The sequence below is a fragment of the Dongia sp. P2_B8 genome, from assembly GCF_056404715.1.
In genome coordinates this window covers 513,349-569,144 of sequence record NZ_JBFUDM010000003.1, presented here as the reverse complement: position 1 = coordinate 569,144, position 55,796 = coordinate 513,349, and the positions used below count along the sequence as shown (strand labels likewise).

Annotated in this window: 54 protein-coding genes (1 of these 54 running past the window's edge); 28 read left to right on the top strand and 26 right to left on the bottom strand. The window is 61.8% G+C overall.

Features of this window, described 5'->3' with window-relative positions; translation table 11 throughout:
• Nucleotides 1-140: 140 nt before the first annotated feature.
• Genes zwf through AC1DWZ_RS10230 form a run of 5 tightly spaced genes read left to right on the top strand, consistent with a single transcriptional unit; the run spans nucleotide 141 to nucleotide 5,788 of the window.
• Nucleotides 141-1,631 carry a glucose-6-phosphate dehydrogenase gene (gene zwf, locus AC1DWZ_RS10250; RefSeq protein WP_477168787.1) on the top strand — a complete coding sequence of 497 codons (1,491 nt, stop codon included), beginning with the start codon at nucleotides 141-143 and terminating at the stop codon, nucleotides 1,629-1,631.
• Nucleotides 1,631-2,329: a 6-phosphogluconolactonase gene (pgl, locus tag AC1DWZ_RS10245; protein ID WP_477168786.1), complete on the top strand. Its 699-nt coding sequence runs from the start codon at nucleotides 1,631-1,633 to the stop codon at nucleotides 2,327-2,329. The genes zwf and pgl overlap by 1 nt, the downstream gene beginning before the upstream one ends.
• An 11-nt stretch (nucleotides 2,330-2,340) precedes the next feature.
• Complete coding sequence (gene edd, locus AC1DWZ_RS10240; RefSeq protein WP_477168785.1) at nucleotides 2,341-4,164, top strand: phosphogluconate dehydratase; 1,824 nt, start codon at nucleotides 2,341-2,343, stop codon at nucleotides 4,162-4,164.
• Complete coding sequence (glk, locus tag AC1DWZ_RS10235; protein WP_477168784.1) at nucleotides 4,161-5,165, top strand: glucokinase; 1,005 nt, start codon at nucleotides 4,161-4,163, stop codon at nucleotides 5,163-5,165. Before edd ends, glk begins: the two co-directional genes overlap by 4 nt.
• Nucleotides 5,162-5,788 (top strand): bifunctional 4-hydroxy-2-oxoglutarate aldolase/2-dehydro-3-deoxy-phosphogluconate aldolase, encoded by a 627-nt coding sequence (locus tag AC1DWZ_RS10230; RefSeq protein WP_477168783.1) that lies wholly within the window; start codon nucleotides 5,162-5,164, stop codon nucleotides 5,786-5,788. Before glk ends, AC1DWZ_RS10230 begins: the two co-directional genes overlap by 4 nt.
• A gap of 114 nt (nucleotides 5,789-5,902) precedes the next feature.
• On the opposite strand, the gene AC1DWZ_RS10225 is transcribed toward AC1DWZ_RS10230, so the two are convergent.
• Genes AC1DWZ_RS10225 through AC1DWZ_RS10215 form a run of 3 tightly spaced genes read right to left on the bottom strand, consistent with a single transcriptional unit; the run spans nucleotide 5,903 to nucleotide 10,346 of the window.
• A complete protein-coding gene (locus tag AC1DWZ_RS10225) occupies nucleotides 5,903-6,553 on the bottom strand; it encodes a LolA family protein (RefSeq protein ID WP_477168782.1) in 651 nt (216 codons plus the stop codon).
• 47 nt (nucleotides 6,554-6,600) lie between these two features.
• Complete coding sequence (locus tag AC1DWZ_RS10220; RefSeq protein ID WP_477168781.1) at nucleotides 6,601-9,072, bottom strand: FtsK/SpoIIIE family DNA translocase; 2,472 nt, start codon at nucleotides 9,070-9,072, stop codon at nucleotides 6,601-6,603.
• A gap of 32 nt (nucleotides 9,073-9,104) precedes the next feature.
• The gene (locus tag AC1DWZ_RS10215; RefSeq protein ID WP_477168780.1) at nucleotides 9,105-10,346 is read right to left on the bottom strand and encodes an aminotransferase class I/II-fold pyridoxal phosphate-dependent enzyme; all 1,242 of its coding nucleotides are present in this window, start codon (nucleotides 10,344-10,346) and stop codon (nucleotides 9,105-9,107) included.
• A gap of 719 nt (nucleotides 10,347-11,065) precedes the next feature.
• On the opposite strand from AC1DWZ_RS10215, the gene AC1DWZ_RS10210 reads away from it, so the two are divergent.
• The 4 genes from AC1DWZ_RS10210 to AC1DWZ_RS10195 all read left to right on the top strand — a co-directional run bounded on the left by AC1DWZ_RS10210 (nucleotide 11,066) and on the right by AC1DWZ_RS10195 (nucleotide 15,850).
• Nucleotides 11,066-12,640, top strand: a complete 1,575-nt coding sequence (locus AC1DWZ_RS10210; RefSeq protein ID WP_477168779.1) for a sugar ABC transporter ATP-binding protein — start codon at nucleotides 11,066-11,068, stop codon at nucleotides 12,638-12,640.
• Nucleotides 12,637-13,641, top strand: coding sequence for an ABC transporter permease (locus AC1DWZ_RS10205; protein WP_477168778.1), 1,005 nt, complete (start codon nucleotides 12,637-12,639; stop codon nucleotides 13,639-13,641). Before AC1DWZ_RS10210 ends, AC1DWZ_RS10205 begins: the two co-directional genes overlap by 4 nt.
• A 79-nt stretch (nucleotides 13,642-13,720) precedes the next feature.
• Nucleotides 13,721-14,875: a substrate-binding domain-containing protein gene (locus tag AC1DWZ_RS10200; RefSeq protein ID WP_477168777.1), complete on the top strand. Its 1,155-nt coding sequence runs from the start codon at nucleotides 13,721-13,723 to the stop codon at nucleotides 14,873-14,875.
• Nucleotides 14,876-15,001: 126 nt separating this feature from the next.
• Entirely contained in the window at nucleotides 15,002-15,850 is an 849-nt protein-coding gene (locus AC1DWZ_RS10195; protein ID WP_477168776.1) for a lysophospholipid acyltransferase family protein, read from the top strand.
• Here AC1DWZ_RS10195 and AC1DWZ_RS10190 read toward each other — a convergent pair.
• From AC1DWZ_RS10190 to recA, 7 genes are all read right to left on the bottom strand, one after another.
• The gene (locus tag AC1DWZ_RS10190; protein WP_477169493.1) at nucleotides 15,847-17,121 is read right to left on the bottom strand and encodes an NAD(P)/FAD-dependent oxidoreductase; all 1,275 of its coding nucleotides are present in this window, start codon (nucleotides 17,119-17,121) and stop codon (nucleotides 15,847-15,849) included. The two genes, AC1DWZ_RS10195 and AC1DWZ_RS10190, sit on opposite strands and share 4 nt — an antisense overlap.
• Nucleotides 17,122-17,135: 14 nt before the next feature.
• Complete coding sequence (locus AC1DWZ_RS10185; RefSeq protein WP_477168775.1) at nucleotides 17,136-18,074, bottom strand: 3-hydroxyacyl-CoA dehydrogenase family protein; 939 nt, start codon at nucleotides 18,072-18,074, stop codon at nucleotides 17,136-17,138.
• Between the two features lie 68 nt (nucleotides 18,075-18,142).
• Entirely contained in the window at nucleotides 18,143-20,317 is a 2,175-nt protein-coding gene (locus AC1DWZ_RS10180; RefSeq protein ID WP_477168774.1) for a methyl-accepting chemotaxis protein, read from the bottom strand.
• A gap of 87 nt (nucleotides 20,318-20,404) precedes the next feature.
• Nucleotides 20,405-21,499 (bottom strand): PDC sensor domain-containing protein, encoded by a 1,095-nt coding sequence (locus tag AC1DWZ_RS10175; protein WP_477168773.1) that lies wholly within the window; start codon nucleotides 21,497-21,499, stop codon nucleotides 20,405-20,407.
• Between the two features lie 177 nt (nucleotides 21,500-21,676).
• Nucleotides 21,677-23,053: a hypothetical protein gene (locus tag AC1DWZ_RS10170; protein ID WP_477168772.1), complete on the bottom strand. Its 1,377-nt coding sequence runs from the start codon at nucleotides 23,051-23,053 to the stop codon at nucleotides 21,677-21,679.
• A gap of 34 nt (nucleotides 23,054-23,087) precedes the next feature.
• Nucleotides 23,088-23,756, bottom strand: a complete 669-nt coding sequence (gene mobA / locus AC1DWZ_RS10165) for a molybdenum cofactor guanylyltransferase MobA (RefSeq protein WP_477168771.1) — start codon at nucleotides 23,754-23,756, stop codon at nucleotides 23,088-23,090.
• 308 nt (nucleotides 23,757-24,064) lie between these two features.
• Nucleotides 24,065-25,153 (bottom strand): recombinase RecA, encoded by a 1,089-nt coding sequence (gene recA, locus AC1DWZ_RS10160; protein WP_477168770.1) that lies wholly within the window; start codon nucleotides 25,151-25,153, stop codon nucleotides 24,065-24,067.
• A gap of 384 nt (nucleotides 25,154-25,537) precedes the next feature.
• Between recA and efp the strand changes: the two genes are divergently transcribed.
• The 6 genes from efp (at nucleotide 25,538) to AC1DWZ_RS10130 (ending at nucleotide 31,603) form a co-directional block, all read left to right on the top strand.
• The gene (gene efp / locus AC1DWZ_RS10155; RefSeq protein ID WP_477168769.1) at nucleotides 25,538-26,104 is read left to right on the top strand and encodes an elongation factor P; all 567 of its coding nucleotides are present in this window, start codon (nucleotides 25,538-25,540) and stop codon (nucleotides 26,102-26,104) included.
• An 8-nt stretch (nucleotides 26,105-26,112) separates the two neighbouring features.
• Entirely contained in the window at nucleotides 26,113-26,901 is a 789-nt protein-coding gene (locus AC1DWZ_RS10150) for an inositol monophosphatase family protein (protein ID WP_477168768.1), read from the top strand.
• Nucleotides 26,902-27,044: 143 nt separating this feature from the next.
• Entirely contained in the window at nucleotides 27,045-28,355 is a 1,311-nt protein-coding gene (locus tag AC1DWZ_RS10145; RefSeq protein WP_477168767.1) for an OmpA family protein, read from the top strand.
• Nucleotides 28,356-28,406: 51 nt separating this feature from the next.
• Entirely contained in the window at nucleotides 28,407-29,513 is a 1,107-nt protein-coding gene (locus tag AC1DWZ_RS10140; RefSeq protein ID WP_477168766.1) for a flagellar motor protein MotA, read from the top strand.
• 3 nt (nucleotides 29,514-29,516) lie between these two features.
• On the top strand, nucleotides 29,517-30,659 hold the full coding sequence (locus AC1DWZ_RS10135) for a peptidoglycan -binding protein (RefSeq protein WP_477168765.1): 1,143 nt from the start codon (nucleotides 29,517-29,519) through the stop codon (nucleotides 30,657-30,659).
• A 95-nt stretch (nucleotides 30,660-30,754) separates the two neighbouring features.
• A complete protein-coding gene (locus AC1DWZ_RS10130; RefSeq protein ID WP_477168764.1) occupies nucleotides 30,755-31,603 on the top strand; it encodes a transporter substrate-binding domain-containing protein in 849 nt (282 codons plus the stop codon).
• A 51-nt stretch (nucleotides 31,604-31,654) separates the two neighbouring features.
• Here AC1DWZ_RS10130 and AC1DWZ_RS10125 read toward each other — a convergent pair whose 3' ends face one another.
• Nucleotides 31,655-32,665: a GNAT family N-acetyltransferase gene (locus AC1DWZ_RS10125; protein ID WP_477168763.1), complete on the bottom strand. Its 1,011-nt coding sequence runs from the start codon at nucleotides 32,663-32,665 to the stop codon at nucleotides 31,655-31,657.
• A 434-nt stretch (nucleotides 32,666-33,099) separates the two neighbouring features.
• On the opposite strand from AC1DWZ_RS10125, the gene AC1DWZ_RS10120 reads away from it, so the two are divergent.
• A complete protein-coding gene (locus AC1DWZ_RS10120; RefSeq protein WP_477168762.1) occupies nucleotides 33,100-34,146 on the top strand; it encodes a DMT family transporter in 1,047 nt (348 codons plus the stop codon).
• Nucleotides 34,147-34,180: 34 nt separating this feature from the next.
• On the opposite strand, the gene AC1DWZ_RS10115 is transcribed toward AC1DWZ_RS10120, so the two are convergent.
• Nucleotides 34,181-34,753, bottom strand: a complete 573-nt coding sequence (locus tag AC1DWZ_RS10115; RefSeq protein ID WP_477168761.1) for a hypothetical protein — start codon at nucleotides 34,751-34,753, stop codon at nucleotides 34,181-34,183.
• 540 nt (nucleotides 34,754-35,293) lie between these two features.
• On the opposite strand from AC1DWZ_RS10115, the gene AC1DWZ_RS10110 reads away from it, so the two are divergent.
• A complete protein-coding gene (locus AC1DWZ_RS10110) occupies nucleotides 35,294-36,025 on the top strand; it encodes a PAS domain-containing protein (RefSeq protein WP_477168760.1) in 732 nt (243 codons plus the stop codon).
• Nucleotides 36,026-36,063: 38 nt separating this feature from the next.
• On the opposite strand, the gene AC1DWZ_RS10105 is transcribed toward AC1DWZ_RS10110, so the two are convergent.
• From AC1DWZ_RS10105 to napE, 8 genes are all read right to left on the bottom strand, one after another.
• A complete protein-coding gene (locus AC1DWZ_RS10105; RefSeq protein ID WP_477168759.1) occupies nucleotides 36,064-36,603 on the bottom strand; it encodes an SRPBCC family protein in 540 nt (179 codons plus the stop codon).
• The gene (locus AC1DWZ_RS10100; protein WP_477168758.1) at nucleotides 36,600-36,947 is read right to left on the bottom strand and encodes an ArsR/SmtB family transcription factor; all 348 of its coding nucleotides are present in this window, start codon (nucleotides 36,945-36,947) and stop codon (nucleotides 36,600-36,602) included. The genes AC1DWZ_RS10105 and AC1DWZ_RS10100 overlap by 4 nt, the downstream gene beginning before the upstream one ends.
• A 129-nt stretch (nucleotides 36,948-37,076) precedes the next feature.
• The gene (locus AC1DWZ_RS10095) at nucleotides 37,077-37,796 is read right to left on the bottom strand and encodes a cytochrome c3 family protein (protein ID WP_477168757.1); all 720 of its coding nucleotides are present in this window, start codon (nucleotides 37,794-37,796) and stop codon (nucleotides 37,077-37,079) included.
• Nucleotides 37,793-38,302, bottom strand: a complete 510-nt coding sequence (locus AC1DWZ_RS10090) for a nitrate reductase cytochrome c-type subunit (protein WP_477168756.1) — start codon at nucleotides 38,300-38,302, stop codon at nucleotides 37,793-37,795. The genes AC1DWZ_RS10095 and AC1DWZ_RS10090 overlap by 4 nt, the downstream gene beginning before the upstream one ends.
• Nucleotides 38,299-40,803, bottom strand: a complete 2,505-nt coding sequence (gene napA / locus AC1DWZ_RS10085) for a nitrate reductase catalytic subunit NapA (protein WP_477169492.1) — start codon at nucleotides 40,801-40,803, stop codon at nucleotides 38,299-38,301. The genes AC1DWZ_RS10090 and napA overlap by 4 nt, the downstream gene beginning before the upstream one ends.
• 4 nt (nucleotides 40,804-40,807) lie before the next feature.
• Complete coding sequence (locus tag AC1DWZ_RS10080; RefSeq protein WP_477168755.1) at nucleotides 40,808-41,065, bottom strand: chaperone NapD; 258 nt, start codon at nucleotides 41,063-41,065, stop codon at nucleotides 40,808-40,810.
• On the bottom strand, nucleotides 41,055-41,600 hold the full coding sequence (gene napF, locus AC1DWZ_RS10075) for a ferredoxin-type protein NapF (protein WP_477168754.1): 546 nt from the start codon (nucleotides 41,598-41,600) through the stop codon (nucleotides 41,055-41,057). The genes AC1DWZ_RS10080 and napF overlap by 11 nt, the downstream gene beginning before the upstream one ends.
• A 20-nt stretch (nucleotides 41,601-41,620) precedes the next feature.
• Nucleotides 41,621-41,806 carry a periplasmic nitrate reductase, NapE protein gene (gene napE / locus AC1DWZ_RS10070; RefSeq protein WP_477168753.1) on the bottom strand — a complete coding sequence of 62 codons (186 nt, stop codon included), beginning with the start codon at nucleotides 41,804-41,806 and terminating at the stop codon, nucleotides 41,621-41,623.
• Nucleotides 41,807-42,124: 318 nt separating this feature from the next.
• On the opposite strand from napE, the gene AC1DWZ_RS10065 reads away from it, so the two are divergent.
• The 3 genes from AC1DWZ_RS10065 (at nucleotide 42,125) to AC1DWZ_RS10055 (ending at nucleotide 44,810) form a co-directional block, all read left to right on the top strand.
• Nucleotides 42,125-43,231, top strand: a complete 1,107-nt coding sequence (locus AC1DWZ_RS10065; protein WP_477168752.1) for a substrate-binding periplasmic protein — start codon at nucleotides 42,125-42,127, stop codon at nucleotides 43,229-43,231.
• Between the two features lie 276 nt (nucleotides 43,232-43,507).
• On the top strand, nucleotides 43,508-43,885 hold the full coding sequence (locus AC1DWZ_RS10060; protein ID WP_477168751.1) for a VOC family protein: 378 nt from the start codon (nucleotides 43,508-43,510) through the stop codon (nucleotides 43,883-43,885).
• A gap of 199 nt (nucleotides 43,886-44,084) precedes the next feature.
• Complete coding sequence (locus tag AC1DWZ_RS10055) at nucleotides 44,085-44,810, top strand: class I SAM-dependent methyltransferase (RefSeq protein WP_477168750.1); 726 nt, start codon at nucleotides 44,085-44,087, stop codon at nucleotides 44,808-44,810.
• 212 nt (nucleotides 44,811-45,022) lie between these two features.
• On the opposite strand, the gene AC1DWZ_RS10050 is transcribed toward AC1DWZ_RS10055, so the two are convergent.
• Both AC1DWZ_RS10050 and AC1DWZ_RS10045 read right to left on the bottom strand, forming a co-directional pair.
• Nucleotides 45,023-45,676 (bottom strand): DUF1013 domain-containing protein, encoded by a 654-nt coding sequence (locus AC1DWZ_RS10050; protein WP_477168749.1) that lies wholly within the window; start codon nucleotides 45,674-45,676, stop codon nucleotides 45,023-45,025.
• A gap of 204 nt (nucleotides 45,677-45,880) precedes the next feature.
• Entirely contained in the window at nucleotides 45,881-46,879 is a 999-nt protein-coding gene (locus tag AC1DWZ_RS10045; RefSeq protein WP_477168748.1) for an NAD(P)H-quinone oxidoreductase, read from the bottom strand.
• A gap of 103 nt (nucleotides 46,880-46,982) precedes the next feature.
• On the opposite strand from AC1DWZ_RS10045, the gene AC1DWZ_RS10040 reads away from it, so the two are divergent.
• Nucleotides 46,983-47,165, top strand: coding sequence for a DUF1192 domain-containing protein (locus AC1DWZ_RS10040; protein ID WP_477168747.1), 183 nt, complete (start codon nucleotides 46,983-46,985; stop codon nucleotides 47,163-47,165).
• A 429-nt stretch (nucleotides 47,166-47,594) separates the two neighbouring features.
• On the opposite strand, the gene AC1DWZ_RS10035 is transcribed toward AC1DWZ_RS10040, so the two are convergent.
• Nucleotides 47,595-48,053, bottom strand: a complete 459-nt coding sequence (locus AC1DWZ_RS10035) for an Hsp20 family protein (RefSeq protein ID WP_477168746.1) — start codon at nucleotides 48,051-48,053, stop codon at nucleotides 47,595-47,597.
• A 293-nt stretch (nucleotides 48,054-48,346) separates the two neighbouring features.
• Here AC1DWZ_RS10035 and AC1DWZ_RS10030 point away from each other — a divergent pair, with 293 nt between their 5' ends.
• Both AC1DWZ_RS10030 and AC1DWZ_RS10025 read left to right on the top strand, forming a co-directional pair.
• The gene (locus AC1DWZ_RS10030) at nucleotides 48,347-48,796 is read left to right on the top strand and encodes a DUF1465 family protein (protein WP_477168745.1); all 450 of its coding nucleotides are present in this window, start codon (nucleotides 48,347-48,349) and stop codon (nucleotides 48,794-48,796) included.
• An 89-nt stretch (nucleotides 48,797-48,885) separates the two neighbouring features.
• Nucleotides 48,886-50,199 carry a PQQ-dependent sugar dehydrogenase gene (locus AC1DWZ_RS10025; protein ID WP_477168744.1) on the top strand — a complete coding sequence of 438 codons (1,314 nt, stop codon included), beginning with the start codon at nucleotides 48,886-48,888 and terminating at the stop codon, nucleotides 50,197-50,199.
• Nucleotides 50,200-50,216: 17 nt separating this feature from the next.
• Here AC1DWZ_RS10025 and AC1DWZ_RS10020 read toward each other — a convergent pair whose 3' ends face one another.
• Nucleotides 50,217-51,131 carry a DMT family transporter gene (locus AC1DWZ_RS10020; RefSeq protein ID WP_477168743.1) on the bottom strand — a complete coding sequence of 305 codons (915 nt, stop codon included), beginning with the start codon at nucleotides 51,129-51,131 and terminating at the stop codon, nucleotides 50,217-50,219.
• Between the two features lie 139 nt (nucleotides 51,132-51,270).
• On the opposite strand from AC1DWZ_RS10020, the gene AC1DWZ_RS10015 reads away from it, so the two are divergent.
• From AC1DWZ_RS10015 to AC1DWZ_RS10005, 3 genes are read left to right on the top strand one after another with little or no spacing between them, the layout of a single operon-like run.
• Entirely contained in the window at nucleotides 51,271-52,128 is an 858-nt protein-coding gene (locus tag AC1DWZ_RS10015; protein ID WP_477168742.1) for a LysR substrate-binding domain-containing protein, read from the top strand.
• Nucleotides 52,129-52,174: 46 nt separating this feature from the next.
• A complete protein-coding gene (locus AC1DWZ_RS10010; protein ID WP_477168741.1) occupies nucleotides 52,175-52,480 on the top strand; it encodes an NIPSNAP family protein in 306 nt (101 codons plus the stop codon).
• A gap of 12 nt (nucleotides 52,481-52,492) precedes the next feature.
• Nucleotides 52,493-52,957 (top strand): N-acetyltransferase family protein, encoded by a 465-nt coding sequence (locus tag AC1DWZ_RS10005; protein ID WP_477168740.1) that lies wholly within the window; start codon nucleotides 52,493-52,495, stop codon nucleotides 52,955-52,957.
• On the opposite strand, the gene AC1DWZ_RS10000 is transcribed toward AC1DWZ_RS10005, so the two are convergent.
• Nucleotides 52,954-54,282 carry a sensor histidine kinase gene (locus tag AC1DWZ_RS10000; protein WP_477168739.1) on the bottom strand — a complete coding sequence of 443 codons (1,329 nt, stop codon included), beginning with the start codon at nucleotides 54,280-54,282 and terminating at the stop codon, nucleotides 52,954-52,956. The two genes, AC1DWZ_RS10005 and AC1DWZ_RS10000, sit on opposite strands and share 4 nt — an antisense overlap.
• Entirely contained in the window at nucleotides 54,279-54,938 is a 660-nt protein-coding gene (locus AC1DWZ_RS09995; RefSeq protein WP_477168738.1) for a response regulator, read from the bottom strand. Before AC1DWZ_RS09995 ends, AC1DWZ_RS10000 begins: the two co-directional genes overlap by 4 nt.
• A 171-nt stretch (nucleotides 54,939-55,109) precedes the next feature.
• On the opposite strand from AC1DWZ_RS09995, the gene AC1DWZ_RS09990 reads away from it, so the two are divergent.
• A complete protein-coding gene (locus AC1DWZ_RS09990) occupies nucleotides 55,110-55,370 on the top strand; it encodes a PepSY domain-containing protein (protein ID WP_477168737.1) in 261 nt (86 codons plus the stop codon).
• A 10-nt stretch (nucleotides 55,371-55,380) separates the two neighbouring features.
• On the top strand, nucleotides 55,381-55,796 hold the 5' portion of the coding sequence (locus AC1DWZ_RS09985; RefSeq protein WP_477168736.1) for a cytochrome b/b6 domain-containing protein. Its footprint extends 127 nt past the window's final position; the window shows 416 of its 543 coding nt (coding positions 1-416); it begins with the start codon at nucleotides 55,381-55,383; the stop codon falls past the right edge of the window.

The following is a 55,796-nucleotide window of genomic DNA, read 5'->3' as shown; positions in this document are numbered from 1 at the left end:
TTCTGCAGGAAATCGAACGAAATCAGGCCATTGCCGCGTATCAAGGCTGGCACAGGACAGCGCGACGGGGCAAACTAGGGCCGATTCTGACCATCCCCACCCGTGACCAGTCTCGCGGCCATTCCCCATAGGGACAAGATATGCAGCGTACTACCCTGATTTCGCATCCATTCGACATGATCGTTTTCGGCGGACGGGGCGATCTCGCCCGCCGCAAGCTCATTCCGGCGCTCTATCATCTCGACCGCGAGCGGCGCCTGCCGGACGATGGCCGCATCATCGCGGTCTCCCGCGGCGCTATGGCCAATGACGCGTTCGTCAAGATGATGCATGACGATTGCCTCACCTATTCGACCAACGGCAGCGATGTGCAGTTCGACGAGGAATCCTGGGGCCGGTTCGCCAGCCGCCTCACCTATCTCGGCCTCGATGCCACGGATGCCAAAAGCTACGACAGCCTCGCCCAGTTGCTCAAAGGCCGCGAGGAGGTCGTGCGCGCCTTCTATCTGGCGACCGCGCCTGATCTGTTCGGACCGATCGCCGCCAATCTGAAGGCACTCAATCTGGTGACGCAGCCCTCGCGCCTGGTGCTGGAAAAGCCGCTCGGCAAGGATCTCGCCTCAGCACATGAAATCAACTCTGCCGTCGCCAAGGCCTTCTCCGAACCGCAGACCTACCGAATCGATCATTATCTCGGCAAGGAGACGGTGCAGAATTTGATGGTACTGCGCTTCGCCAACGCGCTCTTTGAGCCGCTGTGGAACCGCACCCATATCGACCATGTGCAGATCTCGGTCGCTGAGACGGTCGGCGTCGGTGGCCGCTGGAAGTACTATAATGAGTCCGGCGCGCTCCGGGACATGATCCAGAACCATCTGCTGCAGCTCGTCTGTTTGACGGCGATGGAACCGCCCAGCACGCTCGATGCGGACATGATCCGCGACGAAAAGCTGAAGGTACTGCGCGCCCTGCAGCCGATCTATGCTGCCGATGTGGCGCAGGCGACAGTGCGCGGGCAATACCGGGCCGGCAGCATTGAGGGCAAGGCCGTGCCGGGTTATCTCGAAGAATCCGATGCCGACCCTGTCAGCAATACGGAAACCTTCGTCGCCATCAAGATAGGCATCGACAATTGGCGCTGGGCCGGCGTGCCGTTTTATGTGCGCACCGGCAAGCGCCTGCCGGCACGTTCCTCGGAGATCGTTGTCCAGTTCAAGACGCCGCCGCATTCGCCCTACCCCGCATCCGCCGGCACCATTCATCCCAACAAGCTGGTGATGCGCCTGCAGCCGGACGAAGGCATCCGCCTTGTCATGCTCAACAAGGGCCGGGGACCTGGCGAGTTGAAGCTGCACCAGACGGCACTCGATCTTTCCTTCGCCGAGACCTTCGGCGGCCGCTCGCCCGACGCCTATGAGCGCTTGCTGCTCGACGTCATCCGCGGCAGGCCAGCGCTCTTCATGCGCTTGGACGAGCTGGAAGCGGCCTGGCGCTGGACCGACGGCATCCTGCATGGCTGGGCCGATACCGCCTTGTCGGCAAAGCCTTACGCGGCCGGTTCCTGGGGCCCCACAGCGGCGATCTCGCTCATCGAACGCGACGGCCGCACCTGGCATGAGGACGATATTTAGTGTCGTTCCGGGAGACCCAATATGAGGACCGCGCGGCCTTGGCTGCTGCGGTGGCGGCGCGCATTGCCGACGATCTTCAGGACGCCATCGCCAAGACCGGTGCGGCCAGCCTGATCGTGCCCGGCGGCACGACACCTGTGGCAGTCTTTGGTGCATTGGCAATGACAGCGCTTCCCTGGGACAAGGTCACGGTCATTCCCTGTGATGAACGCTGGGTCGGGCCGGAACATGCGGACAGCAATGCAGGGCTGATCCAGCACCATCTGCTGCAGGGCCCAGCGAAGGCAGCCAAGCTGCTCAGCCTCTATCGTCCGGTGCCAACGCCCGCCGATGCGACGGCGGAGGTCTCCAACGCCCTCAAGGCAGTTCCCCGCCCCTTCTCCAGCGTCTTTCTCGGCATGGGGGAAGACGGGCATTTTGCCTCGCTCTTTCCGGGTCGTGCGGAAACGGCACCAGCGCTCAACATCAATACCAAGGAAGACGTCATGGTCTTGGCCGAGCCTGCCAAGGGCCATCCACGCATCGGCCTCACCTTGGCAGCACTGATTGACGCGCCGCATGTGCTGCTCGCGGTGACAGGTTCAGAAAAACGCGTTGTGCTCCACCGCGCAATCGCCAATATCACGGAAGATACCTTTCCGATTGCGGCCCTGCTGCGGCAGACCCGGACCCCAATCGACATCCTCCTGTGCGAATGAGGACAACAGCCATGCACGCCACCATCCAAGCCGTCACCGAGCGCATCCGCGCCCGCAGCCAGGATAGCCGGGCTCGCTATCTCGCCCGCATCGATGCCGCCAAGGGCAAAGGCGGCGCCATCCGCGGTCATCTTTCCTGCGGCAACCTCGCCCATGGCTTTGCCGCCTGCTCCGCCAACGAGAAGGCGGCGCTGTCCGGCACAGTGGTGCCCAATCTCGGCATCGTCTCGGCCTACAATGACATGCTCTCGGCGCACCAGCCGCTGAAGGATTATCCCGAACAAATCCGGGATGCTGTCACCGACATTGCGACCGCGCAGTTTGCCGGCGGCGTCCCCGCCATGTGCGATGGTGTGACGCAAGGCCAGACCGGCATGGAACTGTCGCTGTTCAGCCGTGACGTCATTGCCATGGCAACCGCCGTTTCCTTGTCGCACGACATGTTCGACGCCGCCTTGATGCTGGGCGTCTGTGACAAGATCGTGCCCGGTCTCCTCATCGGCGCCTTGAGCTTTGGCCATCTGCCGACCGTCTTTGTGCCAGCGGGGCCGATGCCCTCGGGCCTGCCCAATGCCGAGAAGTCGCGCATCCGCCAGCTTTATGCGGAAGGGAAAGTCGGCCGCAAAGAATTGCTGGAGGCCGAAGCCGCCTCCTACCACACCGCCGGCACCTGCACGTTCTACGGGACAGCCAACAGCAACCAGATGCTGATGGAAATGATGGGCCTGCACATGCCGGGCTCCGCTTTCGTCAACCCGGGGACACCGTTGCGTGCTGCCCTGACCGCCGCCGCCGCAAGGCGCGTTGCGGCGGCGACCGCGCTTGGCAACGACTACCGCCCGATCGGTGAGATCGTCGATGAAAAGGCGATGGTCAATGCCATCGTCGGCCTGGTGGCGACCGGCGGTTCCACCAACCACACCATCCATCTTATCGCCGTGGCGGCAGCTGCCGGCATCAAGATCAATTGGGCCGACTTTGCTGAGATCTCGCATGTGACGCCGTTGCTCTGCCGCATCTATCCCAACGGCCAGGCCGACGTGAATCATTTCCAGGCCGCCGGTGGTATCGGTTTCCTGGTCCGGGAACTGCTCGATGCCGGCCTCCTCCATCGCGACGTGAAGACCCTGGTCGGCGACGATCTTGGCTCCTATGCGCAGGAGCCCTATCTCGACGGCGATCAGCTGCGATGGCGCGATGCACCAGCGCAGTCACTTGACCGCGACGTGCTGCGTCCGGCCAGCGATCCGTTCGCGCCGGAAGGTGGCATTCATGTGCTGGGCGGCAATCTTGGGGAATCCGTCATCAAGGTGTCGGCTGTGAAGCCGGCACACCGGGTCATCGAAGCGCCCGCCATGGTGTTCACCAGCCAGCAGGATGTGCAGAAGGCTTTCAAGGAAGGCAAACTGCATCGCGATGTCGTTGTCGTCGTGAAAGGCCAGGGCCCCCGCGCCAACGGCATGCCGGAACTCCACCAGTTGACGCCGGCCTTGGGCGTGCTTCTCGATCTCGGCTACAAAGTGGCGCTGGTCACCGACGGCCGCATGTCGGGCGCCTCCGGCAAGGTGCCGGCTGCGATTCACTTGAGCCCCGAAGCGGTCGCCGACGGCCCGATCGCCCGCATCCAGGATGGCGATATCATCCGCCTCGACACCGAAACAGATCAGCTGGTCTTGAAGGTGGATGCGGCGGAACTTGCCGCCCGCGCCAGCCAACTACCGGACATCAGCGGCAATGCCAGCGGCTGCGGACGCGAATTATTCGCAGCCTTCCGCGCCCAGGCAGGCGGTGCGCATCTCGGTGCAGCGAGTTTCGGTTGGGAAGGCATCGTATGACCGCTGACAGCCCAGGCCCTGCCACTCTGGCTCTCGTCGCCGATATCGGCGGCACCAATGCGCGCTTTGCTCTGCGGCGGCGGGGGACGGACGGCCTTGAGAAGATGAAGACGCTGTCCGCGGCCGACTATCCCAATATCGGCAACGCGATCACCACCTATCTCGATTGGGCAGCCGCCAAGCCCACCGAGGCCTGCTTTGCGGTCGCCTGTCCGGCACGCGACGATCAGATCGAATTCACCAACTCCACCTGGCATTTCTCGCGGGTGGAAACGGCGCAGCATTTCGGCTGGTCGCGCTTTGAGACGGTGAATGATTTCGAGGCGCTGGCGTTGGGTGTTCCCCATGTCAAGCCCGAGGGCCTTCATGCTATCCGCCGTGGAACAATCGAGCCCAGGGGCGCCTGTGCGGTTCTTGGCCCCGGCACCGGCTTTGGTGTCTCCGGCCTCATCTGTGATCGCCACGGCGGCTGGGTGGCGCTTGCCGGCGAAGGTGGCCATGTCAACTTCGCCCCGCAGGACGATCTTGAGATCGAGTTGCTGCGTTATCTGCAGGCGCGCTTCGGCCGCGTCTCATGCGAGCGGCTGTTATCCGGTGAGGGCTTGGTCAACATCTATGAGTTCCTGAGCGTACAGGCTGGCAAACAAGCCGAACGGCCGAGCCCGGCGGAGATCACCGCGCGCGGCCTGGAACAGGGTGAGCGCATCGCTCGCGACGCGCTCCGCCGCTTCTGCGCCATCCTGGGGTCCGCTGCCGGTGATCTCGCCCTCATCCTCGGCTCCAGCGGTGGCGTCTATATCGGCGGCGGCATCGTGCCACGCCTGCTGCCTATTCTGCTCGACAGTCCGTTCGAAGAGCGCTTTGCCAACAAAGGCCGCCTGTCCTCGCTCCTTGCCGCGATGCCGATCTTCGTCATTCTCGACAATACTCTGGCGCTCCTCGGCGCAGCCGCCACGCTCAGTTCCAATTCCTCGCCCAATTCCTCGCAAGGTGATCAATGACTCCCATCGCGACGCTCATCCGCAAATCCCGCGCCATTCCCGTCATCGTCATCGATGCGCTGGAAGATGCCCTACCCCTCGCACAGGCGCTGCGTGCCGGCGGTCTCTGCAGCATGGAGATCACGCTCCGCACAACTGCCGGCCTCGAGGCCATCAAGCGCCTGAAGGGCGCCGTCGATGGCCTGTCAGTGGGCGTCGGCACCGTCCTCTCAGTGGATGATTTGAAGCGCGCCCACGCCGCCGGCGCCGACTTTGCGGTCAGCCCCGGTTTCTCCGAGGATCTGGTGAAACTGGCGCTCGATCTGGGCCTACCCTATCTGCCGGGTGCGGCGACACCGGGCGAGGTGATGCGCGGACGTGCCCTTGGCCTCGACGCCTTCAAATTCTTCCCGGCTTCGACCCTGGGTGGTCCGCCCACCTTGAAGGCGTGGGGCGATGTGTTCCCGGACAATCATTTCTGCCCCACGGGCGGCGTCTCGCCGGACAACGCCAAGGACTATCTGGTCCTTGCCCATGTCGCCGCCGTCGGCTCATCCATGCCGGCGCCGCGAAAACTGGTGCAGGAAAAGAAATGGGAAGAGATCAAGGCGCTGAGCCATCAATTCGTGACGGCGTGTGGATGAGAAGTTGCGACAGTGGATTGCCTGGTCAAGCCCAGCAATGACGATATGGGGTGCTGCCAAAAATAGCCGTCATGCCCGGGCTTGACCCGGGCATCCACAATTTGCCAATGAAGCTCAGTTCTTCTTCTTCGGGACCTTGAACAGGTCCTGGTCGATATCGACGCCGAACTGTGCGCCGAACAGGCCGACGCGGACTTCCTGGCTCTTCTGGTCGACGATGGTCCATTGCCGCAGTTCCATCGGCCTGTCGCCGAGTTCCAGGATCACCTTGCCTTCTTCGGCATCGTCCGTCTGGCGAATACTGATTTCGAAAGCAGCGGGCGACCGCTGGAAAGCCGTGACGGTCACGTCACCACCCAGTTCGATATCGTCCTTCAGCAGGAACCAGAGCGGCGAGGCCGACACCGGCACGCGGTTGATCTGGTCAAGCTCGGGATCGTAATAATGCAGCGACACGCTGTCGGACACGATCAGCATCGGTGACGGCGGTTCATATTCGATGCGGATGAAGCCTGGGCGCTTCAGATAGATGCTGCCGAAGGCGATGCCGCCCTTCTCGGAATATTGCTGGAACTTCGCCTGCATCGTCGTGATGCCGTTGAGGTAGTCCTGGATGCGCTTGAGGTCAGCTTCATCCTGCGGCGTGAGGTTCGCCGGCACAGCCTTGGCAAAGGCCGGCCGTGCCAAAGGGCCGATCGCCGCCAGCAAGGCAAGACTGCCGGCCATCCTCATGAGATGGCGGCGGGAAACAGTGAGATCATTCAAGATAGGAAACCTTTCGATTAATCATCCCGCCTCAATCATCCCCAGCCTTAATCATCTAGGCCGCGGGCGAGGACTTCGCGCTTGCCGACATGGTTGGCGGTGCTGACGACGCCTTCCTTTTCCATGCGCTCGATGATGCGCGCGGCCCGGTTATAGCCGATCTGGAGATGCCGCTGCACGAAACTGACCGAGGCCTTCTTCTCCCGCGTGATGATGGCCACCGCCTTGTCATAGAGTTCGTCGCCCGAGCCACCGCCCGGTTCACCGTCGAAACCTTCGATACCACCAGCCTCTTCATCGTCTTGCGTCACTTCCTCAACATAAGCAGGCTCGCCCTGTTCCTTGAGGAACCGCACGATCGATTCCACCTCCCGGTCCGAAACGAACGGGCCGTGAACGCGGGTGATGCGACCGCCATTGGCCATATAGAGCATGTCGCCCTGTCCCAACAGCTGCTCGGCCCCCATCTCACCAAGAATTGTTCGGCTGTCGATCTTGGTGGTGACGTGGAAACTGATGCGGGTCGGGAAGTTGGCCTTGATGGTGCCGGTAATGACGTCGACCGACGGCCGCTGCGTCGCCATGATGATATGGATGCCGGCGGCGCGCGCCATCTGCGCCAGGCGTTGGATCGCCGCCTCGATCTCCTTGCCGGCCACCAGCATGAGGTCGGCCATTTCGTCGACCACCACCACGATGAATGGCAAAGCGGTCAGGTCGAACGGTTCTTCCTCATAGATCGGCTGGCCGGTCTCGGGATCGAAACCAGTCTGCACCCGACGCAGCAGCGTCTCGCCGGCAAGGCGTGCCTGTTCGAGGCGCTGGTTGAAGCCGTCGATATTGCGCACACCGAGGCGCGACATGGCGCGGTAGCGATTCTCCATCTCGCGCACCACCCATTTCAAGGCAACAATCGCCTTTTTGGGTTCGGTGACGACGGGCGAGAGCAGATGCGGGATACCGTCATAGACGGAGAGTTCCAGCATCTTCGGATCGATCATGATGAATTTGCACTGTTCCGGCGTCATCCGGTAAAGGATCGACAGGATCATCGTGTTGATCGCAACCGACTTGCCCGACCCGGTTGTGCCGGCGATCAGCAGATGCGGCATGCGTGCTAAGTCAACGACGATCGGCGCACCGCCGATATCCTTGCCGAGCACGAGTGCCAAACGGCTCTGCGAATGCTGATAGCTCTCGTCTTCGATGAGTTCACGGAACGCCACCACTTCGCGCTCGCGGTTCGGCAATTCGATGCCGATGACGCTGCGTCCCGGGACGACGGCGATGCGGACCGAGACGGCGCTCATCGAGCGCGCCACATCGTCAGCCAGGCTCACGACACGGCTGGTCTTGGTGCCGGGTGCCGGTTCCAGTTCATAGAGAGTGACCACCGGCCCTGGGCGCACCTTGACGATCTCACCCTTCACGCCGAAATCGTCGAGCACGGTTTCCAGCAGGCGGGCATTCTTCTCCAGGCTTTCTTCATTGATGCGCTGGACGGCGAGATTGGCGGTTGGCCGCGCCAGGATATCGACCGGCGGCAGTTCGAATTCGCTTTCCTCCAGCACCAGCTTCGCTTGCCGAGAATCCTTGGCTTTGGCGGCCTTCGCCTTGTCTTTATTCTTGGGGACCGGCGTCACGACGAGGCGCTCCGCCTTCTCCCCGCGACCGCGTTCATAGACATCGCTCTCAGCAGCGCGGCTCGGCATTTCAATGGCAACCCGGCCACGTTCCGGCGCCTCGCCACCGAAGCGCGGTTCCCGCCGCGCATGGTCCCGCACATCCTCTTCGTCATCGCGGCGGCCGAGGCGCGGCAGGCGCAGCTTGAAGCCCCCCGTTCCCAAACCGCTGCGGCCGCGGTCGATCACTTCGCCCATATTGCGGCCCATGCGCGCCACACCACGGCCGAAGCGCACATAGCCACCGAGACCGATGCCGAGGCTGTGATAGAGCGCGGTGAGGCCAAGCCCCAGGATCACCATGGCGAGCAGCCGGCTGAGCAGCGCCACGTCAAACCCGCCGATCAACGGCGCCACCAGCCCGGTGATGCCGCCGGCGCCGTCCGATCCCACCAACATCATATGACCGGCAAGACCACCAAGGCCGGCGATCCAGGGCCATTCACCGGTCCCAGGCAGGGCTGCAAAGGCCGTGGCGATGAGCAGGCTGGTGACCGGCAGCAGGATAAGCTTCAACCACATGCGGTTGATGCCATGGTCGCGCAGCAACGCCACACCCCAAGCGAGCAAAGCCGCCGGCGGTATGAGGGCAGCGAGCCCCAGGCCCTGCAGCAGGAAGTCGGCGAAGATGGCACCTGGCGCGCCCATGACATTGGCAACCGATTGATCAGCAGCACGGTTGAAGCTGGGATCGGCGCCATTGGCGGTGAGGAGCGCCAGCAGATAGGCAAGGCCAGCCAGCACCAGCACGATGCCGAGACCCTCCAGCAGGCGCCGCTGCACGAAGGATGAGAAGCCGCCGGGGCCGCCAAAACCGAAACCGGATTGCAGTGCCATGCTGCTGCCTCGCGCCCCATTGCCCGCCATGCTTATCGACCCCTACTTGAAACTTTAGCGTTTTCGCCGGCACCCGCCAGAGATCCCAGCACAGACGCCATGCGCCCCAACGCGCCTTCGAGCTGTGCTGGCTCATACACCAATGCCACGCGGATGAAGGCAGCGCCCGGATTGTGCCCTTTGGCATCGACCCGCGCCATGTAACCGCCGGGCAGCACCTTGATTGCCGCCTGGCGCCATAATTCCACCGCCGCCTTCTCGCCGTCGCCGACATCGAGCCACAGGAAGAAGCCACCTTGCGGCTTCACGTTCCCGAAGATCGGCCCCAACGCCTGTTGTGCCAGATCGAAGCTCACCTGATAGCGCGCCCTGTTCTCTGCCACATGGGTTTCGTCCGACCACAGCAAGGTCGACGCAGCCAACACCGGCAGCGGGACCGCAACACCGCCGTAATTGATGAGTTGCGTTTGCCGCGAAATATATCGCGCATCGCCTGCGACAAAGCCCGAGCGCATGCCGGGCGCACTGGAGCGCTTGGAGAGCGAATGGAACACCAGGAGATTATCGCAGGATCCACTCAGCTGCGCCGCTTCGACGGCGCCTGGCGGCGGCGCATCGCTATAGATCTCGGCATAACATTCGTCGGCGGCAATGAGAAAATCATGTTTCCGCGCCAAGGCGAGCCAGCGGCGCCAGAAATCCGCATTTCCCACCGACCCCTGCGGATTGGCGGGTGAGCAGAGATAGACCATGGCAGCTTGATCGAGCAGATCCTTTGGCACCGCGTCGGGGTCCGGCAGGAACGCCGTCTCGGGTCCCGCCGGCAGGAAGGCCGGCTCGCCGCCCGCCACCACCGCCGCTCCGGCATAGGTGTGATAGAAGGGGTTGGCCATCAGGACCTTCCCTTTGCCCTTCGGCGCGCCCATGGCGACAGCGGAAAGCGCTATATGGAACAGCGCCTCGCGCGTCCCGGAAACGGGTGCCACCATCCGGTCAGCATCGATGAAACCGCTCTCAATCCCGTAGCGGCGCATCAGCCACGCTTTGGCCGCCGCACGGAATTCGGCGGTGCCGATGGTCGGCGGATATTTGCTCCAACTCTCTCTGGCAACGGCAATGGCATCGAGAGCGAAGGCAGGCGGCTGAAATTGCGGTTCGCCCAGGGATAACAGCAAAGGCGTATTGCCGCCCCCCGGCTGGACCCCTTCAAGCAGCTTGTTAAGCCGGGTGAAGGGGTGGAATTGAGCGAGCGACTCGACGCGATCCTGATTCATTCTCGGAACCCTGGCCCGAAAGGGMAAAAATGCAAGCTACATCAAAGCGCGACTCGGGCGCGACTCGGAACCGGTACAAACCAGCACAAGCCGGGAACGACACTAATCTCTCAACACTATACCATCAAGTGATTGTATTGACGCAGATTCCAATCCACAAGCCGGTTCCACCCCATCGGTCCCGATAGGTTCTGCCTGCGTTCGTGATACGCATATAACAAAAATAGTGCATAAACAGTTTTACGCTAAACGTTTAATCTATAATCGAGTCGCTACGACGTCCGACTTTTGACGCGGGATGCCCACTGCGATGCTTGTGCTGCCGCGGCGCCAGAAGCCGAACCTGTCAATTTGGCAGGCCTGTTAGTTTCATAACAAAGAACTTGCCGCACGATTGGCAGGCTCGAGCGCCCGTTCTTTGCGCCGATAATAGCATCCGACTCAATAGCTTCGAGGCTAGATCACCGGTCTGGATGCAGACTTTATTGAAAAACGTTAAAATCCTAGCGTCCAATCTAATCTCGTGTGATTGACTTCTCATTTTTATGATGGAATAGTCACAAAAAACGTCAAAGAACTCGCAAAAAGATTTGCCGCGACGCCCAGCTTCGGCGTCGTGCCGGGAGGAAGGCAAATGCCCTCGACGATCCGTCGTGCTCATCAGAGCGCGCGCGCCCGTGAGTTTTTAGGCTGCTGCGATCGGGCAGGAGCAAATCGACATGATTGAATCAGCGGCAACTACAGCGTCGACGGCAGGTCAAACGCCTTTGGTGCGCGTTGCTGGCATCACCAAGAGCTTTGGTGGCGTGCACGCTCTCCGGGGCGTGAACCTCGAGGTCCTGCCTGGCGAGGTACATGCCTTGCTGGGAGAGAACGGTGCCGGAAAATCCACGCTCATCAAGATCCTCAGCGGCGTGCACACCTATGACGCTGGCTTCATCGAGATCGCCGGCCAGAAGGTCGCGTTCAATTCGCCAGCGAAGTCCCGCGATGCCGGCGTCGCTGTCGTCTATCAGGATTTGAGCCTGGTCGAATCGCTCTCAGTTGGCGCCAACCTGATGCTGGGCCGAGAACCGCGGACACGGTTCGGCTTTCTGAAAAAACGCCAGCTCATGGCGGAAGTCGGCGACTTCTTGAAAGCGCATGGCATCCCGCTCGATCCCCGGGTGCCCGTGAGTTCGCTGCCGTTTGCCTATCGGCAGATGACCGAGATTTGTAAAGCGTTGATGGGGGATGTGCGCATCCTCATTCTCGACGAACCGACCTCGGCGCTGACCAGCGATGAGGAGCAGATTCTGTTCGATGCCATCCGCACGGTCACCGACCGCGGCGTTGGCGTGATCTATGTGACACACCGCTTGAACGAGGTGTTTCGCATCTCGCAGCGCGTCACCGTGTTTCGCGACGGTCTCAATGTCGGCACGTTTGCCACCGCCGATACCGACATGAAGCAGTTGGTTACTGCCATTGTCGGGCCGGGCCACACGACGCTGCAAGCAGCCGAAATAATCGACGAGCCCGACCGACCAGCCGCCGCCGCCGCTGGCACACCTGCACTCACCTTGTCTCGTGTCAGCAATGACCGGCTGAACGATGTCGACCTTGCGCTGCGCGAAGGCGAAATTCATGGGCTGGCCGGCCTGATCGGCAGCGGTCGCACCGAAATCCTGGAAACCATTTTCGGCCTTCGGCCGGTGGCTGCGGGCGGCATCTCCATGGACAGCGCGCCACTGAAGGTCAGCAGTCCGGCCGACGCCATCGCGCGCGGAATCGCCCTGGTGCCTGAAGATCGACATGTGCAGGGTGTCATCCTGGAGCATTCGATCGAACGCAACCTCACCTTGCCGCGGCTCCCCCATTTTTCGCGATTTGGATGGCTCCAGCAGCGCGCATCGATCGGACACGCGCTGGCCGCCATGCGCAAACTGGCCGTAAAGGCGCCGGGTCCGTGGACCTACGTCAAGAATCTGTCCGGCGGCAATCAGCAGAAGGTTGTCTTTGCGAAATGGAATCATCCGCGACCGCAGATTCTCCTGCTGGACGAACCGACTGTCGGTGTCGATGTCGGTGCACGCGAGGAAATTTACGGCATCATCCGAGACGCGGCGCACGAGGGAGCAGGTGTTCTCATCGTTTCATCGGATCTGGCGGAACTCCTGCTGCTGTGCGACCGGATTTCAATCGTCGTCGACGGCAGCATTATCAAGACCATCGATCGCGGTGATTTCGGCAGCACCGAAGACCTTCACCACCTGATCCAACTTTCCCAGTCCTTGGACGAGCATGTAGCATGACCAGCCCAGACAATTCTGCCGCCGCGGAAGCGACCGCGCGTCCACACATGCAGCCGGATCGGATCCGGAAACTGGCCAAGGCCCTGCTCCAGGGTGACCGGCCCTACATGCTGTACATCGCCTTTGCGATCCTGCTCGTGATCTTCAGCCTGGCTTCGCCCTGGTTCCTGTCGCTCGACAACTTCCTCAACATTGGACGACAGACCGCTTTGGTCTCGATCATCGCCATCGGCATGACATTCGTCATCATCGCCCGGCAGATCGACCTCTCGGTGGGATCGACACTGGCCCTGTCAGGCATGGCCGCCGCTCTTGCCATGTCCTATATCGGCAATCACTGGATCGTCGGTGCCATTGCAGGCATCGGCACCGGCGCCCTGGTTGGGTTGGTCAACGGCCTCATCACCACGCGCCTGGCCATCCCGTCATTTCTGGTGACGCTGGGTTCGCTGAGCGCCGCCCGCGGGCTGGCGCTGTTAGTGACCAACACCAAGCCCGTCATCATCACGGACGAGACATATTTTTCGGTTTTCGGCGAAGGCTATTTTCTCGGCATGCCAGCGCCGATCGCCTGGACGCTGGCAGCAACCATCGTTGGCATCCTGCTGCTGCACTACAACGTCTATGGAAGGCGCATCTATGCAGCTGGCGGGAATCCGACCGCGGCCCTCTATTCCGGCATTCACATCAAGCGCGTCACCACGCTGGCTTTCATTCTCACGGGCATGCTAGCCGGCCTTGCAGCCCTTGTCCTTTCCGCGCGCTCGCATGCCGCTCGACCCGATGTCGTCCAAGGCATGGAACTCGACGTCATTGCCTCGGTGATCCTTGGCGGCTGCAGCCTGTTTGGCGGGCGCGGATTCATTCTGGGAACGCTGTTCGGCAGCCTCATCATCGGCACGCTCAACAACGGGCTTGTCTTGCTGGGCGTCAGCTCACCCCTGCAGCTGGTCATTAAGGGCGCCATCATCGTGGCTGCCGTCGCCTTCACCAAACGCTGAAGCATTTGCAGAGAGGCAAGGTCATCGGCCTCGCAAGAAATGATGACGGACCAAAAAAATTCATCAACGGAGGATACCCATGAAATTTGTTTCGAGATCCAGGTTGCTGCTGACCACGGTCTTGGCGGTCGGCTCACTCGCCGCTTTTTCAACTGCGAGCAATGCACAAACGCCGGACACCTGCGTGAAGGGCGTCGATCTGGCGACGCTCGGCCCGAAATCCATCATCGGCCAGGGGCCACATGGCGAACAGGCGGCATCGCCCGATACGCTGACGCTGACCGACGAAGAGGCGGCCAAGGTCAAGGCCGGCAATTTCAAGGTCGGCATTTCCATGCAAACGGTCAACCTCGACTGGTCGCAGCTACAGGTGCAGGGCATCACCGATACGCTTAACAAATATGGCGTCACGGTCACCGGCGTCGCCTCGGCCGAGTACCAGGTAGACAAGCAGATCGCCGATATCGAGAACACGATCCAGCAGCATCCGGACGGCATCATCTCGATCCCCGTCGATTTCACGGCGACCGCACCGACATATAAGAAAGTCTCGCAGGCCGGTATCAAGCTCGTCTTCATGGACAGCGTTGCGACAGGCCTCAAATACCCGGAGGAATATTCCTCGATGATCTCGGCCGACAGTCAGGGCAACGGCCAGATTGCGGCACAGATCCTCGCTTCCTGCATTCCGCAGGATGGCACGATCGGCCTCGTTCATTTCGGCGTCGATTACTTCAGCACGAATGAGCGGACCAGGGGTGTCCGTGATTGGATGGCGAAGAACCGGCCGGACATCAAGATGAAACAGGTCGACTTCACCGATCCCTCCAAGGTGTCGCAGATCGCCGGCGACTTCCTGACGGCCAATCCAGATGTCAAAGGCGTTTATGCGGTATGGGACCAGCCGGCCTTGGATACGCTGTCGTCGATGCGCGCCCAGGGCGTCGATATCCCTGTGACCACGGTCGATCTTGGCCTTCAGTCGGCGATTGAAATCGCCAAGGGTGGCCCGCTGAAGGCAACCGGATCACAACGGCCTTACGATCAGGGTGTCGCCGAAGCGATGGCGATGATGAATGCCTTGATCGGCAAGACACCACCGGCCTGGATCGGCGTGCAGTCGCTGCCCGTGGTTCAATCGAACGTTCTTGAGTCATTCAAGACGGTCTTCAAGAAGGACCCGCCGGCCGAGCTTCTCGACGCCTGCAAGAGTGCGGCACCGGCCTGCAACTAAAATCCATCGTGATCGACCCGGCGTGGAGGCATCTTCCGCGATGCCTCCACGCTTTCGCCTCTTACTGTCTTCAAACTTTCATGCACTTGCGACGCCATGGCAATCTCCGCGGCGCATGAAGGCCGGATGACCGGCCTCAGCCTCACCTATGCCAGCACCTACGATACGCCGCTTGCGCGCCTTTCCATCCGCGCCATCGAAATATTGAGTGGTCAGCTGCGCCTGAAGCGGCTCTACGACCTCTATCAAGCGGAAATGAGCGGCCAGGCCGAGTTCTGGGACGCCGCCCTGCGGCTGCTGCAGTTGCGGGTGGATTACGATGCGGCCAAACTGGCGCGCCTGCCGGCGACCGGCCCGCTGGTGATCATCGCCAATCATCCTTTCGGTCTCGTCGATGGATTGTTGATCGGCCATCTCGCCAACCGCGTCCGCGACGATTTCAAAGTTCTCACTAATGCGCGGCTCTATCCGCCCGATGCCGCGATCCAGCGCTATATCCTACCCATCGATTTCGATCCCAGCGCGGAAGCCAAGGCGACGACGCTGAAAACCCGCATCCTCGCACGGCGGCATTTGTCCGAGGGTGGTTGCCTCATCGTCTTTCCGGCCGGTGGCGTCGCCACCACGCCGACACCCTTTGCCCGCCAGGCGGTCGATCTCGACTGGAAGCCGTTCACGGCACGGCTCATCCACGCCACGCGGGCCGATGTCGTGCCGATGTTCTTCCACGGCCAGAACAGCCGCCTCTTCCAGATCGCCAGTCATATCAGCATGACAGCGCGCCTTGCCTTATTGCTGCATGAAGTTGCCAACAAGATCGGCAGCGAGTTCCGCATCTCGATCGGCGATGTCATTCCCTATGGGTTGATCGAGCCGCTGCGGGACCCCCATGAACTCAGCCGCCATCTGCGGCAGCGCACGGAATGGCTCGGCAATCCGGCAGCGCGTCCAGGATATAGTGGTATCATCGCCTAGGCCGCGTGGCGTTTGCCTTCCTTGAGATCGTAATAGCGCATCATCCAGGGCACGAACCAATTATTACCCTGATAGAACGGTACCGTCTTGAACGGCTGGTCGGCAAAAACCGATTTGACCGAGCTCGGAGCCAGAATGCGCTGCGCCAGCAGCCGCCCGAAATGCGAGCCCATCGGCAGGCCGGCGAAGCAATAGCCGACAGCGTAGTGAATGCCCTCATGGGTTCCCAGATGCGGCAGCAGATCGAAGGTCGCTGCACACCGGCCGGTCCAGCTGTGCGAAACGCCGACGTCTTTGAGATCCGGGAACACAGCGCGCAACTCCGCGGACAAGCGCTTGCCCATCGTCACCGGATCGCTCCGCTCCCCGGTCTTGCCGCAATAGAGAATACGGTTGTCATCGGGCGCGCGCCGGATCGCGTCGATGTTCATATAGCTGTCGATATAGGTGCGGTCCTTGGGCAGCAACTGGTCGATGAGGCCGGCTGGCAACGTGTCCGTCGCCATCTGCCAGGCATCGAAAGGGATGAGCCGCCGCTGCAGCCAGGGCAGCAAGCCATCGGTATAGCCATTGGTGGCGAGAATGACATCGCGCGCTTCGATCGTGCCGCGCGCCGTCTCAACCTCGAAACCCTGCGCCTGCCGCACAAGCTTGCTCACGCGGGTGAAAGGATGGAGCACCACACCCTGCGCCAAGGCCGCGCGCACCAGCCCCTGATGATAAAGCCCCGGATGGATCGAGGCGAGATCTGGCAGCACGACCCCGCCGCGATAACGTGGGCTGCCGATCTCTCGCGGCAGCGATGCCTTGTCCAACATCTCGAAGGGCGACCCCAGATGCAGCTGCCGCAACTCATATTCACGAGCGAGATCGTCATATTGACGCATCGTCTCCGCCACCACCAAGCGTCCACGCACGCGAAACGCACAATCGATGCCATACTCAGCCACCGTGTCGGCGACCGCACGAAAGGCCGTCTGCATTTCCTGGTAGGTGGCAATGGCATGCGGCAGGCCCTTGGCCTTCACCAGATCACCGAAGGAATATTTGAGCGTGCGGCCGACGAAGCCGGAATTGCGGCTGGACGCCCCCGACCCGATGGCACCGGTGTCGAACACTGCCACCGATCGGCCGGCTTGCGTCAACTTCAGGGCGGCAATGAGCCCGGTATAGCCGGACCCGACGATGGCGACATCGATCTTCTGCGGCACATCGTGCGGGCCAATCTCGGGGCGCGGGGCGGCCTCCCACCAATAGGGGTCTATCTTCATCACAGGATCGTCTCTTACAATTTGTCGCGATCGGCTTTGAGCCAGCGGAACAGTTCCGTCATGCGCCGGGCACGCAGCGCCGCCGGATCGCGCTTGCCCCAATCATAGATGCCAGGCATCCCGCCATCCCTGATATCAGTAGGGGCCTTGACCTGCGCTGCCACCTTGGCCGGCGCCTGCGATGCGGTGCTGAGATCCGGGATCAGCGAGTTGCCGAAATTCACCATGGTGGCAAGTCCACCAATGTCGGCCGATTCAATCGGTCCGGTGATACCGATGCGCCGGCCAAACGACGCACGTACCACGGCATCGATCGCCTCGGCCGAGGCAATGCCGTCGGCCCACAGCGCCCATGCCTCGCGCAGCAGGGCGAATTGCAGCCGGTTGCCGATAAAGCCCTTCACTTCCTTCTCGATCACCACCGGCTCCTTGCCGGTGCCGCGGATGAGCGCCACCGTCCGCGCCAGCACATCGGGCGCGCAGAATGGGCCGCCGCAAATCTCCACCAGCGGTATCAGCTGCGGCGGATACCAGAAATGCGTCGCAATAACCCGATCGCGATGTTTCACATTTTCCAGAAGCGCACTGGCCGGCTGGCCGCTCGATGAGGCGAGGATCGTCGCAGGCGCGCACTGCGCATCCAGTTCACCGAAGATTTTGAGCTTCAGCGGCAAATCCTCGGTCACCGCCTCGATCACCAGATCGGCGCCTGCTGCGTCTTTGAGATCGGTGCTGAGCACCACCCGCGCCGGAACAGAATTGGCTGCATTGGCCGTGAGCAGGCCATGGCTGACGAATTCAGCAAGGCTCGCCTGCATTTTCATGATAGCGGCGTCGAGGCTGACGCGGCTGCGCCCGATCATCACCACTGGATGCCCAGCGCTGGCGAACACCTGCGCCACGCCATGGCCAATGATTCCATTGCCGATGACGGCAATCTTCTCCTGCCCCATGTCCAGCCTCCCCCAGAACGTCAGGGTCGGAGGCTAGGATAGGTGGCGTATCCCGGTCGAGGGGAATCTTAACTCGCGCGCACTTCTGCGATGAAGCTCTCAACCTCACGGTTGAGGGATTTCGCCTGTTCGGCCATCATCTCGGCGGCACTGAGCACGCCCGATGCAGTATCGCGGGCCGAGCGCACGGCGGTTTCGACGCCATTGATGTTCTGCCGGACGGATTGCGTGCCGCCCGAGGCCGCCTGGGCGTTGCTGGAAATCTCGCGCGTGGCGGCGGATTGTTCCTCGACGGCGGCAGCGATCGAGCTCGATATCTCGTCGATCCGCTCGATCGTGCTGGTAACGACCGCCATCGCCTTGGCGACACCGTCGGTCGAGCTTTGGATCGCCTGGATTTCGACCGAGATCCCTTCCGTGGCCTTGGTGGTCTGGCTGGCCAGCGCCTTCACCTCGTTGGCGACGACGGCAAACCCCTTGCCGGCCTCCCCGGCCCGCGCCGCTTCAATGGTGGCGTTGAGCGCCAGCAGATTGGTCTGTTCTGCAATGGCGGTGATGAGCTTCACGACCTCGCCGATCCGTTCCGAGACCACGACCAGATTCTTCATCGTCTCATTGGCCTTGCCGATCTCGCCCACCGCTGTACGGGCGACATCGGAGGAACTGGCCACCTGCCGGCTGATCTCACTGATCGAGGCGGAAAGTTCCTCGGCTGCCGCAGCCACCGCATCGACACTGCCCGAGGCATTGTCGGTGGCACCCGACGCATCGCCGATCTTTTGCGTGGCATTCTCTGCCACATCCGACATGGATTTGGCGTGAGTCTGCAATTGCTGGGCGGATTTGGTGACGCTGTCGACCACGGTCTTGACCGAGCGCTCGAAACCATCGGCAAGCTTCTGCATCGATGCACGCTTTTCGACCTCGGCCCGTTCGGCGGCCTTCTGTTGCTCTTCTTCCAGGCGCAGCTTTTCCTGCTGGCCCAGCTTCAGCACCTCGACCGAACGCGCAAGCTCGCCGATCTCGTCGCCGCGTTCGGCACCCTTCACCTCGGCACTGAAATTGCCTTGCGCCACATCGCTGGTGACCTTTGCCAGCGCCACGATGGGCTTGGCAATACGGCTGCCGACCCAGGCAAAGATGATCGCGCCCAGGAGCAAAGCAATGCCGACGATGGCGACGATCGTATAGATCAGTTCATTGGCTTCCTTCAGCACGGTCGCGACCGGCACTTCGATTACCAGCGTCCAGATCTCCGCCGGTCCACGGAAGCTGACCGGGGCGAACACGACAAAATGTTCGCCTGTCGCGTCGATCTGTAACACCGGCTCGCTCGACTTGGCCGCGAGGAAGGCGTCATACATGGGCTTGAGATCCGCTTCCGGCGCGAAGGCTGCATCCTTGTCCATGGCGATGGTCTGGCCAATACGTGTCGGATCGGGATTGGCGGCCCAGATGCCGTTGTCGCTCAGCATGAGAACGCGACCATCACCCATCGGCTTGATGGCATCCAGCGTTTCGGTCACCTTTGTGAGAGGCAGATCGATGGTGGCGATGCCAAAGCCTTTGCCGCCGGCCATCATCGGCACGCTCAACGTCGACATCAGTACGTTGGCGCCTTCCACCGGATAGATATAGGGCGGGGTCAGCATCGTGTGCCCGGCCTTCAGAGGGGTGAGATACCAGCCTTCAATGCCGGCCTCGACCGTCATCACCAACGGCACAATGGCAACGCCCTTATTGGAAGTGTTGTAGTAATAGGGCACAAACCGGCCATCCACATCCTGCTCCGGCGGCACACCTTGCTCTGAATCGACATAAAACGGCACAAAGGCGCCGCTCTCATCGACAGCGGGCGCCTTGCCTTTGAAGGCTGTATCATCGTCATAGCCGTTGGGCTCAAACGCCACCGTGGCACCGACGAATTCAGGATGCGCCCGGATGATCGGCACGACCAGCCCTTTGATGGCGCCGCGCGGCAGGCCACTCATCTTGCCGCCTTCGATGGTGCGGCCGAGGGTTTCGGCAACGTCGACAGCCGGCTGGATGAAGCCGGTCACCTGCCGCGCCGTGCTCGTGGCAATAGCGCTAAGATTGGCGGCGGCGTCGCGCTTGGCCTGGCTGTAGGCCATCCATCCCGCAGCACCGCCCGCGCCAGCGATGCCGACCAGTAAGACAGCAATGCCTGAGAGCATGACTCGCGCACGCAATCCTATACGCCCCGATTTCGAACCCGCCGCCATGATCTCTCTCCAGAAGATTTCAGCAGGTACGATGAGAGAATAGGCTTAATTCGACATTAATATGATATATCAGCCCGCATTAATCTTTTAGCGACGCTGTACGGTTGATGTCGACCGTCGCTTTTGCGCAACGACAGATGATCGTGCACGCGTATGTTGCCGCCGAGCGGCCAGCCGGCTCCTGTCAAGGCTCATCGCCAAGGCCACGCCAAGCATGAAAGCCGCGATGGCGATGGCAAGCGGCATCAACACGGCCCGCCCAATGCCTTGGTCCGCCTGTTCAAAGGGGATGCGGAAGAACAGGGTCCAGGTCTCCGGCACGCCGGCAAACTTGACGGGCACCAGCACATATTCGATGGCCGTCCCTTTGGGATGATAGCGATAGAACGTGGTTTGAGCGCCCGACCGATAGCCCTGATAGGCGTTGGCGGCCAGGACGTTTCCAAGGGGATCGGTAAACGCCGGGCGTGGCTGCAGCAGGTCCCGGCCGATATTCTCGTTGTCCGGATGGACAATCCAGATCTCGGCTGCACTCAGCAAGGCAACCTCGCCCGTCCCACCCGGTACCAGGGAGCGCACCCTGTTCACGAAATCCGGCAATCTGATATCCACCGTGGTGACACCGAAGGCCCTGCCCTCTGCCAGCAAGGGAACGCTGACAGTCGTCATCAGCGTGTCGATTCCGTGGATCGGGTAGGTATAAGGCGTCTCAAGTCGCGCACGCTTGTTGTGCAAGGGTTCGAGATACCAGCCGGCGATCCCGGACTGGATCGTCATGACGAGGTGATCGATCCCCACAGGAGCTTCGCCGTTATTGTAGTAGTAGGCGACGAAGCGCCCTTCTTCATTCTGCTCGGGTGCCACGCCGGCAAACTTCGCGTCCTTGCCATCATAGCCATTTGGTTCGAAGACCACGGCAACGCCGAAATGTTCCGGGCGCCGCTGCAAGCGCGGCACGGCGAGCCTACGAATCTTGTCGCGTCCGACGCCGTCAGCACGCGCCTTTTCGATCGCGATCGCCAGTTCCAGCGTCGTGCTGATTGCCGGCTGAATGAAATCCACGACCTGTTGCGCAGCAAGCTCGGCCTCCACCTGCAAGGCCCGTGCCTTCTCTGCCTCCTTTGCCTCCGCCGCGCGCTGCGCAAATAGAGCGGCGATACCGCCCAGGCAGAAGATGGCCACTACCAGGATCAGGCACAGCGTAGATGTATATGAGGTCCCGCGCGTCTGGTTCCGCCGCCTTTTGATCACCGATACCACTTGCTGCCGACTCCCGCGGAGGTTGCAGCGCGCAGGTTAGCATGGAGAAGCTGCGCAGCGTCAATGCTGCGGCAGGCAGGCTGGTTGGCTGGCAATTCTTCAGAGATCGAGCTGATGACTGTCGCCGGAGAATTCGCACATGCCGCCGGGAGCGCCGGATTCATCCTGCGAATTGTGCCACATGCTGGGCAGGAACAGCGGTTTGTTCTTCTGGATCGGCGCGCTCGACACCAGGCGCAGCTGTTTGCCCCCCGCCGCCTGCGAATAGACCACACCAAGACCATAGACCGTGGCGCCGTCATCGTCCCAAGTGACACGCAGCACGGTGACGTCGCGCCCCTGTTCGTCCTTGCCCGGCCAGGTCGTGACCTTGGGCAACGCTTCTGGCTTGCCGGCACCAGCATTGACCTTGCCATCGAGGCCGACGCCGATCTGCATATAGCCGCGCTCCGGACCCTGGGCGGCATCGCCGTCGAACAATTCACCTTCGGCCGCCGTCCAGATTTCCACATGCGGTGCCTTGATCCAGGAGAGGCCAGCGGCCGCCTTTTGCGCCGCTGCCGCCAGAGGATCGCGCACCTGGATCAGCAGTGACTTCGAGCTTTCGCCGATAATTCGGACTTCCGCGGCATCCTCGGCCGCGGCGGGCTTCCCGAAGATGATGAAGCCATTGCTGCCATCGCTCCGGAGACTGAGGCCGCAGGTACCCAGCGTGGTACCGTCGGCCAAGGGTGAGGCATCGACATCGAACGGCACCGGAACTGGATAGGCGGCAACGACATCGGGTGCGGGCTGCGGCTGCAGGGGCTTGGACAGATCCGCGTCGACCGCCGGGCAGCCGATCTCAGCATCGGTCCAATCCGCCCGGGGTGCCGGTGCATAGGCGCGCGCGGCCAGGGTCCTGCGATCGACGACCGTCAGTTCGCCGGTGTTGGGGGCGGCATTGTGATAGGAGCAGTCGGTCTCGCTGATCAGCGCCAAGGGCCACAGCTGGAAGGTCGTGGCGGCGCTCCAGCGCCAGGCGGAGCCGCCGGATTGCGTGTGCGTGAGCTGGTTGTCGGCGATGGTGATCTCGTCATAGCCCATCATCGCCGAGCCATAGCCGTCATTGCACAGCGGCAGCAGCTTCACCGGTCGCGCCGTACCGGCCAGCACCCAGATCTCGCGCCCGCCATCCATCTTGTCCATGGTCTCCAGCGCCGCCTCGGTCGAGCGGCAGCCTTCCTGCGGGAAATAGTTGGGGATGTCCTGGAGACCCAGCACGATATCGGCAACGCGCAGTGGCACCCCATCCAGCCCTTTGCCGGCATCGGTGACGGTTATGATCTGGCAGGTCGGCCGGCCCGCGCAGATGATCTTCTTTTCCTCGGCGCTGAGATCGGCGGCACGGGCAGCGACGCTCGGTGCCGCGATGGCGACAAGCAGCAGTACTGCAATCCGAGGGAAGCGTGCGATAGGCATTAGAGCATGGGTCACGTTTGGCATCCTGCGGGGATAAAAAGGTGGAGGCTCAAGACTGTTTTAGTTTTGCCCAGAGATTTTCGGCAACCGCGATATCTTCGGGCGTGTTGGCGTTGAAGAATGGGTCGACCGCGCCGCCGGGAAGGTTCACCACGCCGGGGAAATTTACTGCGACCGTGCGATGGCGGTCACAGAAGCGCTCGACCTTGCGCAGGTTTTCGATCAGCAGCGCATGGCGCAGATCCTCACGCAGGGCCAGCGGCCACAGGCCGATCACCGGATGGCTGCGCCCATGGCTGGCAGCGATGGCGATGGCAGCACCGTCTTTCAGCGCCGCGTGCAGGCGTGCCACCAGATCCGTGGGCAGGAAGGGACAATCGGTCGAGACACTCAGCACATGATGGGTGGCTGGCAGATGCACGGCCGCCCAATCGAGGCCCGTGAGAATGCCGGCAAGCGGCCCAGGCTGGCCGCCGACCTCGTCCGCCACGACGGCCAAACCATAGGCGGCAAAGCGCGTGGGATCTCCGTTGGCGTTCAGCACCAGCTGCGTCACCTGCGGCCGCACGCGCTCGATCACGTGATTAAGGATCGGCCGCCCAGCCAGCAGCCGCAGACATTTGTCACCGCCGCCCATACGCGACGCGCGCCCACCGGCCAGCAGGATGGCCGGGATGGGGGGGCTGTGAAGCGCGGATGGCGGCAGGGTATTGGGCATGATGCACGAGCGTAGCATGCGGAAACGCTGACATGCATCTGGGGAACATCGGCCCGCCGCGCCAAGTTGCATACCCGTCATGCCCAGCGAAGGCCGGACACCCACGAGTTTGCTGATACAAAACCCAACTCTTGGATGCTCGCAGCAAGGGCGGGCATGACGATCGGTGTCAGGGTGTCGAGCCGGTCGCAGCAGATCTCATAAACGACGAAGCGCGCCGGCCCAGGGGGATACCCGGGACCGGCGCGCTTGCCGGAGAGAGACCTTGGCAGCGCAGCCCTTACGAGGGCCACGCCGCGATATCAAAATTACGCGTCTGAATCGTCCACCTTGTCGCCACCGCTGGCGTCCATCATGGCGCCGGCGACGAGGCCTGCATTGGCGCGAATCTTCTGTTCGATTTCCTTCGCCATGGCCTGATTGTCGCGCAGGAAGGTCTTGGCATTTTCACGGCCCTGGCCGATACGTTGGCCGCTATAGGAGAACCAGGCGCCGGACTTCTCGACCACGCTCGCGGCAACACCAAGGTCGATGAGTTCGCCCATCTTGGAGATGCCTTCGCCGTACATGATGTCGAATTCCACCACCCGGAAGGGCGGGGCCAACTTGTTCTTGACCACCTTCACCTTGGTCTGGTTGCCGACCACGGTTTCCTTGTCCTTGATGGCACCGATGCGGCGGATATCGAGGCGGACCGAGGCGTAGAATTTCAAGGCGTTGCCGCCGGTGGTGGTTTCCGGGTTGCCGAACATGACGCCGATCTTCATGCGGATCTGGTTGATGAAGATAACCATGGTCTTCGAGCGGCTGATCGAACCGGTGAGCTTGCGCAGGGCCTGGCTCATCAGGCGGGCATGGAGACCGACATGGCTGTCGCCCATCTCGCCTTCCAGTTCCGCCCGCGGCACCAGGGCGGCGACCGAGTCAACCACCAGAATGTCGATGGCGCCGGACCGCACCAGCGTATCGGTGATTTCGAGCGCCTGCTCGCCGGCATCCGGCTGCGAGATCAGCAGATCGCCGACATTGACGCCAAGCTTGGTGGCATATGAGGGGTCGAGCGCGTGTTCCGCATCGATATAAGCGCAGGTACCACCGGCCTTCTGGGCCTCGGCGCAGACCTGCAGCGCCAGCGTGGTCTTGCCCGAGCTTTCCGGACCATAGATTTCGACGATGCGCCCGCGCGGCAGGCCACCGATGCCCAGGGCGATGTCCAGCCCCAGCGAACCCGTTGAAACGACTTCAGTTTCCACCGCCTGTTCGCTGCTGCCCAGGCGCATGATCGAGCCTTTGCCGAAGGCGCGTTCGATCTGCGACAGCGCGGCGTCCAGTGCCTTGTTCTTATCCATGTTGTCCTTAGTGTCCCTGTCCGTAATACGCACGACGTTCTGCGACATAAGCGTCTCTCCCACCTTAGATCACAGCACCGGAGCAGTGACAAATCGGCGCCGAATGACGACCAATGTACAGTCTTTGTTCCGCTTGTAAAGACTTTAGATCGAAAAGAGAACGATTGCAGATTTTTTGTTCTTTTCCAGCTAGATATGGTGTCCATGAGCGAAGAACAACCACAACAGGCTGCGCGACTCCGATGACCAGGCCGGCGCCCACCAGGGCGCACGAATCGGCCAGCTCTCATTAAGAGTGTCTTGATAATAAACAGCACGTCTTGGCTGCCGATCCGCAGCACCCGCCCATCCGCCGGTTTACTATCCAGGGCCCACCTGCTAGAAACCGCCCGCTTTTCCAGACAACATTTCAAGACTGATCAGGTTGACGCCATGAAGATCAACGGCAATGCCATTCGCCCCGGCAACATCATCGAACATCAGGGCCGCCTCTGGCGCGCGGTGAAGACGCAGCATGTGAAGCCGGGCAAGGGCGGTGCCTTCCTGCAGGTCGAGCTGAAGGACATCCGCGACGGGACCAAGCTCAACGAGCGCTTCCGCTCCTCGGACACCGTCGACCGCGTGCGCCTCGACGAGCATGAGTACCAGTTCCTGTTCTCGTCCGGCGAAGACTACACCTTCATGGACAATACCAGCTTCGAGCAGCTGACCGTGAATGGCGACCTGATCGGCGAGCCGGTGGTCTACCTCACCGAAGGCATGGTGGTGACGGTGGAAAGCTACGAAGGCTCCCCCATCTCGGTGACGCTGCCCGAAACCGTGGTCTGCCTCATTACCGAGGCCGATGCCGTGGTGAAGGGCCAGACCGCCTCCTCTTCCTACAAGCCGGCCGTGCTCGAGAACGGTGTCCGCGTGCTCGTGCCGCCGCATGTCGGCGCAGGAACCAAGATCGTCGTCCGCACCGCGGATTCCGAGTACATGGAACGGTCGAAGGATTAAGCCCTGCCATGGCGATGCGTTCTGCCCTGATCAATGTGATGTGCAAGGCTGCCGACAAGGCCGCCCGTGGTCTCCGCCGTGATTTCGGCGAGGTCGAGCAGTTGCAGGTCTCGCAGAAGGGCCCGGCGGATTTCGTCAGCAATGCCGATCACAAATCCGAACGCACCATCAAGGAAGAGCTGAAGAAGGCCCGCCCGAATTTCGGCTTCCTGATGGAAGAGAGCGGCGAGGAAGTAGGCCCCGATCCGGAGAGCCGCTGGATCGTCGACCCTCTCGACGGCACCACCAACTTCCTCCACGGCATCCCGCATTTCTGCATCTCGATCGCGCTCGAGGTAAAGGGCGAGATCACGGCCGGCGTGGTCTTCGATCCGATCAAGGACGAGCTGTTCTATGCCGAGAAGGGTGCCGGCGCCTTCCTGAACGACCGCCGCATCCGCGTCTCCGGCCGCAAGAATCTGAACGAGAGCGTGGTGGCGACAGGCATCCCGTTCCGCGGCCATGGCCATATCGAACGCTTCCAGAAGCAGATGGACAAGGCCATGCGTGAGACCGCCGGCGTCCGCCGCTTCGGTGCCGCTGCACTCGACCTCGCTTATGTCGCCTGCGGCCGCTACGAAGGCTTCTGGGAAGAGTTCCTCTCGCCCTGGGACATCGCGGCCGGCATCCTGCTGGTCAAGGAAGCTGGCGGCTATGTCAGCGACCTCAAGGGCAAGCCCCCGGTCCTGGCCAATGGCGAGATTCTCGCCACCAACAACACGCTCCATGCCCCGATCCAGAACCTGATCGGCCATTAACGGCCGGGCTGCTACGTCCGAGTCTCCCCATCTTGCCCCTAATACTTAAGCCGGCTCATGAAAGGGCGGGTTGTAGGGACAAATTCGGATCGGTTATAGTCCAGGCCGAATTGCACCCCATCTTTTGAGACTGGCAGGCGGATATGAGCAAGCGGGCAAAGACGGTCGGCGGACGTAAGACCACCCTTTTGGCGAGATCGCTGTTGGCCGGCATGGCCCTCGCTGCCCCTCTCTATCTGGCGCCGGGCGCCGAGGCTCAGCAGGCCTACTATTTCCCCCAGGCGAATTCTGCGCCGGTCAGCGTCAATTACGGCGCCCTCACGCCCTACGCGGCCCCGGCCCCCAATGGCATCCAGGGCGGCTTCCAGCCCTATGGCTACGTCCCGAGTGCCCGGGTGAGTGCGTCGCCGAAATCCGTCTTTACACCCGCAGGCGTCCCGGTCTACGGCGCCCCGGCTGCAGCCTATGGCCAGCCGGTGCCGGTCTATGGCTATGCCGCGGCACCCAGCAACACCCCCTTCGTGGCGCCCTATGCCAATCCGGCCTTCGCCCCGGGCCTTGCTGCCAACGGCGCGCTGCCGATCAGCACACCGACATCCGCCTCACCGCTGAGCTATTTGAATGTCCCGGGTGCACAGCCGGTCTCGCTGAAGAATCCGGGCGACGCCACCACGACCAAAAAGAAGAAGAAAAAGAAGAAGGCCGCTGCACCCGCCGCGATGCCGGCCTCGACGCCGACCGCGACCGAAGAAGGCGCGGCAGCCCAGGTCGCCGCCGCGGAAGCTGCCCTCGAAACCGGCCCCGCACCGGCAGCGCCCGCTGTCGAAACGCCAGTTGCACCCGCGACCCCGCCAGCGCCGGCTGCCGAACCGGCCGCTGCCGCCGAGCCGGTGCCCGCACCGACTGCCCCGGCCGAACCCACTGAAGTGCCGGCAAGTGTGCCCTCACCGGCCGCCAACGCCACGGCCTCTGTTGCCGCGGCAGCGCCCGCTGCTGAAGCGCCTGCTGCCGACGCGGCACCTGCCGCCGATGCCCCCGCCGCTGAAGCACCGGCAGCAGATGCCCCGGCCGCTGATCAGGTCGCCAGTGCCGAGGCCCCGGCCGAAACCACGCCGGACGCCAGCGGCACGGCCGCGCTGCCCACCGGCGGCACCCGCATCGTCTTCGACGGCGCCACCGACGAACTGCCGCAGGGCGCCACCGGCGACCTCGACGGCATTGCTGCCAAGATGCTCAGCGACGAAACCATGAAGGTCCAGGTCCTGGCCTATAGCAGCGGCACCCCGGATGCCGAGAGCCAGGCCCGCCGCAAGGCGCTCGCCCGTGGTCTCGAAGTCCGCAAATATCTGATCGGCAAGGGCGTTCGCTCAAACCGCATCGATGTGCGCGCACTCGGCACCAAATCCGAAGGCAGCCCCGCCGACCGCGTCGATATCGTCCCCACGGCGGGCTGAGAGCGGCATGCACATCGCCAGCCCGGTCGCAATTTTGAGAACGGTGTCTGAATGAGTCGCCCGATCTGGCAATTGCTCTGGATGCTGGTGGCGCTGCTTGCCGCCATCTTCATTACAGTTTTGCTGTGGGACCCGATCTCGGTCGCCTACTCCCATAACCCGATCCTGAACACCGGCATCCTCGCGGTGTTGCTGCTCGGCATTCTTTTCACCATCTGGCAGGTGCTGCGGCTCTACAGCGATATCGGCTGGATCGAGGACTACCGTACCGGCGGTTTTTCGCAGAGCTACACCCAGCCCCGCCTGCTGGCACCGATGGCGGCAATGCTCAAGGACAAGACCGGGCGCCTTCATCTCAACGCGAGCTCCCTCCGTTCGCTCCTCGACGGCATCCAGTCGCGCCTCGATGATAGCCGCGAGATCAGCCGTTACGTGACCTCCTTGCTGATCTTCTTGGGGTTGCTGGGGACGTTCTGGGGCCTCTTGGGCACCGTAAAGGGCGTCTCCGACGCGATCACCAACCTGCAGATCAGCGGCGGACAAGACCCGACGCTGATGTTCGACACGCTGAAGCAGAGCCTCGCCAAGCCCTTGGGCGGCATGGGCATCGCGTTCTCGTCGTCGCTGTTCGGCCTCGCCGGCTCGCTCATCATCGGCTTCATGGAATTGATGGCGAGCCAGGCCCAGAACCGCTTTTTCAACGAGCTCGAAGACTGGCTCTCCGGCCAGACCCGCCTCACCTCCGCCGGGAGCGGTGCCTTTGCCGACTCCGGCGACCAGCCTATCCCGGCCTACATCCAGGCGCTGCTCGAACAGACCGCCGAGAGCCTTAACGAATTGCAGCGCGTCATGCAGCGCGGCGAAGAAGGTCGTGGTGCATCCAGCCAAGGCTTCAAGCAATTGGCCGATCAGTTGGCCGTCATGAACGACCAGCTCCGCAACCAGCAGCAGGTGACGGCGCGCCTTGCCGACCTCGCTGCTAATGGCGGCTTCGGCATCGATGCCAACAGCCGCAACCATCTCCGCAATCTCGATGCGCACCTCACGCGCCTCTCCGAGGAGCTTGCCCAGGGCCGCAATCAGTCGGTCCAGGACATCCGCGGTGAGATCAAGCTCCTGGCCCGCACCATCGCCGCCGCCGCCAGCAACGAGCGCTAGCTCATGAGCCGCCGCCGCGCACGCCCGATGGAAGCCTGGCCCGGCTATGTCGATGTGTTGTCGACCCTGCTCATGGTCATCGTCTTCGTACTGATGGTCTTCGTCATCGCACAGATGTTCCTGAGCCAGGCACTCTCCGGCCGCGACGATGCACTGGCCAAGTTGAATGCCCAGATCAGCGAGATCGCCAGTATGCTGGCGATGGAAAAGAAGACCGCTGAGGATCTCAAAGATCAGCTCTCACAGATGTCGGGGGAACTTGCGAGTGCGACCGCCGAGCGCGATGAGACGAAGAACCAGCTCAATGTGGTGATCGGCGAGCGCGACGCCGCCAACCGGCAGGCAGCCCTCAGTGCCGATCAGGCGAAGAAACTGGCCGACGCCTACCAGACCATTGATGCCGACCGCGCGCGCATCACTGCCCTCCTCTCCGACATCGCCGCTCTCGAGAGTCTCAAGGATGACCTCCAGCAGAAGATCCTGGGGTCGGATGCCGAGAAGAAGAAGATCACCGACGAGGCGCAGCTCCAGGTCGAGCTTTTGAACAAACAAATGCTGGCGCTCCGCGAGGAACTTGGGCGCATCACCGCCGCCCTCGACGCCTCGGAGCTGAAGGCCAAGGATCAGGAAGTCCAGATCGTCGATCTCGGCAACCGGCTGAACGCGGCGCTTGCCTCCAAGGTCGAGGAACTGGCGCGCTACCGCTCGGAATTCTTTGGCCGCCTGCGCGAAGTGCTGGGCGACCGGCAAGACATCCGCATCGTCGGCGACCGTTTCGTGTTTCAGTCGGAAGTGCTGTTCGACAGCGGTTCGGCGGTGCTGGGCGATGCCGGCAAGTCGCAGCTCGACGATCTCGCAACGACCCTCATCCTCCTCTCGATGGATATCCCGAAGGATCTCGATTGGGTCCTGAGGATCGATGGCCACACCGACAAGCGGCCGATCGCCACCGCGCAATTCCCCTCGAACTGGGAACTCTCGACCGCCCGTGCTGGCGCGGTCGCCAAATACCTCATCAGCCGGGGCCTGCCGGCCGATCGCATGGTCATCGCCGGCTACGCCGAATTCCGCCCCCTCGACCCCGCCGACAACGACGCCGCCTACAACAAAAACCGCCGCATCGAATTCAAACTCGATCAGCGGTAGGCGCCTTCCTCTCTAGGGCTGTGATTGTGCGGTTCAATTCGTCCTGAAATTGTGTAGCTTGAGCCCCTCGAATCTCGCTCTGGGGGCTCGTCTAGATGAAGCAAATTTCAGGACTGGCATTGGCAATGCTGATTGGTCTGACCGCATGCCAAAGCCACCAAGCACCAAGTGCCGCAGTGAAGCCAGCGGCAAAGCCAGTCGTGCAATCTGCAGCGAAGTCAGCGCCGCGCAACGCTATCCGCATTGCAGTGGAGGGCAACTACCCGCCGTTTAGCTTTGCCGACTCGGCCGGCAAGCTGACCGGATTTGATGTCGACACTGCGCGCGCACTGTGTCGCCAGCTGAAGTTGCAATGCGAAATAATTCAGGTGCCATTCGAGGCATTCATTTCTCGCCTACAGGCCCGCGACTACGATGCAATCGTTTCATCAATGGAAATGACGGACGCCCGCCGCAAGCAGGTTTCTTTTTCCGACCCCTATTATCAGGTCCCGGTCTGCCTCGCCGGTCGCAAAGGCCTACCTGTCCGGACGGGCAGTGATGGATATGTCACGCCAGAGTCGTTGGCCGGCCTCCGCATCGCAGTATCAGATTCCACGCGCGCAGACAAATTCGCACACAAAACGTTTCCCGACGCGACGGTGATTTCTCAACCCAGCAGCGAAGATATGGCTTCAGCTCTTGCGAGTGGCGAGGTCGATCTGATTTTTGAGGATCGACAGCTCATGCAGTACGAGATTGGGGACCGACTTGGCACTGACTATCAAATATACGGCGCGGGTTATTTGGGCGAGACCATCAGCTTTGCGGCTGGCATAGCGGTCCGCATGGATGACGACGCGTTGCGCAAGGACATCAACGCAGCGCTACAGAAAATTCGCGCGGACGGTACATTCCGTCAGATCGCAACGACGTACTTTTCTTTTCCGGCGTTTGCGGAATAGGTTGCACATATTCTTCTCACTTCAGAATGAGGGAAGGAAATGTACGCCCGCTTACGCGACCGCGGCTTCGACATAGTGGTGGAAGGTGTTGCGCTGGTCAGAGGGCGCGGACGGTGCGGGCGCTGCCAGATTGCGACGGTCGCCGGCGCGGCGGTCGCCTGCCCGGCGATCCTGGGCGCGGCGATCTTCGGCCCGCCGATCATCTGCACGTCGGTCGCTGAAGCGCTGGTCCTGGCCGATCTCGTCGGAAGCGCGGCGGTTCTCCCCTCGCCGATCCAGCGACCGCCGGTCATTGTTACGGCGGTCACCCGCGCGCCTGTCGGTGGCCCGCCCGTCAGCAGCCCTGCGGTCGCCGCCACGCTGGTCGGCACCACGACGGTCACTGGCGCGACGATTGTCGACAGGCAATGCATCTCCCGATGACGCACCCGTCGGCAATGCACCTACCGGCAGCGGCACCTCGCGGCTCACGGATTGCAGCAGCTGTGCGCGCTGCATGACGTGAACCGGCAGTTCCGCCTCACAGGCGGTCAGCAGATGATGATTCTCGCGGGAATCGATAGCACCTGGCATCGGGTCCAGCGAGCCGAACACGCCGATACAGGTCGAGCCTGAGCATTCGATCGGCGCATCGCCGAACTTGTCGACGCGGCCGCCGCTGGCGGTCGCCACCCGGTCCCAGAATTGTTCGAGCCCCAGGACGGAATAACCGACGAAGCGCTTGTAGCCCTTCATGCGCGAGAGATTGAACCCGAAGGTTGCCAGCGCATAAGCCACGCCACGGTCGCCATAGCGACCCTTGCGGAAAGCCGGCAGGACCGCGAGGCGCTCCGGGATCACGAAATCGGCGAAGTACCGGAGGCGCATGGTCCCGGCCGGCTCGCCACCGACACGCGCAATGATGTGCGTGGCGCTGAAATCATTGCCGTCGAATTCTTCATCATGGCTGCAGCCGAATTCGCCAATGAAGACGGCCGAGCGGATTGCGTTCGCCTGCATCATGGCGCCCATGTCCCGGATGACCGAGACTTCAATCTGCGACCGACGTTCAATGAGCCCCATCACTTCCCCCAGAAAACCAACGCTGACAACCAGCGCCGTGGCACCCACCCCAGTGGATGTCACAATTAAATAGGAACAATATTGATCAAATTTTACAAGAATGAGATTAAACTAAATCCTAACAGAAATCGGGGAAAAGTCGTTAAAATTAGGAATGTGCGACCATCTCAACTTTTAATGGCACATACAGTCCTATAACTCACACGTTTTTCTCTTTTTCGGCGTGGCGCTTCACGGAAAATTTTCTGCCGAGTCTCATTCTAGGAGACGCCGTTCAGGGCCGGCACGCCAGAAAACCGTGTCGGCACGATATGATATTCAGGACCTCGCCCGTCCCGACGGCGATGTCCTGAACTGCAGAGGGTTAGCGGGTTTGCCGATTAGCATGGCCCCGGATTGCCGTTAATATGCTGTCTCATCAGAAGGTCGGGATCATGAATATCAGCGCCGTCTTTGCGGCGATCGGCGCGGCTGTCCTGTTCGGCCTCTCCACGCCGGCTGCCAAGATGCTTCTCGGATCCATGGACCCATGGATTCTCGCCGGGATCCTCTATGCCGGCGCCGGCGTCGGCCTGTCTCTCGTCTATGCCGCCCGCCGCGGTGCGCACCGGATGGCGGAGGCACAGCTCGCCCGGCACGAGCTGCCTTGGCTGGCTGCAGCGGTCTTTGCTGGCGGCGTGATAGGGCCGGTGCTGCTGCTCGTCGGGCTGACGCGTGTCGGGGCATCGGCGGCCTCCTTGCTGCTGACGATGGAAGGGGTCCTCACGGCACTCCTGGCCTGGTTTGTGTTTCGCGAGAATTTCGACCGCCGCATCGCCCTTGGCATGGCCAGCATCGTTGCTGGCGCCATCATCCTCAGCTGGCATCCGGCAGCAACGCTGCACGACCTTATCGGGCCAGCTGCCATTCTAGGCGCTTGCCTCGCCTGGGCACTCGACAACAACCTCACCCGCAAGGTCTCGCTCTCGGATCCCGTGCAGATCGCGATGATCAAGGGCTTGGTGGCGGGGCCGGTCAGCCTTGCCATCGGCTATGTCACGGGCGGCACGTTGCCGCCGCTCACCGCCATTGGCCTTGGCGCGGCCACCGGTTTCCTGGGCTATGGCGTGAGCCTGGTCTTGTTCGTGATCGCGTTGCGCCATCTGGGCACGGCGCGGACGGGTGCCTATTTTTCCATCGCACCGTTTATCGGCGCGCTGGTGGCGGTCCCTCTGTTGGGTGAGCCGGTTACCTTCCAGCTATTGGCCGCCGGCATCCTCATGGGGATCGGTGTCTGGCTGCATCTGAGCGAGCGGCACGAGCATGAGCATGTCCACGAAGAACTGGAACACGAGCATCGGCACAGGCATGATTCACATCATGATCATCAGCATGATGCGGAAGTTGAGCCGACCGTCGCCCACAGCCATTGGCACCGCCATGCGCCGCTAAAGCACGCGCACGCGCATATGCCCGACAGCCATCACCGCCATACGCATTGATCGGCGGGACCGCTCGCCCAGCTCAATCCGAGGCTCAATCCGGGTCCGCCATGCGGGTTAGGGTGATGCGCTCGGCGGTGAAGAGGTCGCGCCAATGAACGGCGAGATGCTCAGCCTCGGTCTCGCTGAGCTTCGCAAAACCGATCTCCTCGACCGCACCATCACTGGCTTTCTTCAAGGTTGCCTTGAAATCGCCCTTGGCGATCGCATCCTCGAAGGGCTTCGCCGCCGGCTTCCAGGCCAGCACGATGCGCTCCGGTGTGGCTTCCGCGACCACGAACAGCATCCAGGGCCGGTCGGCCTTGTCGCGGACGTCGAGGAACAGCTGCTCGCCCACACGGCGGAGATGCATTTCCATCGGCTCGCCCATGGCAGCACCGTCGGCGTCGGCGTCCCGGACCTCGAAGCTGCCTTGCGCCGGATCGACATCGCCGACATGGAAGAAGCCGGGCTCGTCGCCGTCACGCAAAGGTGCCGCCACCCAGGATCCGCTCCATTGACCGGCCGATACCGGCTCGGCCGTACCGATCAAATCGGGGTGCTGGACGAAGCAGGCGCCGAGGCTCAAGGCGACTGCCAGGCCAAGGGTTAGACCGATCGATCGCATGCTCAACGCTCCACAGATGTTGCGTGCACCAATGCACACCTGTCTTCCACTCTAATCGCCGGCACCTTGCCACGCTATGACGCGGCTCACACAACGCGCCGGAGCAACTTGTTGACGATCTTCGCAAAAATTCCTAAAAGCAACATCATTGTCGCTGTTCGGGACGTTGGCTCGCCAGCCGTTGAACCGACAATATATCGATACGGAAACACAGGTGAACGGCTCGTAGGTGCAGGCAGAAACTGTCTGATGGATCTTTCCTCGGCGACGTCGACATCCTGTCTGGATGTCGCCAGGCACCTATCATCTAGGCGATAAAGGTCGCAAAAAGGGAGCTCTCACGACAACTCTTATTCAAGGAGGGTTGCGGGGATGATGACCGAGTATGATTTCGACCCCTATCCCATTCGGCCCGAGCCGCGCCTCTGGTCGCTCTACGGTTATTGGCGCAGGAGAAGGTCGGTCGCTGAGCTATTTGGCACCGGGATAGAACGATCCCGAACTGCGCACGCAAGGCTTGGCCGATGGCGCAGGAACCTGATGCTGATCCGGTTCTATGATGACGTCACGACCTATGAGGTCGAGTGGGAAGGCGCCGGTCTGCGGCAATATTACGGCTCGGACCGGGCAGGACACGGCGTCGAGACGCTGACCGCTATGAAAGAACGGGATCTTCTCATCGGACAATATGGCGCCGTGCTGGCGTCGCGCCGACCAGCCTATTTTGAGTCTGCCTTCACCAACAGCGATGGTGTATTTGCACATCAAACCAAACTGATCCTGCCTTTGTCGACCGATCAGGAGCGCGTCGACCGTGTCCTAGTTGGTATCTATTTCCGCGGCATGAACAACATTGTCGATATCATCGGCAAGCTCAATGATCTTGCCGAAATACTTGCCTGTCCGATCGACGCGCCGTCGCGCATCACACGGCGTCTGGCCGCCATCGCGGCCAGACGCGATCATCTCAACGTGCAACTTCGCAACATCGAGAAACGCGCGGCCGCGCTGGGGCTGGCCCAGGTCGCGGCCAAGGTCAGGACGATCCTCTTCATCATCGCCGACATGCTTGTCCTGGAAGGCAGGATGGTCGAAGCCGGCCCGTCATGGCCGTGGGACGAGACGCTCGACGATCTCCATTCCTTGTTCGATTTCGGCCTATCCGACGTCATGCGCGCCGATCTTGCCGATGTCGGCGATGCCATGCTGCTGGCCAAGGCGGTTATCGCCCTTGAAGATTATCGGGACTCCCTCCTCGCAGTGGCGGTATGAGCCCCGCTCTCGGCACATCCTAAAGCCAGGTTCCGATTTCAAGGGACGCGTTTGTCATATTCCTTTTCCAGCGCGGCATGGTTGGACCAGAAGGGCCGCCCCGGCCGGCCGGCGAAATGATCCACCAACAGCCCCAGATGGGTGTGCCAGCCGCCGGCCACACTCAGCATGTCTTTCCGGGTCGGCAGGCGGCGATGGGTGAGGGTCAGCAGCACGTCGCTGCCCTGCTTCTTCAGATCGAAGGTCACCTCCGACCCGTCGCTGCCAAAGAGATAGCTGAGGAGATGCGGCTTCCGGCAGGCGGTGACTTCGCAGCGCATCGTGAAGCCGTCCTCGACCGCCTTGAAACGCTCTGGCGCGGGTTCGGGGCTCGCGGACAGATCGCTGTGGCGGAAAAAGAGCTCTATCTTGCCACCGGGCCGCAGGTCGCTGGATCCGCCAGCGAGCCAGATCGCGCGTTTGTCAGGATCGGTCAGATAGTTCCACACGCGCTCGATGGGGCCAGGCAGCAGACGCTCGAACACGATGCTGCCAGCTTCGGTGATAATTCCGTATTTTTCAGCCGCGGCGACACTCATTTCTGGTCTCCTCGTGATTTTCTCGGTTTGGATTTCGGTTTGGCGACAGGTTTCCTGAGCTCATGTTCGAGCGCATCGAGGCTGCTGCTCCAGAAGCGGCGCATGCGATCCAGCCAATCGTCGAGCGCCGTCAGGCCCTGCGGGTTGAGGCTGTAGATGCGCCGCTGGCCGTCGATGCGCACATGCACCAGTTCGGCCTCCTTCAACACCTTCAAATGCTGCGAGATCGCCGGCGCGCTCACCTCGAACCGTGCCGTGATGTCGCCGGCCGCCTGCGGGCCTTGTCCCAGAAGCTCGACAATGCCGCGGCGGGTGGGATCGGAAAGGGCTGTGAAAATGTCCATGTCGTTATATTTCATAATTCACTTAATTAAGTCAATACGAAAATACAAATCCCTGAAAAAGCCCCCGCCCGACAGGACGGAGGCTGTTTTCTCCCCAATCTTCTTACAGCTCTACCGAGCCTTACGGCACTACTGTGCCGCCACGTCCGTACCTGGCGTCAGCGCGCGGATCGCCTCGCCCAGCTTTCTGATGTTGTCGCTATCGTCCGGCGTATCAAGCGCCGGCGCCTCGGTCGCGTCCCAGCCGGGGACACCCTCCATGTCCGGGAGATGATGCGCGATGCCCTTGTGGCAATCGATGCAGGTCTTTTCGCCCGACGCCAGATAGGTGCTGTGCGCGGTCGCCGCGCGCGCATTCTGGCGGGTGAAATCCATATATTCGAAATCGTGGCAGTTGCGGCATTCGAGCGAGTCATTGGCCTTGAGGCGCTTCCACTCGTGCTCTGCCAGCTCGCGGCGCTTGTCGAGGAATTTCTCGCGCGTGTTGATGGTACCGAAGATCTTCCCCCAGACCTCTTTCGACGCCTGCATCTTGCGGGCGATCTTGTCGGTCCATTGGTGTGGCACATGGCAGGCGGGACAGGTGGCGCGCACGCCAGACCGGTTGGTGAAATGGATCGTGGTTTTCAGCTCTTCATAGACATTGTCGCGCATTTCATGACACGAGACGCAGAAGGTCTCGGTGTTTGTAAGCTCCAGCGCGGTGTTGAACCCGCCCCAGAAGATGATACCGGCCACGAACCCGCCGATGGTGAGGAAGCCGAGGCTGAAATGCACGCTGGGTTTGCGCAGTACGAACCAGATTTCACCCGCGCGCTGCCAACCCCAGCGCCATAGACGGCCGATCATGGGTTCTCCTCCCCCGACTCGCCGTCGTCGCTGCCATTGCCCTTGTTCCGGAACGCGCGCAGGATTTCATCGATCGGCATGAACTGGTTCTCGACCAGATCGGGCGCTTCGCTCTGCGTCACATGACATTGCGTGCAGAAATAGCGTCGCGGCGTCACCGTCACCAGGGTCTGCCCCTCGCGGTCCACGAAATGCGTGATGCTGATCATCGGCGCCTGCGATTCCGCGGTGAATTCGCGGGTATGGCAGGTAAGGCATTTGTTGGCGTTGAGGGTCACCGGATAGTCGCGGATATTATGCGGGATGACCGGCGGCTGTTCGGGATAATTGCGGGCGCGCCGCTTGTCGTCATTGATCTCCTTATAGATCGGCGGCGGCGCCACCTCCTCCGTGGGCGGCACGGCACCGCGCAGATCGGTCACCTCCTGTGCCATGGCGACGGCAACGGCAAAGCCGGCGAGCCCGACACCGGCAATCATCAGCCTGAGCGCGCGGCGAACTCTCATGACGCCACCTTTTCGATGCGGACGGCACATTTCTTGTAGTCGGTCTGCTTGGAGATGGGATCGGTGGCATCGAGTGTCACCTTGTTGATGAGGCGCCCTTCGTCGAACCAGGGCACGAAGACGAGGCCGCGCGGTGGCTTGTTGCGGCCGCGCGTCTCGACACGGACACGGATTTCTCCCCGGCGCGAGATCACCTTCACATCATCGCCGCGGCGCAGATTGCGCTTCTTGGCATCATCCGGATGCATGTAGCAAAGGGCATTCGGCACAGCACGGTTAAGTTCCGGCACGCGCCTGGTCATTGTGCCGGAATGCCAATGTTCCAGCACCCGGCCGGTGGACAGCCACAGATCATATTCCGCGTCCGGCGATTCCGGCGGCGCCTCATAGGGCAGCGCGAAAATGAGCGCCTTCTTGTCCTTGTAGCCGTAGAACTGCACATCGCTGCCCGCTTCGACATAGGGATCGTAGGTCTCGCGGTAGCGCCAGCGCGTCTCCTGGCCCTTCACCACCGGCCAGCGCAGCCCACGCACCTTGTGATAGGTGTCGAAGGGCGCCAGATCGTGGCCATGGCCACGGCCGAAGCCGGCATATTCCTCGAACAGGCCCTTCTGCACATAGAAGCCGAAGGCCTCGGATTCGTGATTGTTGTAGCCCTCCTCGATATCGCTCACCGGGAACTTGTCCACGGTCCCGTTGGCAAACAGCACCTCGAACAAGGTCTTGCCCTTGAACTGCGGGTTGGCCTCGAGCACGTCGGGTGCCCACACCTCATCGGTCGTGAAACGCTTTGAGAATTCCATGAGCTGCCACAGATCGGACCGCGCCTCGCCGGGCGCCGTCACCAGCTGGTGCCAGAAATGGGTGCGCCGCTCGGCATTGCCATAGGCGCCCTCCTTCTCCACCCACATGGCCGCGGGCAGGATGAGATCGGCCGCCATCGTGGTCACAGTCGGATAGGCGTCCGACACGGTGATGAAATTCTCCGGGTTGCGATAGCCCGGATAGGTCTCCTCGTTCATGTTGGCGCCGGCCTGCATGTTGTTGTTGACCTGCACCCAATAGGCATTGAGCTTGCCGTCCTTGAGCATGCGGTTCTGCATCACCGCGTGATAGCCGGGCTTTTCCGGGATGGTGCCTTCCGGTATCTGCCAGATCTCCTCGGCATGCTTGCGGTGTTCCGGATTGGTGACCACCATGTCGGCCGGCAGCCGATGCGAGAAGGTCCCGACCTCGCGCGCTGTCCCGCAGGCCGAAGGCTGGCCGGTCAATGAGAATGGCGAATTGCCCGGCTCCGAGATTTTCCCGGTCAGCAGGTGGATGTTATAGATCATGTTGTTGCACCAGACGCCGCGCGTATGCTGGTTGAAACCCATGGTCCAGAACGACACCACCTTGGTGCTGGGATCGGCATAGATCTCGGCCATGGCCAGCAGCTGTTCCTGAGGGACGCCGCTCAGCTCGGATACCTTCTCTACCGGGTAGTCGGCAACGAAGGCCGCGAATTCCTCAAATGTCATCGGCGTCGAATCATTGGCGTCGGCCGCGTGTTTGGCTGCCGCCTCCTTGGGATGGTCCGGCCGCAGCCCATAACCGATGTCGGTGACCCCACGGCGGAAGCTCGTATGCTTTTCGACGAAATCCTTGTTGACCCGGTTGGTCGAAATGATGTGATGGGCGATGAAGTTGAGGATCGCCAGATCGGTCTGCGGTGTGAACACGATCGGAATATCGGCAAGGTCGAAGCTGCGATGTTCGAAGGTCGACATCACGACCACTTTGACATGCGGGTTGGACAGGCGCCGGTCGGCAACGCGGGTCCACAGGATCGGATGCATCTCCGCCATGTTCGAACCCCACAGCACGAAGGCATCGGTCGCCTCGATATCGTCATAGCAGCCCATCGGCTCATCCATGCCGAAGGTTCGCATGAAGCCGACCGCGGCCGAGGCCATGCAATGGCGGGCATTGGGATCGAGATTGTTCGACCGGAAACCGGCTTTCATCAGCTTGAGGCCGGCATAGCCTTCCCACACCGTCCACTGGCCGGACCCGAACATGCCGACCGCCGTGGGGCCTTTCTCCTTCAGCACGCGCTTCCATTGCGCGGCCATCTCGTCGAAGGCGCGCTCCCAGCTCACCGGCTGAAACTCGCCATCCTTGGCATAGACACCGTCCTTCATGCGCAGCAAGGGCTGCGTCAGCCGGTCGGCGCCATACATGATCTTGGAGAGAAAATAGCCTTTGACGCAGTTGAGGCCGCGATTGACCTCGGCGTGAATGTCGCCATGGGTGGCGACCACCTGGTTGTCGCGGACCGCCACCATGACACCGCAGCCGGTGCCGCAGAAACGGCATGGCGCCTTCGACCATTCAAGCCGCGCTTCGTCACCGGGAATGATGCCGTTGGCTGCTTGCGCGCCGGGGATATGGATACCGGCGACGGTGGCGGCGATCGCGGCGGCCTTGGCCTTGATCATCTGGCGGCGGGTCAGGTTCAGCATGTTATGCCTCCTCGGCGGTATCGATCTCGTGATAGATCATCGACGTGGCGACGATCCCGGGTATCTCGTTGATCAGGTTGATATGGCTGAGGATGTCAGCCTCATGGGCGGTCTCCAGCACAACAACCAGCTTGCCGCTGTCGCTGACGCCGTGAATCTCGGCACCGGCCAAGGCGCTGATGCGGGCAGATGCCTCGGCACGGCATTCAGGGCGCACATGCACCACAAGGCTGGAGATATGCACCCGGTCAGCCGCCATGGGCCGTCTCCAGTTCAAAAAGGGCAATGGCCTCGGCCGGGCAAGGTGCCACACAGCCGCCGCAGCCGGTGCAGCGCGCAAGATCGACATGGGGATGGGGAATGCGCCCGGCGCCATAGGCAAAGCTGATGGCGCCGTCGCTACAGCCGTCCTTGCAGCTTTGACACATGATGCCGGAATTCGTGAGGCACGCAGTGCCGACCGCCGCGCGCCAGTGCCACGGTGCTTCCGCGGCGCGCGCCGTCGCAGCAAGGAACGCCGGCGCCGGGCAGACCTCCGCGCAGGCACCGCAGAAGGTGCACAGGCCCTCACCACGCCGGAAATCGACTGCTGCCAACTTGTCGGCGCCGATGTAGAGGATCGCTTCCGGGCAGGCCGTCACGCAATCGCCGCAGCCGGTGCAGGCGGCGGCAAAGGCGGATTCAGACAGCGTCCAGGGTGGCCGCAGCCCGCGGACTTTCAGCGCCGCCGCTTTTGCAGCGGGCCTGCCGGTCAAAAAAGCACGGCGTGATCGAGCGGTCTCTTGCGAACCCATGCCGATTGCCTTTCTCGCGCTCAGGTCCCCGGCGGGCCGGTGAAGATCTGGTAGAACCAGATGGCAAAGCCGTAGCTGCCGACAAACGCAATGCTGAGCAGCGGCGCCAGGAAGATGGTGAGGAAGAGGAAGGTCAAAAGCTCGCGCCGCCGCCGTGTCGGCTGGCTCATATGCGGATCATCCGCAATGTGGTGGGAAACTGTCATATGGCTCTCCTGTCGGGCAGGTTGGCGCGCTCAGCCCCGTCATTCGCAAAACAAGTATATTAAATACCACTATTCAGTAAAGGGGTATAACCGCACCTGCGCAACATGCCGCAGAGGCGGTTTTCTCGTCAGCCGCTGCATCAGCGCACAGCGGCCCAGCAAATCTTGTAATTCCGGGACTCTACGAGGTTTGCGCAGCGGGCGCCATCTCCGTTCCTGGCAACGGACAAACGGACAGATTGGCCCGGGTGCCAGGACCCGGCTGCACCATCGCCGCCTTGTCTAGCTGTCACGCACGTGGTGCAAGAAGGATTGTACTTGCTGGCGCAGATCGTCTGTTTCTTCGACGAGGGACCCGACCGATTCCTTGACCTGTCCGGCAGCCGTCCCGGTATGTTTGGCAGATCCAGCAACGCCGACAATGTTCTCCGACGCGCCAGCAGTGCGTCGGCGACAATCGGGATCAGAGTCACTGCTGTCCCGGATTTTACCGACACGCTCGACCCTGCGTTCGACTTGAATCCCCGTCGGTCACAGTCCAAGATCGCCGGAAGGAAGAACATCGTGGAGGCAGTCATGTCGTTGCTCGCCCGTCTGGTGTTCGTCCTGCTACTCCTTGCGCAGGACGCTGCTGCCGAAGTCGTCCGCTTTCCGAGTCCGGAGTTTGAAGGCGACCATCGCTCCGACTATGCGCTGCAACTGCTGAAGCTGGCTCTGTCGAAGGTCGGGCCCGACTATCGGATCGAGCTGGCCGAGGTTCCGATGAACCAGGATCGCCAGGTTGTCGAACTGGAGGTCGGGCACTTGATCGACGTCGCGCCACTGCCCAGTTCGGCCGAGCGCGAGGCGAGGCTGCTCGCCGTGCGCATCCCCATCAACAAGGGCGTGCTCGGCCTGCGGCTGGGGTTGGTCCGCAAGGGCGACACCGCGCGGCTCGCGGGCGTGAAGACGCTCGACGACCTGAAGCACGTGCGCCTGGCCCAGGGGCAAGGATGGCCGGACATCGAGATCCTGCGCGCCAACGGGGTGTCGGTCATCACGGCGACGAGCTACGAGGGGCTGTTCAAGATGCTGGTCGCCGAACGTTTCGACTATTTCCCGCGCAGTGCGCTGGAAATCTGGGACGAACAGGCCAGCAATGCCGGCACGTTGGAAATCGAGCCGCACATCGCGCTGCACTACTACTACGACGCCTACTACATGCTCAACCGCGACAACACGCAGCTGGCCGAGATCATCCGCCAGGGGCTTGAAAAAGCTATCGCCGATGGCTCGGCCGACCAGCTCTTCGACAAGTACTACGGCGAGCGCTTGCGCCAGGCTGGCCTGGACAAGCGCGTGATCATCGAGCTGAAGAATCCGCTGCTCACGCCCGGCACCCCGCTAGACCGGCCCGAGCTTTGGTACGGCTTCCACAGCGAGTAACACACGTGATCTGCTCGCGGTAGGACTTCGGCGGCAATCGGCAGAGCCGGCAATCGGGGTCGGCAATCGGGGTCAGAGTGAGATTTCTATTCCCGAAATCGGGGGCTGGAAATCGCGCCAATGGAGTCTCACAAAATCAGAGTCCGATCTCGACTTTGCTGAACGCCCATCGCGCCAAATACCTCCCGGCGCCCGGCTGGTTCTAGGCACATCCGCTTGCCCACGTCTGCAAAACGCGTTAGGCCTCGCGCAAGCCAACACACGTCAGGAGACCTCATGTTTGACCATGTCAAATTCGGCGTCAGCGACTATGCAGCCAGCAAAGCGTTCTTCCTCAAGGCACTCGAACCGCTCGGCGTCGCTATTGTCTCGGAAGGGCAGCCCACTTACGGCATAGAGCTTAGCCCAAAGGGCAACCCCTCTTCATTGTGCCTGTTCCAAACCGATGAGAAGCCGGCGCATCTTCACTTGGCGTTCGTGGCCAAGAAGCGCGAGCAGGTCGACGCTTTCTATCACGCGGCTCTGGGGGCGGGCGGCAAAGACAATGGCGCGCCGGGTCTCCGCCCACACTATCACGCCAACTACTATGCAGCTTTCGTCATTGGTCCGGACGGGCACAACATCGAAGTGGTTTGCCACGAACCAGAGGTCTGACCTTTCCATTGAGAGACGCGGGAATCGGGAGCAACATGATTTCCGCTGGCCATCGAATATTGGAGTCTGACCCCGATTTCCCTTCTATGACACTGCTTTCCTAAGCGAGGGTCGAGCCCTATCCATCTAGGCAACAACACCTGCTCTTGTTAGGATGACTAAAGTATTTTGTGCTCTTGTCAGTGAGGTCCTTATTCCAATGAATTTCGATGCACTAAACCTCATATTTCGCAATCCGAGCTATAAGCGTAACAACAATCGTCGCCAGGAGCATCTGGCAACGCTTGGTCTGGATGTCTTTGACAAATCCGTTCTCGAGCTTGGCGCAGGACTTGGTGATCACACCTCATTCTTCCTAGATCGCGGCTGCACTGTAACGAGTATCGAGGCGCGTCCGGAGAATTGCAAATTCTTCGCCGCGACCATGGAGTTCGTCGGAAAGCATGGCTATTTTCCTGCCGCAAAATGGAACCTGATCGAGGCCGATGTGAACGCCCTGAATCCGACAGCGCTCGGAAAATTTGACATCGTCTATGCTTACGGCATTTTCTACCATCTGGCAGACCCGGATGGAGCCCTTAAGCTCTTCGCGGCGTTCTGCGGTGACCTGCTCCTCCTGGAAACCTGCGTCTCAGTCGGAGACTACGAAGCGGCTAACATTGTTACGGAACCTAAGGAAGTTCAAACCCAAGCCTTTGACGGCCTGGGCTGCCGGCCAACACGTCCATGGATTTTCAATCGGCTCCGGGCCCTGTTCCCTTACGTCTACGTCCCCAAGACACAGCCGGTGCACGAAGACTTCCCCATCGACTGGACCGTGGCTCCCAAAACAGAATTGACACGGGCTGTCTTCATCGCCTCAAGACAGCCGATTGACAGTCCGATGCTGCTGAGTGAGTTGCCAGCGAAGCAGTCATATCGATAGGCAAGAGGAACGCCATGAGGAATCGCCGTCAGAGTGAGATTTTCGCTGGCCCAAACTGGAGCCTGACCTCGAGTTCTTTATGATCGTCGCTTCACTATCATTACTATCACGCCAAGGCAAAACTGCGAGCCACTGAAAATCAAGCCAAGCACGCCGCGGACAAAAAAAGCCGCTGCCCTTGCGAGGCAGCGGCTTTTTTGTTTGGCGGGGACTTACCCCTTGGTCGGGAACAGCGCCGAGAGATCGCCCCAGCGCGAATTGGGGTTCTGGCCTTCATCCTGATGCTCGTGATGCTCTTCCGGCAGTTCATGGCCGGGCAGCGGATCCAATGTTGCGGGCTTGCCGGCGGCCTTGCGGGCCTTCAAGATCGCGGCGTTGAGATCGGTCTGGGTGCACAGGCCCAAGAGCACCGGATCGCGCGGGCGCAGATTGGCGGTGTTCCAATGGCTGCGGTCGCGGATGGCGGCGATGGTCTGCTTGGTGGTGCCGATGAGGCGCGAGACCTGCGCATCAGAGAGTTCCGGATGATGGCGGATGAGCCACGCCACCGCGTCAGGCTTGTCCTGGCGCTTCGAGACCGGCGTGTAACGCGGGCCCTTGGTGCGGGTGAGGGGCTGCGGGATGTCGGACTTCGCCATCTTGAGGTTGGCGGCGGTATCGTCCTCGCAGCGCTTGATCTCTTCGGCGGTCAGCTGGCCGTTGCCGATCGGGTCCTGGCCGACGATGCCCACGGCAACCTCGCCATCGGCGATGCCCTGCACTTCCAGCGGGTGGAGGTTGGTGAAGGCACCAATCTGCTCGAAGGAGAGCGCGGTGTTTTCAATGAGCCATACGGCGGTGGCTTTGGGCATCAGGATCTGGGTCATGACTACTCCTCTTCGCCAACGGGGCGGCAACCCCGTCGGGCGGTCAAGCAACGACTTGACCAATGTTGGAAAAACGGCCGGGGCGCCACAAATCGGCGCCGAACACGGCTCTTCCCTCAGGCAAATAGCACTGGCCCCGGGAAGTTCCAAGGGCAATCTTTGCGCCAGGCTGGGGTGCGCACCCTAACCGATTGAAATCAGGCTCTAAACCGTCAATACGATCTTGCCGGTATGGGCACTGGATTCCATCAGGCGGTGGCCCTCGGCGGCCTCTTTGAGCGGGAAGGTTTTATAGATCAGCGGCTTCACCTTGCCTGCGTCCAGCAGCGGCCAGACCTGGGCCTTGAGGGAAGCGGCGATGCTGGCCTTTTGCGCCACCGACCGGGGGCGCAACGTGGACCCGGTGATGGTCTGGCGCTTCACCATCACCTGCGCGAAATTCACCTCGGCCTTGGCACCCTGCAGGAAGGCGATCATGACCAGGCGGCCATCCAGCCCAAGGCAGTTGAGGTTGCGGTTGATGTAGTCGCCACCGACCATGTCGAGGATGAGATCGACGCCCTTCTTATCGGTCGCAGCCAGCACCTCGGCCACGAAATCCGCACTGCGATAGTTGATCGCGATGTCGGCACCGAGTTGCCTGCAGGCAGCGGCCTTGTCATCGCCGCCAACCGTGGTGATCACCCTCGCACCGAATTGGTGGGCGAGTTGAATGGCCGTGGTGCCGATGCCGCTTGATCCGCCATGCACAAGGAAGGTCTCGCCGGCCTTGAGCGCACCGCGTTCGAACACATTGGTCCACACGGTGAAGAACGTCTCCGGCAGGGCTGCCGCATGAATCATGTCGAAGCCCTTTGGCACCGGCAAGCATTGCGGCGCTGGTGCTGCGCAATATTCGGCATAGCCGCCGCCCGAGACCAAGGCCGCGACCTTGTCACCCACATGCCACGCGGTCACACCTGGTGCCACCGCGACGATCTCGCCGGCAACTTCGAGCCCCGGCAGGTCGGAGGCACCCGGCGGTGGTGCGTAACCACCCGTCCGCTGCAGCACATCCGGCCGGTTGATGCCGGCCGCCGCCACCTTGATCAGCACCTCATCCGCCGCCAATGTCGGCAGCGGGCGCTTGGCCGGGCGCAGCACTTCGGGGCCACCGAAGCTGCTGATCTCGATCGCGGTCATCTCAGTGGGCAAGGCGGTCATGGCGGATCCTTCCGGTTTAGAGACCCCCGACCTAGCCGCCCGACATGGCAATTGGCAAGGGCTGCGTCTAAACTGACGCAAGGAACCAGCGAAAGACCCCGCCATGGATACGGATGATCTCGACCCCATCACCAAGAAGCCGAAGCTCCGCAATCTCGACCCGCTCGGGGTGGAGGATCTGGAAAATTACATCGCCCAGCTGCGGGAAGAAATCGCCCGGGTCGAGGCGGACATCGCCCGGAAGAAAAAGCACCTGTCGGCGGCTGAAAGCCTGTTCAAAAACTGAATGCTTATTCAGGAAAATAGGCCGATTCAAAAACGCAACAAAATAATCCGTGATGTTAACGGATTGTTCACCCGCGCGGGTTAATTTGGCAGTCAGGAAGGACCTGTCCTTCCTCTCCTGGATCTCTCCGATCCAGTTTCATGCCTCCCTGTCTAACTCGCCGCCGGCCCAATAGGCCGGCGGATTTGTTTCTGCACAAATGAATTTCATGCCTTCTAATCACGACGCGATCGCTCAGGTTTAGAATGGCCGGATCACGAAAGCGCGTGCGTACGGGTCGGCAAACGAATCTAGCTTGACCTCCGTCGTCCCCGCTCCTAACTTTCGGCTGCGACAAGTTAGACAGGTCTGAGGCTTTACAAAATTGAGAGGGCCGCAACCGGGAAACCGGTTAGCGGCCCTCCGCTATTTCAGGCTTATGCTTCTTGCTCAGGCAGCCTTGCTCTCAATGACCTGCGGCTGCGCTACACCGTTGATCGCAATGGTGCGCGGCTTCATCGCTTCCGGCACTTCGCGTTTGAGATCGATGCTCAGCAGGCCATTGGCGAGGCTGGCACCGGTGACACGGATATGATCGGCAAGCTCAAAGCGGCGCTCGAACGCCCGGCCGGCGATGCCGCGGTGAAGATAGCTCTTGGGCTGCTCTTCCTTGGTCGGCTTGCCCGCAACGACGAGCTGGTTTTCCTGCGCTGTGATGGTGATTTCGGCGTCTGAGAAGCCGGCGACCGCCATGGTGATGCGGTAGGAATCTTCGCTCGCCTGCTCGATGTTGTAGGGCGGGTAGGCCAATTGGGCTTCGTCGACACGCAGCGCTGAATCCATCAGGCGCGACAGACGGTCATAGCCAACCGAAGAGCGGAAAAGGGGGGTGAGGTCGAACGTACGCATAGCCATATCCTCCAGTGAGCAACATGGGATTAAATGTGGGCCATCGCGAGGATCGGCCCGGTTCATATCGGCACCCAGATCTGCGGCGCGCCGACAAATCACCATCTAGGTTGTGCGTTTCGCTCCTTCAAGCCCCGATCATCACTTTTTCTTAACCGGTTGGAATGTCTGCTAGGGGTGAGCACCACCCATGCTTTGATAGGGGATCAAATCCGGGTTGGGCGGTGTTAGGTATTTCAAGATGCTCGGGATGAGGTGTGGGCCCGGGCGCGCTTTGACGGAGTTGACGATCGATGGCCACGATCGAGTTTTATGACCGCACCATGTCGGAGACGATGGGGCTGCTGGTCGACGCCCGCCGCTATCTCAGCGACCGGGCCGAAGCCGATACGCGCAGCCTGACCATCGATCAGGGCTTGGCGAGTTCGGTCGAGACCATGCGCCTGGTGTCGCGCCTTACCGAGGCGCTGGCCTGGTTGCTGACACACCGTGCTGTCCTTACCGGCGAACTCACGCTCGATGAGGCCCTGGCGCCGGAACGTCGTCTGGGCGGACATCATCTGTGTGGCCGCGATACCACCGACGACATGCGCGCGATGCCGGCCGATTTCCAGAGACTGATGGCGCGCAGCCTCGAACTCTACCAACGCATTGCCCATCTCGACGCCCAGGTCAGCAACCGCGTCACCCAGCCGATCGACAATGGCTCCTGGCCGCCGGAACGCGGCAGCGGTCGAGCCTAGCGGCAGCAGCATCTCCCATCACGGACGGAACGCTTGGCGGCACACAGCGTTGTGCTGTCGACCGCTTTCCTCGTCCCCGTGGTGCAACGATGAAACATCTGCTGCCCGTCTCGATGCTGAGCACAGCGCTGCTGCTGGTAGCCTGTGGGCATGAGGCAGAAGTTCCTGCCAGCGAAACGATGGGCGCCAACCCCACCCTGCCGGCACCCAGCGAAACGCTCATCCCCACCGTCAACATTGCCGACGCGGTCGGCTGGCGCGATGGCGAGAAGCCGGCCGCTGCCGACGGCTTGGCTGTATCGGCCTTTGCGGTGGGCCTCGTGCATCCGCGCTGGCTCTATGTGCTGCCCAACGGCGACGTGCTGGTGGCCGAGACCAACGCGCCGCCGCGGCCGGACGAAGGCGGCGGCATTCGCGGCTGGTTCTTCAGCCTGTTCCAGGGCAAGGCCGGCGCGGCAACGGAGAGCGCCAACCGCATCACCTTGCTGCGCGATACCAACCAAGATGGCATCGCCGATCTGCAGACACCGTTCATCAACGATTTGAATTCGCCGTTCGGCATGGCGCTTGTCGGTGACACTTTCTATGTCGCCAACACGGATGCGGTGCTGCGCTTTCCCTATCATGCCGGCGCTACGAAGATCGCCGAAAAGGGCGTCAAGGTCACCGACTTGCCGGCCGGCACCCGCAATCATCATTGGACCAAGAACCTGATCGCCAGCGCCGATGGCCAGCATCTCTACGCCACCGTCGGATCGAACAGCAATGTCGGCGAGAACGGGTTGGACATCGAAAAGGGCCGCGCCGCGATCATGGAAATCGACACGGCCACCGGCCAGTCGCGTTTGTTCGCGTCGGGCCTGCGCAATCCCAATGGCCTCGCCTGGTCGAAAGATACCGGCGCGCTATGGACCGTGGTCAATGAGCGCGATGAACTGGGCAGCGATCTGGTGCCGGACTATCTGACCTCGGTCAAGGAAGGTGCCTTCTACGGCTGGCCGTTCAGCTATTACGGCCAGCATGTCGACGAGCGTGTCGAGCCGCAGGACCCGGCGATGGTGGCCAATGCGATCAAGCCGGATTATGCACTGGGCAACCACGTGGCGCCGCTGGGGCTCGCCTTTGCTGAAGGGACGCTGCTGCCCGACCGTTTCCGCGACGGCGCCTTCATCGGCCAGCACGGCTCGTGGAACCGGGAACCGCGCAGCGGCTATGACGTGGTGTTCGTCTCCTTCAAGGATGGGCAACCGACGGGCAAGCCGATCCCGGTCCTGACCGGCTTCGTCAACGCGGACGATGAGGCGCAGGGCCGCCCGGTCGGCGTGGCGATGGACAAATCGGGCGCGCTGCTTGTGGCGGACGATGTCGGCAACACCATCTGGCGCGTGACGCCGAAGCGCTAACCTCGGCGCGCCAACCTTCAAGCCGCCGACGCACGCCGCCCTGTCAGGCGCCAGCCAAGCCGTACGCCCATGGTGCCCATCGCGATCAGCATCATGCCGATGGCCTGCGCCCAGCCCAGCGGATGGGCGTAGACGACCCAGTCGATGAGGATGGCGACCAGCGGATAGATGAAGGTCAGCACCCCGATCACGGGTGTGGTGAGGCGCGGATAGGCCGAATAAATAAGGACATAGGCGATGCCGGTATGGAGGATGCCGATGCCGGCCAACCAGAACCAGGATGCCGCCGGCACATGTTGGGTGACATCGGCGAAGGGTGCCAGCATGACGATTCCCGTTATTGTCTGGCAGAGCGCCGTCAGTTCCGGCCGCTGACCGCCAAGGCCCTTGGCCAGGATCGTCGCCACCGCATAGAGCAACGCCGCCCCGAGCGACATCGCGATCCCCAGCAACCAGCTGGCGCTGAGTGAACCGGGCGCGAGGACAAGGCCGCTGGCCAGCACGACACCGAGGAAGGCAGCGATCATCCACATGATCTGGTCGACGGTGACGCGTTCCTTGAGGAACAAGACGCCGATGAGGACCACGAAGAAGGGCTGGATATGATAGACGATCGTTGTCGTCGCGATCGATGTCATGGAAAAGCCGGCGAAGAACGCAGTCCAGCTCAGCACCATGCAGACGCCGCCGAGCACGGCAAGGCCGAGCTTCGAGACAGAGAGTTCCTGCCACCGCAGATAACCGCGGAAGGCGCACCAGGCGCCCAGAAACAGCGTGCCGAAGACACAACGCCAGAAGACGATCGTCACCGGATCGAGTCCCGATTCCGTGGCGAAAGCACCCACCGTGCCGATGATCGCCATGGCGATGGCCAGACGAGCCGCTGGGAAGCGGGTCTCCGTGATCGATGGGGTTCCGGCGTTGATATCCATAGGCTGGTGCCTGTTCAAAAGCTGTGCCGGTTCAAGATCTGGGCCGGTCAAAGGCTGTTAGGGCACCAGCTAACCGTCTCGAAAGACTTCAGTAAAACGAATAGATTTGGAAATCATTATTCATTATATTGATAGTGATATGCCAGCACCGCTCGATCTCGATCTGCTCCGAAGCTTTGTCGCCGTCGTTGAGGGCGGCAGCATTTCACATGCGGCCCCGCAGATCGGCCGCAGCCAATCGGCGATCAGCATGCAGATGCAGCGGCTGGAACAATCTGTGGGCAAGCAGTTGCTGACCCGCACACCGCGCGCGGTCACCCCCACCCAGGCCGGCGAGAGTTTCCTTATCTATGCCCGGCGGCTCCTCAAACTGTCGGACGAAGCCTGGGCCAGCGTCACGCGCCCGGAGGCGGCCGGCAGCGTGCGCCTTGGCGTGCCGGATGATTACGCCGCCTTCCTGCTGCCGCCGGTCCTCTCCCGCTTCGGGGCGGAGCATCCGTTCGTGATGGTGGAACTGATCTGCGAGCAATCGAGCGCGCTCGTCAAAACCATGCAGGAAGGACGGATCGATCTTGCCATCGTCTCGCGCCTGCCGTCGCAGCCGCTGGAGATTTTACGGCGGGAGCGTTTCGTCTGGGTGGCGTCTCCGCATCATGTCGCCTGGGAGAGCGATCCCTTGCCGATCGCCCTCTTCGAACCCGGCTGCATCGCCCGCGCCCATGTCATCCACGCACTGGGTGAGGCCGACATCGCCTATCGCTGCACTTATTCGAGCGCCAGCCTGCTGGGCCTCGTGGCTGTCGTCCAGGCCGGCCTCGCCGTCGCTGGCCTCGCACAATGCAGCGTCCCGCCGACCTTGCGCGTCATCGGCGAGGAGGAAGGATTGCCGCCCTTGCAGGATCTGGAAATCAGCATCCTGCGCAACCCGACCTCGACCGGTACCGCTGTCGACCGGCTCAATGAATTTCTTCGCCGCGATTTGATGCAGCGGTTATAAATCTCGCACCCCGTTCAAACACCACCCTGCCCGACAGGAGCGACCCTTGATTACCTGCCATCTCAAATATGTGCTCGATCCCTACAAGCTGGCCGAGTTCGAGGAATATGCCCGCCTGTGGATTCCCCTGGTCAACCGCATGGGCGGCACACATCACGGCTATTTCCTGCCCAGCGAAGGCGCCAACAACATTGCCGTGGCCCTGTTCAGTTTCCCGAGCTTTGCCGCCTATGAGGATTATCGCCACCGGATGGCAACCGATCCCGGATGCCAAGCGGCACTGGAACTGGAGAAGCGCAACCGCAGCATCGTGAGCTATGAGCGCAGCTTCATGCGGCCCGTTCTCAACTAAAGCCGGATGCCGGTGCCCTTCACCCTCGCCGCCGCCACGGACGAGGATTTCCAAAGGCTGTTTGAGCTTCGCCTCATCGTCATGCAAGAGAGCTTGGCGCGCATCGGCCGCTTCGACAAACAGCGCGCCTTCGAGCGCTTTCGCACCACATTCCGCCCGCAACATACCAGGCTGATCATTGGGTCCGATGGAGCGTTGGTGGGCTGCGTCGCCATCGGTCCATCTGACAATGCCCCATCTGGCGGCACTTTGTTGCTGGAGCATTTTTATATCCTGCCCGAGCAGCAGGGTCGTGGACTTGGCGGTGCCGTACTGCGCCGATTGCTGGACGAGGCCGACGATGCCGGCCTGCCGATCCGTCTTAGCGTTCTCCAGCAAAGCGATGCCGCCCGCTTTTATGAGCGGCATGGTTTCGCAAAGACCGGCGCCGATGAATGGGATGTGTATTACGAGCGGCAGCCCCGGGGGCGCCCCTAGCCGAGGATCATGACAGCTTCGAAACCCTCATCGAGACCCCGGGCGGGTGAGTATAGTTCCAGCGCGCCGCCCGCCTGTCGCAGGATCGTGTCGGCGATGGCAAGGCCGAGACCGGAGCCCGGCGCGCCACTGGTACCGCGGGTGAAGCGGTCGGTCAGATGCGGGATCGCAGGCGCCGGCACCGCAGGTCCGCGATTGACGACATGAACGTTCTGGTCCGAACCCAGGAAGATCCGCACCGGTTCCGTTGCTGATCCATGGAGCAGGGCATTTTCAACGAGATTGCGGAAGACGATCGCAAAGGCGTCGATGTCGATAGCTGCCATGAGAGAGGTCGCCGGTGGCACATTGAAATCGATCCGGCCAGCAAAGGGTGCCTGGCGCCCGATTTCGTCCAGCACCAGGCGCATCACCGGCACGAGGTCGCTGCGTTCGTCTGACATGGCAATGCCGCTTTCGGCGCGCGACAATTGCAGTAATTTCTCGACCAGATGCCCTAGCCGGCGCATGGCGACGATAATCTGTTCCAGCCGCACCCGATATGGCGTCCCCTCCAGCTCCGCGCCCAGCCGCTGGATCTGCGCCAAGGCGGCAGCCACTGGCGTGCGCAGTTCATGGGCGCTGTTGGCGGCAAAGGCGCGTTCGGCCTCCAACGCGCGGCCCAGACGTTCCAGCAGACGGTTCACATCCTTGACGATGGGTGTCAGTTCCGTGGGCAGGCCGTCATCGGAAATGGTGGCCAGATTGGACCCGCCGCGCGCGCGGATCGCTTCCCTCACCGCCCGGATCGGTCGGACAGTTCGCCCAACGGTCCAGTAGATGATGCTGCCCGCCAAGGGCAGCAGCAGGAGGAGCGGCGAGGCCAGCCAGAACAGACTGTCGAACAGCGCTTCCGCTCGATGGCCAGGCTTTTCTGCAACCTGGATGGCGAAACCATTTTCTTGTGCCACTTCGGTATAGAAATGCTGCCCGTCCACATCGCTAAAGCCATGGGTGAGCGGGATCGGAAAGGCCGCCAGCGGCGCATCATGGGAGCGCAAGACCACCCGCCCCATGGCATCTCGCACCTGATAGATCAGATATTCGCGATGCCCGGCAACCGTACCACCGATGGCCCGCCCACCGTCCTCGGCGCGCTCCTCGAGATCGTCCGTGGCGAGCGGCAGCAGACGCTGCGCCGTTTCCTGAAGTGCGCTGTCGAAGACCTCGTTAATCTCATGCATCGTCACGAAGGCGGAGATCGCCACCGCACCGAGCCACAGGACACCCAGACCCAGCGTGAGAGCCAGCGCCAAGCGCCGCGAGAGGCTCCAGGATTCTTTCATGCCTGCTCCAACCGGTAGCCCATGCCGCGTAAGGTTGTGACAAAATCCCGACCAAGCTTTTTGCGCAGTCGACTGACATGAACTTCGATGGTGTTACTCTCGATCTCGGCGCCAAAGGGGTAAAGTGCTTCCTCCAGCTGTTCCTTGGTGACGACACCATTGGGTCGGCGCAGCAACTGGTCGAGGATGGCCCATTCGCGGCCGGTGAGGTCAATACGTTTGCCATCCCGCGCGATCTGCCGGTTTGCTTGGTCGATGTCGAGCGTTCCTATGCGGATGATTGGATTGGGATTGCCGGCATAGCGGCGTGCCACCGCAGCGACCCGCGCCCTTAGCTCGTCGAGGTCGAAGGGTTTGACGAGATAATCGTCGGCACCTGCATTGAGCCCGTCGATGCGATCGCGGATCTGGTCACGGGCTGTGAGAATGATCACCGGGCGTGCGTCGCCGCGCCGCCGCAGGGTGCGCAGCAGGTCGAGCCCCGCACCGTCCGGAAGGTGAAGATCGAGCAGTACCAGGCCATAGTCGACGGCGCGCAGCGAGGCCTCTGCGTCATCCAGCCGCAGCACCCAATCGACCGCGTGGCCGGCGGCGGCAATATGTTCCTGCACTGCCTGCCCCAGACCGGGTTCGTCTTCGATCAGCAAGACTCGCATTTTCCGGGCTCCTTGATGGTCGCGCATCCTCAAGGTCGTACCTTACGCCAAGCTGAACAACTTTCGTCCGCGCCGTCAGCCTGGCTTCAGCTTGATCGCAGATGGTTCGGCCTGTCAGCCACCCTGCTGGCTGCGAGCGACCCCAACAGCAACAAAGCAATGAGGTTTACCATGAATCGCCTTCTCCTTTCCGCCGCCCTTTTGGCGACCCTTGGCATCGGCACTGCCGCTGCCGAGGACATGTGCAACGTCCCGCAGGCTGAATGGCAACCGAAGGAAGCCCTGCAACAGAAGCTTGAAGCCGAAGGCTGGAAGATCAAGAAAGTGAAGATCGACGAAGGCTGCTACGAAGTTTATGGGACCGATGCCACCGGCGCACGGATGGAAAGCTATTTCGATCCGAAGACCTTTGTCGTCGTCAAGGCGAAGTAGGAGCCGGATCATGGCGGCGACGGTCAAAGTCTGGGACCCGTTGGTGCGGGTTTTCCATTGGTGCCTGGTAGCCAGCTTTGCGATTGCCTGGATCAGCGCCGAGGAATGGACGGATCTGCATCAATGGGCTGGTTATGCAGCGGGCGCGCTTATTGCCTTCCGGCTCGTCTGGGGCCTGACTGGCCCGCGCTATGCCCGCTTCACGCAGTTCGTGAGGTCCCCGCGCACCGTCGCCGCCTATCTGCGCGACATCATCCAGGGGCGCGAGCGCCGCTATCTCGGCCATAATCCTGCGGGCGGGTTGATGATCCTGGCACTCATCGCCTGCATGGCGGCACTTTGCCTTACCGGTTGGCTCTACACCACGGACGCGTTCTGGGGTGTGGAATGGGTCGAGGAAACCCATGAGACCTTGGCCAATGTGCT

Excerpts from the sequence above, each read along its gene's own strand:
- AC1DWZ_RS10215 (WP_477168780.1), bottom strand. The coding sequence starts at position 10,346 with ATGAATCAGGATCGCGTCGAGTCGCTCGCTCAATTCCACCCCTTCACC.
- AC1DWZ_RS10120 (WP_477168762.1), top strand. The coding sequence starts at position 33,100 with ATGAATATCAGCGCCGTCTTTGCGGCGATCGGCGCGGCTGTCCTGTTC.
- AC1DWZ_RS10035 (WP_477168746.1), bottom strand. The coding sequence starts at position 48,053 with ATGCGTACGTTCGACCTCACCCCCCTTTTCCGCTCTTCGGTTGGCTAT.
- glk (WP_477168784.1), top strand. The coding sequence starts at position 4,161 with ATGACCGCTGACAGCCCAGGCCCTGCCACTCTGGCTCTCGTCGCCGAT.
- AC1DWZ_RS10200 (WP_477168777.1), top strand. The coding sequence starts at position 13,721 with ATGAAATTTGTTTCGAGATCCAGGTTGCTGCTGACCACGGTCTTGGCG.
- AC1DWZ_RS10230 (WP_477168783.1), top strand. The coding sequence starts at position 5,162 with ATGACTCCCATCGCGACGCTCATCCGCAAATCCCGCGCCATTCCCGTC.
- AC1DWZ_RS10040 (WP_477168747.1), top strand. The coding sequence starts at position 46,983 with ATGGATACGGATGATCTCGACCCCATCACCAAGAAGCCGAAGCTCCGC.
- AC1DWZ_RS10210 (WP_477168779.1), top strand. The coding sequence starts at position 11,066 with ATGATTGAATCAGCGGCAACTACAGCGTCGACGGCAGGTCAAACGCCT.
- AC1DWZ_RS10180 (WP_477168774.1), bottom strand. The coding sequence starts at position 20,317 with ATGGCGGCGGGTTCGAAATCGGGGCGTATAGGATTGCGTGCGCGAGTC.
- AC1DWZ_RS10090 (WP_477168756.1), bottom strand. The coding sequence starts at position 38,302 with ATGAGAGTTCGCCGCGCGCTCAGGCTGATGATTGCCGGTGTCGGGCTC.
- mobA (WP_477168771.1), bottom strand. The coding sequence starts at position 23,756 with ATGCCCAATACCCTGCCGCCATCCGCGCTTCACAGCCCCCCCATCCCG.
- AC1DWZ_RS10095 (WP_477168757.1), bottom strand. The coding sequence starts at position 37,796 with ATGATCGGCCGTCTATGGCGCTGGGGTTGGCAGCGCGCGGGTGAAATC.
- AC1DWZ_RS10055 (WP_477168750.1), top strand. The coding sequence starts at position 44,085 with ATGAATTTCGATGCACTAAACCTCATATTTCGCAATCCGAGCTATAAG.
- efp (WP_477168769.1), top strand. The coding sequence starts at position 25,538 with ATGAAGATCAACGGCAATGCCATTCGCCCCGGCAACATCATCGAACAT.
- AC1DWZ_RS10130 (WP_477168764.1), top strand. The coding sequence starts at position 30,755 with ATGAAGCAAATTTCAGGACTGGCATTGGCAATGCTGATTGGTCTGACC.
- AC1DWZ_RS10025 (WP_477168744.1), top strand. The coding sequence starts at position 48,886 with ATGAAACATCTGCTGCCCGTCTCGATGCTGAGCACAGCGCTGCTGCTG.
- AC1DWZ_RS10145 (WP_477168767.1), top strand. The coding sequence starts at position 27,045 with ATGAGCAAGCGGGCAAAGACGGTCGGCGGACGTAAGACCACCCTTTTG.
- recA (WP_477168770.1), bottom strand. The coding sequence starts at position 25,153 with ATGTCGCAGAACGTCGTGCGTATTACGGACAGGGACACTAAGGACAAC.
- napE (WP_477168753.1), bottom strand. The coding sequence starts at position 41,806 with ATGACAGTTTCCCACCACATTGCGGATGATCCGCATATGAGCCAGCCG.
- napF (WP_477168754.1), bottom strand. The coding sequence starts at position 41,600 with ATGGGTTCGCAAGAGACCGCTCGATCACGCCGTGCTTTTTTGACCGGC.
- AC1DWZ_RS10190 (WP_477169493.1), bottom strand. The coding sequence starts at position 17,121 with ATGAAGATAGACCCCTATTGGTGGGAGGCCGCCCCGCGCCCCGAGATT.
- AC1DWZ_RS10110 (WP_477168760.1), top strand. The coding sequence starts at position 35,294 with ATGCTGATCCGGTTCTATGATGACGTCACGACCTATGAGGTCGAGTGG.
- AC1DWZ_RS10015 (WP_477168742.1), top strand. The coding sequence starts at position 51,271 with ATGCCAGCACCGCTCGATCTCGATCTGCTCCGAAGCTTTGTCGCCGTC.
- AC1DWZ_RS10030 (WP_477168745.1), top strand. The coding sequence starts at position 48,347 with ATGGCCACGATCGAGTTTTATGACCGCACCATGTCGGAGACGATGGGG.
- AC1DWZ_RS10115 (WP_477168761.1), bottom strand. The coding sequence starts at position 34,753 with ATGCGATCGATCGGTCTAACCCTTGGCCTGGCAGTCGCCTTGAGCCTC.
- AC1DWZ_RS10125 (WP_477168763.1), bottom strand. The coding sequence starts at position 32,665 with ATGGGGCTCATTGAACGTCGGTCGCAGATTGAAGTCTCGGTCATCCGG.
- AC1DWZ_RS10135 (WP_477168765.1), top strand. The coding sequence starts at position 29,517 with ATGAGCCGCCGCCGCGCACGCCCGATGGAAGCCTGGCCCGGCTATGTC.
- AC1DWZ_RS10100 (WP_477168758.1), bottom strand. The coding sequence starts at position 36,947 with ATGGACATTTTCACAGCCCTTTCCGATCCCACCCGCCGCGGCATTGTC.
- AC1DWZ_RS10150 (WP_477168768.1), top strand. The coding sequence starts at position 26,113 with ATGGCGATGCGTTCTGCCCTGATCAATGTGATGTGCAAGGCTGCCGAC.
- AC1DWZ_RS10080 (WP_477168755.1), bottom strand. The coding sequence starts at position 41,065 with ATGGCGGCTGACCGGGTGCATATCTCCAGCCTTGTGGTGCATGTGCGC.
- AC1DWZ_RS10220 (WP_477168781.1), bottom strand. The coding sequence starts at position 9,072 with ATGGCACTGCAATCCGGTTTCGGTTTTGGCGGCCCCGGCGGCTTCTCA.
- AC1DWZ_RS10045 (WP_477168748.1), bottom strand. The coding sequence starts at position 46,879 with ATGACCGCCTTGCCCACTGAGATGACCGCGATCGAGATCAGCAGCTTC.
- AC1DWZ_RS10020 (WP_477168743.1), bottom strand. The coding sequence starts at position 51,131 with ATGGATATCAACGCCGGAACCCCATCGATCACGGAGACCCGCTTCCCA.
- AC1DWZ_RS10195 (WP_477168776.1), top strand. The coding sequence starts at position 15,002 with ATGACCGGCCTCAGCCTCACCTATGCCAGCACCTACGATACGCCGCTT.
- AC1DWZ_RS09990 (WP_477168737.1), top strand. The coding sequence starts at position 55,110 with ATGAATCGCCTTCTCCTTTCCGCCGCCCTTTTGGCGACCCTTGGCATC.
- AC1DWZ_RS10185 (WP_477168775.1), bottom strand. The coding sequence starts at position 18,074 with ATGGGGCAGGAGAAGATTGCCGTCATCGGCAATGGAATCATTGGCCAT.
- edd (WP_477168785.1), top strand. The coding sequence starts at position 2,341 with ATGCACGCCACCATCCAAGCCGTCACCGAGCGCATCCGCGCCCGCAGC.
- AC1DWZ_RS09995 (WP_477168738.1), bottom strand. The coding sequence starts at position 54,938 with ATGCGAGTCTTGCTGATCGAAGACGAACCCGGTCTGGGGCAGGCAGTG.
- AC1DWZ_RS10060 (WP_477168751.1), top strand. The coding sequence starts at position 43,508 with ATGTTTGACCATGTCAAATTCGGCGTCAGCGACTATGCAGCCAGCAAA.
- zwf (WP_477168787.1), top strand. The coding sequence starts at position 141 with ATGCAGCGTACTACCCTGATTTCGCATCCATTCGACATGATCGTTTTC.
- AC1DWZ_RS10205 (WP_477168778.1), top strand. The coding sequence starts at position 12,637 with ATGACCAGCCCAGACAATTCTGCCGCCGCGGAAGCGACCGCGCGTCCA.
- AC1DWZ_RS10140 (WP_477168766.1), top strand. The coding sequence starts at position 28,407 with ATGAGTCGCCCGATCTGGCAATTGCTCTGGATGCTGGTGGCGCTGCTT.
- AC1DWZ_RS10050 (WP_477168749.1), bottom strand. The coding sequence starts at position 45,676 with ATGACCCAGATCCTGATGCCCAAAGCCACCGCCGTATGGCTCATTGAA.
- AC1DWZ_RS10000 (WP_477168739.1), bottom strand. The coding sequence starts at position 54,282 with ATGAAAGAATCCTGGAGCCTCTCGCGGCGCTTGGCGCTGGCTCTCACG.
- AC1DWZ_RS10105 (WP_477168759.1), bottom strand. The coding sequence starts at position 36,603 with ATGAGTGTCGCCGCGGCTGAAAAATACGGAATTATCACCGAAGCTGGC.